Below are 51,177 nucleotides of genomic sequence, written 5' to 3' on the forward strand. Positions count from 1 at the left end.
GATTCCATGAACTCCTTCACTGTCTTCCTTACAATTTCCGATATCTTTTTATCAAACTCTTCCATTATTCATTGCCTCCTTGGGTTGTTCTTAGGAGGCATCCTTTTATGATTCATGAAATTTATCCATTGTTGATGGAGTTATTTCATTTGTTCTTACACAAGATTTGGGATACTATCTAATAATGCTCTTTATCATAACTATTTATTAAATAATAACAGTTTCATATTAATAGTACCATATTTAAAAAATGCATCATCCCTCCGAATAAATATAACAACCAATAACATCCTCAATTTTACATTTGTTTACATTTTCATTTTTAATTACACTATATTTATTCCAAAAATAGACTCTAATATCCAAAATAATTATATTTATAACACCTCATTAATAAAGTTTTACTTTAAAAGTTATGAACAACTAATTACAAATGTTCAGGTTAAATTATATTCTCTGGCAAAAAACCTTTCAATACTGATACTCAAAAAGAATCTAACTAATAGTTTTTTTACTTTTAATTTTACAAATAATGGAAAATATAAAATAGTTTTTTTGTTGGAATATTTTGGTCAAATTTTAAAAGCATTTAGTTATAATTTCTCAGTAATACTAACACAACCATTAATATTTATTAAAGGAAGTTTGAAAAAGAAATATTCTTTTTTTGGCGACTCAGATTTGAATCATTTTAACATATATTTATCTTCAAACATGAATGGTTCTTTTTTAACGAAAATATATAGAGACAATTCTATTGTTTATGAAAATTTTAGTTATGATCGGAATTTAGAAATAAACAGTATTGAATTTTCATATCTTTTTGACATTAATGGCAATTATAGAATTCAGATCAAATTTACGGGACTTAACAGGCTATCAAAGTCTATATGTTTTAATTTCAGCGTAAATAATTCACTGCCTAAACATCTTATCAAATCAAAATTTTATACAAATAAAAATAAATTGAACCTAACCTGTTATTACTCAGATTATAATTTATTCAATATAGAATTTCTAATGAAAAATACAAGTGAATATTATTTAAAAAATAATACAATTTATTTGAATAATAGTGGAATATATAATATAAAATTGATTATTAACAATATTTATGATAATTACATAGTACAATGCATCACAATTTCATATCAAAACGAAAAACCAGGAATCAATATTACTGTTAAACGACAAAAGAACTGCCACATTATATTCTCAATATCCACAAATTCAAAGATAAAATATTTCAACGTTTCTTCAAATTGTAATTTTGAAATTATAAACAATTCAGTTTATTTCAATCCTATAAAGGATGGAAAGTTATTTTTAAACATTTCAATAATAGATTTTTGTGGAAATGAAAATTTTGAAAATTATAGTTTAAAAATACAAAATATAACTTGCATTAAAAATGTGATGATAAGTTATTTTTATTTAATAACAGGTTGGAATACTTACATTAAGTTGACGGGAGAATGTCTAAATAAAACAAAAATTGAAACATATTTGAACGGTAAACCTCTGTTTTCAGGGCCTTCAGGTTTTGTTCCATCAGATAATTTTGTTGAGCAATTTTGTGTCTTAGTTTTTTATGAAAATAAAACAATAATCAAAAAAGAAATACTCTATGGCGTTTCAATTTCTGCCTACTTATTGATATTTGTGTTTCTAATGGAAACAATAATATTTCAAAAAATATGGGAGAATAAGGACACTGAAAACTTGATTAGTATTTTAAGATCCTCTGATGATATCTCTTATAAAAAGATCTATAGAACTTTAAGAAGAATGTGGTACAGTAAAAAATCTATAAAAAACGCCATAAAGAAAGAAAAGAAGGAAGGAAATATTAGAATATTAAAGGATCCGGACGGTAAAAAGAAAATAGCTATTTTAAGTGATAAGTTTAAAAAATCATAAATACATCATTTATAATTCAGGTTAGGAACTATGAATAGAAAACTGATTGCTATCATTTTATCATTTGTTGCCATATCTCTTTCATTTTTAACCCTATACGCATATGATTCTCCAGTTAACAATTCTACAAACGTTTCTGCAAAATCCTACAATTCTCCTCTGACAAATATTACTCTTCCACCAGCTACTTTACCTACAATAAAGTATTATTACGGTCAAAGTCAGTCTGAAGTCCAGATTACTACAACAGACTGGAATAACATTTTCAAAAATGTATTTGACAATTCATCCATAATATCATACAACTTTAGTTCAAATGCAACACAAGACCTGATTATATTTGATGTCAGTTATACCACACTTAATCCTTATGGAATGGAATATGTTCTAGCCCTTTCGCAGGTAGGTGGGCTTTCTGTACAAAATGAAACAAAAGCATTCTGGTTAACCGCAAATCAATCCTCTCAAATAAAGGGAATGACAAATTGGCAGGCCCTAAATGCAGGTGCCTATCCAGGCTTTTCATGGAGCAAGCCTAAGGTAATTCCACAATCACTTACGGATGAATACATAGTAATCATGTTAATTTTGATAGCTTCAATATTCGTAGCATACTTCATTCTGAATAGAAGAAGATAAGATGAATAACATATTTTTATAAAAGGTAAATACCATTTTTCTTATATTCCTTTATGAAAAAAATAGTTCTTGGAATAACGGGTGCATCCGGTAGCATTCTTGCAAAAAAATTTTTGGAAACAAAGGGGAAAGACGTTGAAATTCATATGGTGGCATCAAAGAATTCCAATCAGGTAATCGAATATGAAACAGGAAAGAGTTTATCATATTTTCAAGACCTAGCTGACTATAATTATGAAGATGATGATGTGGCGGCCAGGATAAGTTCAGGAAGTTTTATTTTTGATGCAATGGTGATAATGCCCTGTTCTCTCAACACCCTAGCAAAGGTTGCAGCTGGAATGTCAGATTCCCTTATAACAAGATGTGCTGCAGTTTCACTGAAAGAGAGAAGAAAGTTAATCCTCGTTCCAAGAGAAATGCCTCTCAGCAAGATTGCAATAGAAAACATGCTAAGACTCACAGATGCAGGAGCAATAATAGCACCTGCTATGCCTGCATTCTATACAAGACCTCAATCAGTTGATGATATGGTAAATTTTGTGGTTGGAAGAATAATGGATCTATGTGGAATAGAAAACATACTTGTTAAGAGATGGAAATCTGAAGAAAGGGATTGAAAAAAATTAAAAAAAATCTTCATTAAAGAGTCAGGTTCCAATTATTTACATAAATCTTTGTGTAATAGGTAAACTTTTATAATTACACTTAAAAAGTATTAATATAATTATATATATTTAAAAATTTTGAGAAAAGACAGATGAAACCAATGTATTATATATCATTGGAAAATTCAAAAATATAAATGATTGATGTTTTTCAGAGGGTCTAGATGAGGTTTACAGAACTGGAGAATCACTGGTATGAAATATTCGTGGAAAGTGATGATGATTTATGGTATATTAAAACCATCATAGGAAAAAACAGCAAAATTCATGGGACAGTATTAAGAAGGGAAGAACAGAGTCAGGATATTGAAAGAACCAAAGAGATCAGGAGAAAGCCTGTTGAAGTTACAATTATGGTAGAGGAATGCGAATTTAAGGCTTTTTCTGATAAACTGAGAGTATTTGGAGTGATTGTGGATGGTCCTGAAAATCTTATGGGTTCACATCAGGCATTAAATATTGAAAAAGGGATGTCATTCAGGTTTTACGATGAAAAAATAGGAAAGTTTAAAGAAAATATTCTCAAAGAAGCTGTTTTGAGGAATGTTAATGACGCCCTTGTAGTGGTCATGGATGACGAGGTAGCGGAAATTTACATGATAAAATCATACGGAAACAAGAAGATTGGAACAATCTATTCAGAGAAAACTGGAAAGGAATACAACTCTTCATACAGAAAAGAAGATTATTTTTTGAAAATAGAGAAAATTATCAGATCAACTGGTTATCACGGACATGTTATAATAACAGGTACAGGATTCGAGGGAAGAAATTTTCTTGAGTGGTATAAAGATAGAGATACATCTTACCTTTCAGGTTTATGGAATTTTCAATCCTCCTCGGAGGGAGAATCTGCAATTTATGAAATAATCTCCAAAGAAGAGGTAAGAAAAATAATAGGAAATAACAGACAGGCAGAGGAATCATGGTTTATGGAAAGATTTCTCTCTGAATTGTCAAAAGACGGAAGGATAGCGTACGGTAAAGATGAGGTTAGAAAATATGCTGAGGCGTCTGGAATAGAGGAAATTGCAGTCATAGAGGAAATGACAACTATCGCACATATTTCTGAAATTATAGAAATGGCTTTAAACGCTGGATCAAAAATTATAACTGTTAGCAAAGAGAGCAAATATCATGATCAGATCAAATCTTTCGGAGGCATAATTGCATTGATCAGGTTTAAATTTTAAAAGCATACATATAATAACCCTGATTATTATATGTATTCATGAGCTATTTATTGGAAGGGTTTGTAATATTCATTATATTTGTGATAGTGATAATACTGCTATCAGGAATTCACATATTGAGAGAATGGGAGAGAGCACCGGTACTTACACTGGGTAGGTTTGCAGGAATAAAGGGCCCTGGAATTATATTTGTGACGCCTTTCATCAGTAGAATACCTGTAAAGATTTCACTCAGAATGCAGGCCATTGCATTCAAAACTGAAGCCACCTTCACCAATGATAATGTTCCAGTGAACTGCGATTCAGTCATGTACTATCAGGTGATAGATCCTCAGAAGGCAGTTTTGAACATTGAGAATTTTGCCAATGGAACAAGCCTTTCTGCTCAAACAACACTGAGAGAAGTGATTGGTAAATACTCATTTGATGAGATACTTTCAGAAAGAGAAAAAGTAGGGGAGTCAGCCAGACAGATAATTGACGAGAAGACTGAACACTGGGGAGTTAAGGTTTCATCTGTTGAAATAAGGGATGTAATAGTTCCACAGTCTCTTCAGGAGGCAATGTCAAGGCAGGCCTCAGCAGAAAGGGAGAGAAGATCAAGGGTTACACTTGCACTTGCAGAAGTGGAAGCAGCCCAGAAAATGGTTGAGGCTTCCAAAATGTATTCAGACAATCCTTCAGCTCTTCAGCTCAGATGGATGAACATTCTATATGAAATAGGGCTGGAAGGAAAGGGAACTCTCATGATGATACCTGCAAATACATTGACAGCAGGTGTTGCAAATCTGGGCATATCTGAATTTGCAAAACAGCAGCTGGAAAACGCAAATAAGAAAATGGATTCTTCACAGTAATCAACTGTTGAGGATCTCTCCAATCTGTTGTATATTCAGCTCTTCCACCCTCATATCCCTGAACTGTTTGGGAATCCAATCCAGATAAGTTCCCATTTTTTTTCTTCTCTGGCTGAACATCTCCCTTAATTTTTCTGACATCCCTTGATTTATCCGTGAATCATTCTTTCGTCTGAATGAAACAAGAGCGCTTTCAACTTTAGGTCTTGGTTCGAATGAATTTTTTGACACTACCTTTTCAATTTTTATGTCAAAAACAAGATTGCACATCACTCCCAATCTTGAAATTGATGTTTTTCCACCATCTGAGTAAATCCTTTCCCCCAGCTCTTTTTGCATCATAAGGAGGGCAAAGGGAGAACCGGAATACGCAATCTTCTCAACTATTTCTGATGTTATGTGATACGGGATATTCCCGAATACATATTCATTATGCAGAACATAATCAAGAAAATTCATGTGAATTATCTGCAGCTGTTTTGAATTCACTTGATTATTGAATTTTTCTGAAAGAATGGACACGAATCTGTGATCGCTTTCAATAGCCTTCACATTTAGAGAATTGGCAAGAAGAGAGGAAGTTACATTGCCAGTTCCAGGTCCAATTTCTATAATCTCTCTAATGTTTTCTCTGATTAAGATATCAACAATAATTTTTATAATATTTTTATCCTTAAGAAAAACCTGTCCATATTTTTTTGTGTACTGTTTCATTTTCTAACAAAAAGATGGTATTTTTCATCACCAGAAAGTTCCTTTTCAATCCTTTCTGCAATCATTTTTTCAGGATGATGAAGAGTCTTTACCCTTGCGGTAAGATCCTCAAAGCTCTTAAATTTCTCCTTTTTTCTCTCCTCCAGAACAGTCCACATTGTTTTGTTTCCAAGTCCTGGTAGAAGTTCAAGTGTATGCATTCTGGAGTTAATTGAATCTGCATTATTGAAGAAGTCCACATATTTCTTCTCATTAGCCTTTACAATTGTTTGCAGTGTGTAAGGAAGTTCTGTCTTGGCCGAATTTGTCAAATCATTATAACCTATTCTTCTTTTAATTGTGAGTATTTTATCTCTTTTTTCAATGTCCTTCCCTACATATACTCTGTCCCCGATTGTAATAATTGCGTTTTGTTTTGGTACACACTCCAGAAGGGCAAATTCATTTTCTCCTATACCAAGTATGATATGGGTTTTGTGAAAAGATCTGTCTTCTGACCTTCCTTGTGGAAGGTTGTCGAGAACATATATGTAGTCTTCCATAGAAGTTCATGCTCTTGCACTATTAAAATGTGATAGAATTTGATCAATCTTTTCTTCACTCAGGGTCAATTTGTATCCTGAGAGTATTGCCATAATTTCCTCAACCTTTTTTGGTCTCAGATCTACTATCTTAACACAGATATCTCTGCTGAAACCTGTTATCTCCTCAATTTTTTTCAACGAAGCTTCTGCGGTTTTTGAATCCATCCCATTTACTCTTATGAGATAGTTATATTCATTAAATTCAATCTGATTCTTTGGTTCCTTCTCTTTAAGTAGAGATTCCGCCTCTGCCTGAGTAATGAATTTAACCTTCATTCCTGCACCTTTATTTTTGAAAGATGTATTGGTGCTGCAATTAATTCTTTCTTAACCCCACCAACCTTAATTTCAAGAATGTAACATCTCCCACGTTTATCTTTAATTTTTCCTGTGTATCCCTGAAACATGTGTGATGGCATACCCTTATGCACTGATGGGTTAATGTTTACCGCAGCATAATCTCCGATTTCAAACTCTTTCAAAAAATCGTTAACTTTAGGCATGCCTTTTTCCTTTATTCTCTTAGTCATTTTAATTCTTGAACCTGCTCTTGGACCATGAGACATTTTAACCATTTCATTCACCTTTTGATTTCTATAACATCCAGTTCTTTTATGACCAATCCAGATCCGTAGAGTTCAGAGAGGCTTGGTGTCGTTCTTCCGTCATCTCCGCTTATGAGTTCTTTTATGTAAGTTCCTGCTTCCGTTTCTATTTTTAGCATGGCAAATTTTTCCTGTATATCTTCTATTTCGGCCCTAATCACTTTCCTCTCTCTTATCATATCAGTTCTGGAATGTGCTACCCTCAATGGAGTTCTTTGATAAATAATTTTTCCATTAAGATTCCTCACGGCGTTTTCAAGCAATTCCCTGCTTATATTATCACCATCAACCCTCACGATCTTTGCATTGTAAACCTTCTGATTTCTGCTGTTTTTAACCTTAATTATATCTTTTCTTGTGCAATAACTTAACAGTTCAACCTTCACACCAGAATTGTTGCTGTTAACAAAATCCTGAATCTTTTCAAGCGGAACACTCCTTTTCCTTGGATTTTTTATTTCAATTACAAATTCTCTTCCGTTTCCAAGCATTCTAACATCCACATCCTCCCTGCCGGAGCCATGGAGTGTGTAGCCATCGCCATGGAGTTCGGCATTGATTGGCTCTCCAATTATTGATTCCACGGTATCCTTTATTTCATTTGGTTTTATCCATTTTGTCTGTGGAATGTCCCTGCGGAATTTCCAATATATGCCATAGATATACACAGGTCTGATCTGAAGTTCCAATGAATCGTAATTCAGATTTAGTTTGAACATTATTTCAGGATCATTTCTTTCCATGATCTTTCCGGTTCTTTCCTCCAATTTCTTTCCCAAAAGTCTGTTAAATGATCTGTTAATTGGCTCAAAATCATTCCCAAATATTTTACGAGCCATTTCCTCTCTTTTTGAAATTTCCTCAGAAAGGGTTGTTCCCACGAGAAAATTTCTGAATTCGTATTCAGAACTCATTTCAATAAGATAATCTGTATACCAGTTTACCTTTGAAAACAATCCATTACAATATGTACATTCTTCAGTATCAACATTTATTTCAAGACCAAAAAGTGCTTTAAATGTAAACAATATATGATCGGCCCTTTCCTCATTTGTCATTTTCTCCCCTAGTTGGCTGAAGAAATGTCCAATACAATTTTTGCACAATTTGTTATTTTTAAAAAAATTTAATATTTCTTCTAAACTCATTTTTTTATCTGGAATTTACTACTTTTTCAACACTTGGTCTTTCCATGAGGAAAATTCTAGATCCACATTCGCATTCAATCTCATTTGAACCAATGGATCTGTCAAGTATTCTTCCACATCTAACACATCTATACTGCATTCTTTTCCTCCGACTGCTTTAAAAAATCCTGTCTGTATTCTGGTGTGTATGATCCACCTGCAAACTTGAATTCGCAGTGTCTGCACTGCCAGATCCCTGAAGCAATCCTTTTCACCTTCTGCTGCCCGCAATGGGGGCACTTGTATGAAGCCTTTTTCTGATTGTAAATATCAAGCCAAGCCTTCCTTATTGTCACCCCATATCTAGGGCCAAAACGCCCTGCAGCACCAACCTTTAAAGTTCTTCTTGCCATTTAACTTCACCCGAAATATTTTTTCCTCAGTTCATTTCCTATTTCTTCCGACATATTAATTACCTTTTTAATCTCTTCCAATGTGAATGAACCTACATTTCCTTTTTGCATTGCCCTAATATGCCCATCCTCCGTAAGTGTAACAGTAATCCTTGCATCGGCCATCTGTTCTTCTTCCAGATCTGGATCTGCCATTATTTCGTTTCCTATCTTCACCATTGTCACTGATATTGGTTTTTTTGTGATTGGTAGTTTAAGCAAATTTCCCCCCCTTTCATATTCCGCAGTTGTCAAAGCAGCTACTGCACCAAGTGTACAGGCATCTATGAGATTCCCATCGTAATCTAGAACATCTATGTCAATAAAGATTATCATAACCTTCTCACCAGGCGTTATGCATAGTTTTTCCAGATCAACCATTTTGGACTCTCTTATTCCTCTGTCCACTACCCTGGCAATTTCTATTGAATCTTCATTAGGTGGGCCTGGCTCAAAGGTTGGAAAAGCCATGGGAAGCATTTCAACATTCGTTGTCATAACTCCAAGATTAGGGGTATCCGGGAATGGTTCACCCTCCTCTATTTTCACTCCAACAAGTATCTTTGTATGACCTAATTCCACAAAGGCAGAACCATGGGCCCTGGGAACATATCCAGTTGTTATGTTGATTTTTCTGAATTCATTCAGTTTTCTTCCGTCTCCCCTTTTTCCCTCTTTTAGTGATTTTAAAATAAATTCCTTCTTAATTTCTGAAAGTATACCTAATCCATCTTTTGGCATTTACTCCACCTTCTCCTCTTTCACTTCATCGTCATCCCTGAGGTATTTCTCGGAAAGGGCTTTTCTCTGAATCTCAGCGATTTTATCAACAGCTTCCATTATCATTCCAGTTGCCTGGTCAAATTCCTCCACAGACAAGTCACCATCCATCTGTATCAGAACAATCTCCTTTGACCGTGAAAGTACGGCTATAGGCAGGTCAGCTGATCCAAAGTTATCCTCTTCCTTTGACAGGTCAAGAACAACTTTACCCTCGACTTTTCCAGCAGTGCATCCCACAACCATATCTTTCATTGGTATGCCAGCCGAGGCAAGTGCAACTGAAGCAGCAGTTAAACTTGCAATTCTTGTACCTGCATCAGCCTGAACAACCTCTATGAACACATCTATTTGAGTTCTTGGGAACTGTTCTAGCATAACTGCAGCACTCAATGCCTCTGAGATTACCTTTGATATTTCCACTGATCTTCTGTCAGGGCCTGGCCTTTTTCTCTCATCAACTGAGAATGCAGCCATATTGTATCTTGCCTTGATCACTCCTTTGTCGATATCCTGTGTGTGTTTTGGATATGCTTCTCTGGGTCCATAAACTGCAACATATATTTTGTTGCCTCCCCACTCTATGTATGCACTGCCGTCTGCCTTTTCAAGGACATCCGTCTTAATCCTTATTGGCCTCAGTTCAGTTTCAGTCCTTCCATCCAATCTTATTCCCTTTTCATCCAAAAGTTTTACATCACTGGGTGTTCCCATTATTTTCACCTTCGTCCTTAATATTCAATCTTTCTTTAACTCTGTCCGTTAATCCAGTTCTATGGGCCTCGCTCTCAATATATTTTATGGCTTCCACAGCCTTTATTATATTTTCAGGTGCCCCATCTATCCATATAAGGCCGTTTTGTCCTATGACAATTCTGGTTCCGGTTGCCTCCTTTACCATGTTTATCATTGAACCATTTTTTCCAATTATCCTTGGAACTTTAGGTGCTGGAATGTAGACAATGTGACCACCTTCTAGTTTTCTCAGGCCCAGTCCAGGCTCTTTTATAGATACCCAGCTCTCCTTAATTTCGTTAATCATTATGACCTTTGCATACACATAGTCTCCAACATCAAGGAATTTCTTTATGTCTCCAGATACGGTCTTCCATGGTGTATCATTCATATGCATCATTGTAAGATAGGGTGATTTTATATCTATGGTCCAGGTTGAAGGACCAATATCTATAATTTTTCCTATTACTTTGTCGTTCTTCCTAGGAAAATAACTTCCCTGAAATGGAACAATATCTATAAAATCCTCACCTTGCTGTACTATACCAAAATAATAAGACCTGTATTGATTTGAAGAATCTTTGTAAATACCATTTCTCGGTTTTAAATTTTTCAGATCAATTATTTCGCCAGGGAAAACAATTTGCTTGCTCTCTGTCACTTCCTCCATCACTTCCTTTCCTTTCACACTTCCTGAGTATATTCAACATTATTATTTATTGTTTCCTTAGGATTTTGATCAACTGGCAATATGAATTTTCCTCCACAGTAAAGACTATATTATGTAGAAAAATACCACTTTAAGGGCTTGTAGTCCAGTGGTTATGACGTCGCTCTCACACAGCGAAGATCGCCGGTTCGAATCCGGCCAGGCCCATTTATATATAAGGTTTGGTTTTTTGTAATAATTAGAGAAATAAAGGTTTTGTAATCTAATATTGGGCATCTTTATTTTCTTTTTTCACTTTTTTTAAATATTAATAGACAGAGTTTTGCAATATAATAATATTAAAATAAAAATAAGTCACAGATTCTTTGTACCAAATCTTTCTTCAAAGTCTTCAAGATCAATCACATTAATGCGATGGTTAAAAAAATTGCCATTAAAGTCATACTTGCAAGGAATGAAATTAAATTATTATATTCCGATAAAAAATAGCGTGGATATGCACCTCAATTTTTAAAATGTATGCAAGAATTAAGATTAACACTAATAAGAAAGTTAATTTCAAAAACCTTTTTGTTCAACTCATTTCTTTTTTTCCCCTTTGATTTCCATCAGATTTTTTTATTTATCCATATCCCTGTTCTCCTGAATGTTATTATTTCCCCTTACGTTATTAATATGATCCAATTGATTTAAATCTAGATTGATGCCTTCATTTTTTTTTCTTTCTTCTGTTAACTTTATTAATTCTATTTACAAGATCGACTTCATTCTTTGTCTATTCTTTTATTTTCTCTATCTGTTCTTTAAACCTCCTAGAGTTTTTATCCAGAAATTAAGAAGATAAGAAATAATTAGAAGTCAGATATACCTTCAAATCACCTATTTCCTTACCCAATCTTTTCAGTGTTTTCTTCTGATTAGCACTAATTTTTAAGGTTATATCTGGGTTGAATATATGTTCCTTCAGAAACTTTTATAACCTATTTTCCATTGTGTCTATTATAAGTATTAACCTGTACAGGAGAGCATTTATTTTTTCGAATTCCGGTTCTGATCTGACGTTCGTAGACTTTTTTTTACTCATTTCTTCCATTTCTTTTTTCTTTTCCCTGAGTTCTGATACCAGTTCATCATATTCCTTTTAATTTTCCTTTATCTATCCTTTGAGCTTGTTCAAATTAAGGATATATTACTTAAACTAACTCAATATTTCTTCAAGATTTTTTTATTTTCTTCGATTTCCATTAGATCTCCCAGACTCTCTTAAGCCTCAGGTAAATAAAGTTGATTCCAAAAAAAATGTTATTTGCATTTTTCGCATATATCTTACGTAATGAGACGCACACATTTATAGTTTAGAATTCCATTTTCAAAGTCTGAAACAATCAGGAATCCATGAAATTTGCTATATTTCTGATACTTTCATTCTTATTTATCAAAATGGAATTTTAGAGTTTAAAAATAAAACTCTGAAAAGTTATATCTGTGTTTTTTATTTTCCGCTAATTTAAAAAAGATTTTAGGCCATATCTTTTATCGGGGTTAAATTTACTGCTCTCTTATCCTCCTTGCCTTTTTTTATATTCATTCTTTATCCTTGGTTTAGTGGAATTTGCTTTTTCTTCAAACATCGATTGGTAGTATTCCTTATGAGATAAAGAGAACAATGCATACGCAGGGTCACAGAACCTAAATAGCCTGCATGCTTCCTTCATTAAAACTTAATCGAAGTCATCACTAAATTCTACCATCTATTTTTCCTGTAATTTATTCACTTTTGTTTTTATTTTTATCAGCTGAGGCATTACTTCAAATTTTATTGGATCTACAGCCACTTCATATACTTTGTTGTACTTTCCCTCTTTAATTGCTTTTATTTTGTTTTTTATGTTATCACTGTTAAAGGTTGTGCCTAATAATCCGTCCTGAAAATTTAGCATTATTTTTTAAAGGTCATTGATCATTTTTTTGCCGCAGCCGGTATTTGGACCTACTTTTATATCTCTGTGTTCGTAAAGACTAACTCTAAACTCGGTCTTATTTTCTATGTAGTAATAAGTCAGGCATTTTTTTGTCCGCCAGTTTCATCATTTAAAGACATCATTTAAACCAGTGGGCATTGTAGTTTCTTTTTTCCTTAATTTAGTTAGAGTTGCTGACCACTGATATTAGAAGATCTTTTAGATTGCGGGGTTTTCAAATATTGGGTTGATTGGGGAAGCGTATTTAAAAATATCTTAGCAGTCATTAGTTTGGTCGTTGTTGGGGGTCAAAAATTTGGTTATGCAGTGGAATTTCCTAAATGATCAGGTATTCATGGAAAGGTTCGAGATGAACGAATCTTAAGTGAGACTAAACGATTAATGAAGAAAAGTATTCCAAATTCTGCTGGGGCAGATCACTTTTACTGCAAATAAAAACACTCATATCATGCAACAACTGATACCCATTTTGTTAGTCTCTCCGAGACTTATTTCACTTAGGCAGCTATTGAACAAATTTATGGAACCATGAACTTTTGCTATGTTTATGATTTTTTTCCCATTTATTAGTGGTAAGGGTTTTTTAAGCCAGACTCCATAAGAGAATTAAAGGTAGCAAACCTGCCATAAAACCTGCTAATTCTAAAATTAAATCATAGTTAAGCTAGATCAGTTTATAGCCTTCCTTAAAATTACTAAAAGCAAGACATTTATGGGCATCATAATTCGGCCTGTTATTCGGTGAATAATCCTGAATCAATTCAGGCATAAGGTAACATCTCTCCACAAGGGCAGATTAAAACCTATAGGTAGGCTATCTCTACGACGCTCTGTATCTAAGCATTTCTCTTGTTAATCCTCAATATTTTTTAATTTTTATTCAAAGTCTATTTGCAGTTCCGATGTAGAAAGTTTTATCTGATTCTGGGTGAGGGTCAACATATGTGGTTTTAAAACATAATTTATTCTTGAAGCTCACAAGCAAAATATTCTAAAGTTTCTTTCATGTCTATATCAAAGAATCGAATACCGTCCTTATTAAATTTCTTCGTGTATTCTGATAAAGTAGAAAAAACGTATGATATTTTCACTCTACAAAGAACCTAGTTCAACAGCTTTTGATAAAAGATCCTTTCGTAACAGCGGTTTCTATTTCTCCATAAGTGTACTATCGTATCAATAAGAAGCGCCTGAACCAATAATTGTCCACTTTTTATACACAGAACCATATGGTATAATTACAATTGTGATTTTAGCAAATCCTAAAAGGGAATGTCAGCTTAATTTAACACGCTTATATTTATTTCAAAATCTGGTAAAATAATTTCTCCATAAATCAAAAAGCGTAGATTTTGTGTTTACTGCAATTCAAAAGTTTAGTATCACTATATTTAGAAGAGGTTCCATATTGAAAATTACAAAAACATTGCTAGAATTTATAAATGGTTATCATGACCTCGCTAGAATAAAATTCTTGTCACTCTCCATGAATCTTACCGAGAATGGAGTTCCATTTTAATTTAAAACTCTATCTTGTAAACTACGAGATTGATATCCATCAGAGATTAGATAATTATCTACCTTTTTTAGATAAAATTTATTATGGTTTGTTGATAAGGTATAATGTGAACAACCCTGATTCCGATCTTGAAAAGAGATTATGGTCCGCCGCCGACAAATTACGTTCAAACATGGATGCTGCGGAATACAAGCATGTGGTTCTTGGTCTCATATTCCTGAAATATGTATCCGACTCTTTTGAGGAATTTCACAAGGAGCTTGAAAATGATACCAGCCATCTTTCTGATCCAGAAGACAGAGATGAATACATTGCAAGAAACGTATTCTGGGTTCCCATAGAGGCAAGATGGAGCTACCTTCAGAAGAATGCAAAGCAGCCAACCATAGGACACATAATAGACGAAGCCATGGAAAAAATAGAAAAAGAAAACCCTTCCTTGCGAGGCGTTCTTCCAGAAAATTATTCTAGGCCATCACTTGACAAGCAGAGGCTTGGTGAACTCATCGATCTCATCAGTGGAATTACACTCGGCACATTAGATTCCATTGACAAGGATATTCTTGGTAAGGTTTATGAATACTTCCTGGGACAGTTCTTCCTTGCTGAGGGTAGGAAAGGGGGCCAGTTCTACACTCCTCGAAGCATTGTAAAGCTTCTTGTTGAAATGATAGAACCATACAAAGGGAGGGTCTACGACCCATGTTGCGGTTCCGGTGGAATGTTTGTGCAGAGTGAGAAATTCGTCCTGGCTCACCAAGGAAAAATCGACTCAATACACATATTCGGTCAGGAATCGAACCAGACCACATGGAGACTGTGCAAGATGAATCTTGCAATAAGGAATATCGATTCTGATGAGGTGAAATGGAATACAGAGGGTAGCTTCCTCAATGATCTGCACAAGGATCTAAGAGCAGACTTCATACTTGCTAATCCACCTTTCAATGATTCAGATTGGGGCGGTGAAAGATTGAGGAACGATGTCAGGTGGAAGTATGGTGTCCCGCCAGTGGGTAATGCTAACTTCGCATGGGTTCAGCACTTCATTCACCATCTGGCACCAACAGGCATTGCCGGATTTGTTCTCGCCAATGGATCAATGAGTTCTAACACTTCCAATGAGGGTGAAATCAGAAAGAATATCATTGAGGCCGATCTTGTGGACTGCATGGTTGCTCTCCCCCCGCAGCTCTTCATGAACACGCAGATCCCAGCATGCTTGTGGTTCGTAACCAAGGATAAGAAGAACAGTGGCTTCAGAGATCGTTCAGGGGAAACACTTTTCATTGATGCCAGGAAATTCGGAAAAATGATTGACAGGAAATCCAGAGTACTGACAGATGAGGACATAAAGAAAATCTCTGATGTCTATCATGCATGGAGAGGTGAAGGTGGGGAATATAACGATGTTCCTGGCTTCTGCAAATCCTCGGATATTGAAGAGATCAGGAAGAACAACTACGTTCTCACTCCTGGGAGATACGTTGGCACTGAGGAGGAGGAAGAGGATGATGAGGAATTCCAGGAGAAGATGCAGAGGCTAGTATCGGAACTGAAGCAGCAGATGGATGAAAGTGCCAGACTGGATGAAGAGATAAAGAAGAACCTGGAGCGGATTGGGTTTGGAAGGAAATAGAAGTCATATGAAATACATCACTGGTATGATTCCAGATGATTGGAAACTCGATAAATTAGGCAACCTTTTTTATATAAAAACTGGCAAGACAAATGTACAAGATTCCACAAAATATGGAGAATATCCACTATTTGATAGATCTTCAGCGATCAAAAGGAGCAGCAAGTATCTATTTGACAGTGAAGCAATTATTGTACCGGGAGAGGGAAAAGAATTTCTTCCAAGATATTTTAATGGAAAGTTTGATCTTCATCAAAGGGCCTATGCTTTGATTCCTAAAGATAAAAGTATAAATGTAAGATTCGTGTTCTATTGGATATATTTAAATAGAGTTTACTTTGAAAAAATTGCAGTTGGGTCAACAGTGAAATCTTTGAGATTAGAACATTTTTACAATTTTCATATACATTTGCCTTCTAAAAAAGAACAAGATTCTATCTCTTTAATCCTTTCATACTTTGACACTAAAATAGAACTAAACGAAAAGATGAACAAAACACTTGAGGCAATTGCAAAGGCAATATTTAAGCACTGGTTTGTTGATTTTGAATTCCCCAATGAAGAGGGGAAGCCATACAAGTCAAGCGGAGGGGAGATGGTTGATTCTGAGTTGGGGGAGATACCAAAGGGGTGGGAAGTTAAAAAAACAGGAGATGTTATAACTGTAACCAGAGGTGTATCTTATCGGACTGACCAATTGACGCCATCTAATAATGTGCTTGTTACTCTAAAATCTGTGGTCCGGGGAGGCGGCTTTACAAAGAAAGGTTTTAAGTCTTATTCAGGAGATTACAAAAGCGATCAGGTCTTGCACTCGAAAGATATAATTATGGCATTTACCGATCTAACTCAGCTTGCAGAGGTAATTGGGCGTCCAGCGTTAGTAGAAGCAACAAATGTGTACGACACTATGATTGCTTCTATGGACATTGGTATCATCCGACCTAAAGAAGATTTTCAATACAGGTATTTTATTTATCAGTTACTGAAATCTGCGGCTTTTCAATCACACATATTGGGATACGTAAACGGAACCACCGTTTTACATCTTAACAATGAGGGGCCAAAGAGTTTTAAATTTCCATGTCCCGATATCAAAAGATTAGACATGTTTGAAAGTGTTGTATCCCAACTTTATGAAAGAACTCAGAAGAATTCTAATCAAGTTGAAAGTTTGACGTCAATCAGAGACTTAATTCTCCCAAAATTAATGTCTGGGAAATTAAGAGTCCCATTGGAGGAATAAATGTCTAACTGGATAACAGAATCAGATGTTGAAAAGTTGTTCCTTGATATTCTCTCACGCATCGGCTATTCCGTCAAGTACGGACCTGACATTTCGCCTGGTGGAAATGAACAGGAGAGGGAATACTCTGATCCGATACTCACCAACAGAATGAAAGAAAGTCTTCAGTCAATCAATCCTGATATTCCGAATGAGGCAATAGAGGAGGCCATTAGGAAAATCAAAAAGAATGACAGTCAGGATATAGTATCGAACAACCATGATTTCCACAATCTCCTAGTAAATGGTGTTGATATTCAATATAGGAGAAAGGACGGCTCTATAAAGCATGACAAAGTCTTCATCTTTGATTTCAACCATATTGAGAACAATGAGTTCCTGGCAGTCAACCAGTTTACCATTGTTGAAGACAAGCATGAACGAAGGCCTGACATTGTTCTATTTGTTAACGGTATCCCCATTGTCCTCATGGAATTAAAGAATCCAGAGGATGAGAATGCAACTATCTGGTCAGCATTCAAACAGATCGGAACATATCTTAGTGAAATTCCATCGATATTCAGGTTCAATGAGATATGCATAATAAGCGACGGCATTGATACTAGATATGGTACCATTACGTCACCAAGGGAAAGATACTCGCAGTGGAAGACAGTAAATTATGAAAGACCAAAGGATCTGACGCAGCTTGAAACACTAATAAGAGGTCTGCTCACTCCAGGTGTTCTTCTTGACATTGTAAGGAACTTCATTGTGTATGAAATGGACAAATCAAATGGTGCTGTGAAGATATCAAAGAAAGTGGCAGCATACCAGCAGTACAATGCCACCAATAAGGCTCTATTATCAACAGTAAAGGCAATTGATTCAGATCACAAGGCTGGGATAGTGTGGCACACGCAGGGATCTGGGAAGAGTCTCACTATGGTCTTTTACACCGGCAAACTTGTCCTTGAGCCAAAGATGGAGAATCCTACAATTATCTTGCTCACAGACAGAAACGATCTTGACGATCAGCTTTTCGGGACATTTGCAAGGTGCCAGGAACTTCTCAGACAGGAGCCGAAACAGGCAGATTCAAGGGAATCACTGAAGGCACTGATAAACGTGGCGTCAGGCGGTATTGTCTTCACTACGATTCAGAAGTTCCTTCCAGAAGAAGGAAATGATTTTCCCCTTTTGTCTGAAAGGAAGAACATTGTTGTGATTGCGGACGAGGCCCACAGAAGCCAGTACGGTTTCAGGGCTGATATATCCAGGGATGACGGGGATATCAAATACGGATTTGCGAAATACCTGAGGGATGCCATTCCAAATGCAACCTTCATAGGCTTCACAGGAACACCCATAGAAAAGGAGGATCGGTCAACACACCAGGTCTTCGGCAAATATGTTGATATCTACGATGTGCAGCAGGCCGTGGAGGATGGATCCACCGTCCGTATATACTATGAGAGCAGGCTTGCCAAGATCGATCTGAAACCTGAAGAGAGACCCCATATCGACGAGGAGTTTGAAGAAGTAACAGAAGGGGAAGAGGTATCCACAAAGGAAAAACTCAAGAGCAAGTGGGCCAGGGTCGAGGCTGTTGTGGGAAGCGAGAACAGAATCAAGACTATAGCAAAGGACATAGTGGAACACTGGGAATCACGATCTTCTGTGCTTGAGGGAAAGGCCATGATCGTGACAATGAGCAGGAGGATTGCCATTGAACTTCACAATGAGATCGTGAAGCTGAGACCACAATGGTATGATAAGGATGACGATAGGGGAAAGATAAAGGTAGTAATGACTGGGTCCGCTGCCGATGGACCTGAATGGCAGGAGCATATCAGAAACAAGGAGAGGAGGCAACACCTAGCAGAGAGGATGAAGGATCCTACTGATCCTCTTAGTATTGTAATCGTGAGAGACATGTGGTTAACAGGATTCGATGCACCAAGCCTTCACACCATGTATATTGACAAGCCCATGCAGGGCCACACATTAATGCAGGCCATTGCAAGGGTAAACAGGGTTTTCAGGGATAAGCCCGGTGGTCTGGTGGTTGATTATCTGGGTCTTGCATTCGAGCTTAAGAAAGCACTCTCAGAATACACAGAGGGTGACAGGAGAGAGACCGGAATACCAATGGATCAGGCAATAGCCATCCTGGAGGAGAAATACGATATAATAACAGCAATGTTCAATGGATTCGAATATAGATCATTCTTCACTGAGGACACAAAGCAGAGATTATCGATTATTGAGATGGCAATGGACCACATCCTTTCTCAGGAGGAAGGGAAAGAGAGATATATCAGAAATGTCACTGAACTGACAAAGGCATTCGCCCTTGTTGTTCCTGATCCTTCCGCTATCAAATTAAGGGATGATGTTGGCTTCTTCCAGGCAGTTCGATCAGCATTGATAAAGAACACAGAATCCAGAAGAGTTGTTTCCGGCGAATCTGAAACTGCAATAAAACAGATACTCTCCAAAGCGCTTGTTTCTGATCGTGTCATTGATATATTTGCAGCCGCAGGATTGAACAAACCGGACATTTCCATATTATCGGATGAGTTCCTTGCTGAAGTGAAGGATATGCCTCAGAAGAACCTTGCATTTGAGATGCTGAAAAAACTCCTTAATGACCAGATCAGGATAAAGCTGAAGAAGAATATTGTGCAGCAGCGTTCGTTCTTACATCTTCTGGAAAAGGCTATAAAAGCATACACAAACAAGAGCGTTGAGACTGCACAGGTGATACAAGAACTCATAGAACTGGCAAAGAAGATCAGGGAGGAACAGAACAGGGGAAAAGACCTTGGTCTGAATGAGGACGAAATTGCATTCTACGACGCTCTTGCTGACAATGAGAGTGCAAAGGAGGTTCTTGGTGATGAGACTCTGCGGACAATAGCAAGGGAACTTGTCGTAACGGTGAAGAGGAACATAACAATTGACTGGTCAGTTCGAGAGAGCGTTCAAGCGAAACTGAGGGTCATTGTGAAAAAGATACTGAGGAAGTATGGATATCCGCCAGACAAACAGGAAAAAGCAACCATTACGGTGCTGGAGCAGGCAAAGTTAATTGGGTATGAGTGGGTGAGTTGATCAGTTTAATTGAATCCGCTGTCTTTACAATCCTAGGTGGTTTAGTTGCAGGAGGTGTAGGGTACCTCGCTAATATAATCAGTTTGAGAGAACAGAGGAAGCAGAAACACCTTGAGGATCACAAAAAGAATCTAAAGGCTTTAAGTAAGGCTCTTGACCAACTCTGGAGTGAAGTCTGGCCCTTCGTTTACGGTGCTGAAGACTTAAAGCTTCCTAAACCGCCTTTCGGAAATGAAAAAAGAGTTCAAAATATAGATATAAAGACAGAGCCCATTGCAATGGAGATACCTAACCCGTCTTCAAATGACAGCAGAGTTATTCAAGTTGGAATTGACGAGATTCTGTATGATGATATACCAGTGCACTTTCCAGAGTTGCATAAATTGTTGGAGAAAACAGAACTAGACGTGAAAGAGAATGGTAAAGAGATTCTAAAACTTTTGAATTCTCTTTCTGCCAATATATATGAAAAACTAGTCGGTAGCGAAATTGATTTTCCTTACTGGGATGGAAATAAAACTGTTTTCAAGAAGTTCAGGGATTTAAAAAACGAGATCCTTGAAACGGACTTTGCGGGATCTGTTTTTCTCATGGTGCTAGGTGAGGATGAGGGCAATTGGCCAAGAAAAGTTGGACGGTTAAAAAATAATCGTGTCTACGATGAATTAAAGAATCTGTCAGAAGCGGTTAAAATTCAGTTTGGGGACGAATTGGATCATCTCCGCTGGTTGCATGATAAAATATTTAATCTCATTCATGAGACAAAAGAGGAAATAGAAAGGAATAACCTCGCAACAAGACTAAATGGTAGATGCAGATATCTTTAAGCTCATAGTATCTTATAATATACTTGTGTTCGCTTCCTTAAACCATATATGCAAATAATATTGGCATCCCTGCTGAAAACACTATATGTTTTTAGGAAATTAAGATTTGGTTCACAATACCATGTTTCCTTCTGAGGGTTTTCTGGTTAAGTCCCATGCCTCTCTAAATTATTTTTCCCCTCCTCTTCCTATTTTCAACCTAATACTGCCCTATCCAGTTGAACAATTTCATGTCACCGATCTCAACATCTGCCCTGTCAAGCGGTTTCGGAGACAGATAAATGTTGTCTATGACTTTATCAAGAATTCTTTTAGGATTGTTGGCCCCAAAGGCCCTCATCTCATTCTTTGCTTTGTCCTTTTCTTTTTGTATTTCCTGTTTCGGTTTTTTACGTTTCTCGCTGAGTTTGATCTCACTAATCATATCCTCATTACTGATCACTTGAAGATTATTCACTACCTTTTCTACAGGTAGTTTAAGTGTCTGAACCTGGTCACTGGCTAGAATTCTGACATTCAACATTACTTCAGATATTCGTCCGGGTTACTTTACATCCTATAAAGACTGTGATAACGCTTTGAACTTTGAATAGAATTCCTTAATAATGCTAAGAATTCAAGGTCCTTCAGGTTACACATCTGCCTCTCTTTCTATCCGGTACCCGTTTGAAATCGTTTTCTAACCGATGTCGAGGCCACAGTGTATATGTTCCGTATGCATTCTGTAAAATTTCAGCCAGTTCTTTTTACTTCTATTTCAATTACAATATAATATAATGTTTAACTAATTCCATAGCCTGTCAGAATAATTAGAGAAATAAAAAGATTTGTCATTGTCAGGAGGAAGAGACAATTTCATATAAAAAGTTTCTAATTTTTTAAACAATCTAATCATTCTAATTTTCTTTTTACATATAGAAGGTGTTAAAAAAAGTACCCAGGCTTTTGCTCATCCTTATTAAATGGTGCCTCTTGCATTATAAGGGAACCTTGAAATACAAGAGTCTCAATCGCATACCTGTATGACTTTGCAAACAGTTGAGCGTATATCTGTAGCAAGGAATCCTGAATTCATAAGCCTTCGGGTGAGAATTTTGATGTATAATTGATTCGCCTTTTTGTCATTTGCTTTCAATTTCAGATCATACTTGTTCTTTCTGTCGCTTGCTATTGTTCTGAATTTGTGAAATAATTAAGTTTTTGATATAAGTATTTTTCATCCTAAATGAGAATGGAGTTTTATTGGAAACTCTTAGACATAATTTATGAATTTTTATTGAAACTTAACAGAATGTTTTGAATAATTTGTAAATTGAATCTTTTCCATAAAATATCCATTCAGTTCTAATTATTTTAATTTATCAAAAAATATTCATTATAAATGTATATTTGTTAATATAAATTTGGAATATATCTTATCACTTCTTATTCTTGAAATGATTTCTTATTTCAAGTGCTACATCTGTTATAATTAGAAGAATGATGATTATATCATAAAGGTATATACCACCTGATATTCTGTAATCAAAAATATCCTGATGAATGAAATAGTCTGGAATATAGAAATCAGAGTAAAGCACATAATTTAAAGAACTGAAGAATGAAATATTCCCCATACTTGCAATTGTATCCCACGATGTGAAATTGTAAAAATTTCTGTTTATGTTATAAGAAACAGAGGGAAAATAATAAGTATTATTGTTGAAAAATGGCAAATATGAAACGTTCAGAATGATTTGTCTCTCACTGAAACTGATTATGGTTGAATTTAAAATTAAATTGACAACTTCTCTTTTTGTGCCGTTACCAATTTCACTTATCACGTTAAGTTTTGAACTAAAATTTGTTGCGGAAAGATTGGATAGATCAACAATTCGAATTTTAATATTCTGTGCTGAATAGTTGACTAAAACATTGTAAATAATGTTTCCTTCGAAAACATAGGTTTCATTAAGTGTATTATTTGAATATATGGGAACAAATTCAGCATTTCCGCTGGTCATTTCAGAAACTTTTACATCTGAATAAATCATATTTGGTTCACTTGCATAAAATGCGGATAATGATAGAAAAAGGGCAATAAGCACGATAAGAGATTTTTTTGAAAACTTTCTGTATCCTTTACTATCATGTTTCCCACCTGATAATTTGCTTATACCGTAACCTGTAATAATTGCAACGACTACAAAAATTATAAAATTAATTATAAGATTAATGGTGAATGATGAAATTGTGGATTCAAATGATGCCAGCACAGTTGAGATTTTGACCTGTGAAAATGAATTCTGTGTTGAAACTCCCGATACCTGTGGACTAGCTGAACCAAAAAGTGCTGATATTGTTTTGAAAAATTTGTAGAAAACAGGCTCTCCCTTAATTGCAGCAAGGCTTCCGTTCCCTGGTATTGCAATCATTTTATTCTGAGGAAGAAACTGTGCATTGCCAGAAATTAAATTGTTAAATTCTCCAATGTACAGTATAATCGATAAAATTGAAGCACTTAACAATTCAAAAAGGGAAAGAAACACTGCAACGGAAGATGTAAATGCCCTTGTCCACTTTCCAGCCGCCAGCCCGGTTAATGCTCCACAAAGAACCAGTATGGGAAGCAAATACACATTGTTAAAAGGACTGGTAAAAAGTTCATTTAAAATTGAAACAAAAAAAATCAGTCCAGGACCCAGGTATGGATAGTATCCTTCAATTAAGACTGAATAATATTGGGATAGAAAATAGAATGAAAACAAAATCATTGTGAAAAGACCAACCACGTACGCAATAAATTTTCCCATAATTTTCTATTAAATATATTAAATCATTATTTAAGATTTAATTTAAAATAAAATAAGTTTATTGACTTTTCAGTCCGCATTTCCATTTTCAAAATACTGGTCTACATAAAGTTTCATATCCGCATTATCCATTTCCATTATCTCATTTTCCATATAGAATTTACAATTTTATCATATTTATAATTTATGTTTTTAAAAATATGCAATCGCATAACTCTAAATTAAGAAAACTTTAAAGATCATTGGTCAAATTCAAAATTTAGGCCTGTATTTCATATACAGTTCTTTCATTGCTCCGCTGTCTATATGTGTGTATATCTCCGTAGTTCCTATGTTTGAATGGCCAAGAAGAAGCTGTATAAACCTTATATCTCCTCCGTTTTTCAGAATTTCTGTTGCGAAAGTATGTCTGAGGGTATGGGGCGTTATTTTCTTCCGGATACCTGCAGCCTGTGATGTCTCCCTAACAATTCTCTCTATTGTTGCTGTATTATATTTCCCACCCTTCTGACTTGTGAAGAAGTAAGGTGAGATTCTCCCATATTTTAAATTCTCCTCCCGATATTCCACAAGAGCCTTCACCGTGTCATCATCTATAAGAACAATTCTGTCTTTGTCACCCTTACCACTCTCAACCCTTACAGTCTTTTCATTGAGGTCAATATCCTCCACCTTTAAGGAACACATCTCACTGACACGGAGACCTGATGAGAGAAGAAATCTTATTACCGCCCTATGGAATTTTCCATTTGCAGCCTCAATCAATCTTACCGCCTCTTCATTTGTCAGATAAACCGGCAGCTTTCTTGATCTTCTAGGGGGTTTTAGATTTTCTGGTGGCCTTATGTTGAGTGCCCTATACATATATGTGATAGCCCTCACAGCAAGATACTGGCTTGATTTTGAATATTTCTTTTCTGTTGCAAGAAAATATTTAAACCTCTCTATTTCTGCCGGATTTATATCACCGGGCCATTTACCGGTGAACTCAAGAAATAGTTTGCACAGAAATAGATATTCCTTTTCAGTTGCCCTGCTCTTCATATCGGATATAATTTTTTTTCTTGTAATTTCCAGGGCATCATTAATATTCATTGAATAAAAAAGTAAAACAAGCATAAAAAAATTTCCTGAACAATTTTCCCATATATCAACACATATATTCTTATGTATTTTCAAAGAATGCACTTCTATGGATTCTACAGTAAAAAAAATTTTAGAAATGTCTCACAGACTGAGGAATGGTGATCTTGAGGAGAAAAATAAGGAAGAAATTAGAAAAAGAATAGCTGACATAGTGATCACATCATTTGGTGCCAGGGATTCTGAGCCTGTAAAAATACTTAAAAATACTTTTTCAGGCGTGAAGGGAAAAGAGAACGCATCAATTTTTTTCACAAAGGAAAAGGTTTCTGTTGATTACGCAACAATGATAAACGGAACAATGACAAGATATCTGGACTATAATGATACATATCTTTCAAAGGAGGCACTTCATCCATCGGACAATATACCTCCAATGATAGCACTTGCAGAATCAAGGGATATGAAAATGAAGGATGTGGTGATCTCCTCTGCAGTTGCATATGAAACTGTTTGTGCACTTTCCGATGCAGTATCAATAAGGGACAGGGGATGGGATCATGTCACCTACATTTCAATTTCATCAGGTACTGGTCTTGCAACCCTTATGGATTTAGATGATGAAAAATTTGAAAATGCTTTAAATCTCTCAATAAATAATAATGTCAGTATGAGGCAGACAAGGGCTGGGGAGCTGAGCATGTGGAAAGGAGCAACTGCTGCCAATGCCTGCAGAAACAGTGTTTTCGGAACTTTGCTTGCAGAAAGAGGTTTTACCGGTCCGTCCCCTATATTTGAGGGCGAAATGGGTTTCTTCAAACAGGTATCTGGAAATATGTCACTTGATTTTTCAAAATCAAGGATTGGGAAGACCATGATAAAGAATTATCCTGTGGAATACCATGCAATGAGCGCTGCTCAAACATGCTCAGAAATGAGAAACGAAATAAAGGGTGAAATAAAATCAATTGAGGTTGAAACATTCAAGGTTGCACACACAATAATTATTAAGGATCCTGAAAAACTAAGACCAAAAACAAAAGAGACTGCAGATCACAGCATGCCATTCATCATAGCATACTCTCTTATTTATGGTGAACCTGTACCCCAATCATACAGTGAAAAATACCTGAATGATCAAAAAATATTATCACTTATAGACAAGATGAATTTCAGGGTTACGGAAAGATTCAATGAACTCTATCCTGAGAAATTGCCATTCAAAATTATTGTTAAGACGGACAAAGGGAATTTTGAAAGGGAAATGCTATTTCCAAAGGGTCATCACATGGACCCATATTCCTGGGATGATCTGAGAAAAAAAGCTGAAAGGTCCATGAATGAAGATTCTGCAAGGGATCTGGTGGAATTCTCAAAATCCATGGATAACAGAGATGTCTCTGAGTTTATTGAGGTGGTAAATAATGTCAAGGCTTAGGGACAATAGAAACTTAGGCCCCTCCGCTCTAAGAAGAATGATGAAAGATGGCATAGTGGTGGCTCCTGGTCTCTTTGGTGGAATGGGTGCAATAATAGCTGAAAGAACGGGATTTAAGGCAGGATATCTTTCCGGCTCCCAGATTGCTGCATACATGGGAATGCCGGATCTTTCAATTACAACACTAAGTGAGGTAGAAAGGGAAGTAAGGAATATAACAAGAATATCAAGCCTTCCGCTCATAGTTGATGCAGATACTGGTTTCGGAGAGTCAATAAATGTGGAAAGAACAGTCATTGAACTTGAAAGTGCCGGTGCATCAGCAATACATATTGAAGATCAGGTTATGCCAAAAAAATGTGGTCATCTTAAGGGTAAGGAACTGGTATCTCCGGACGATATGGTAATGAAAATAAAAGCGGCTGTTTCAGCAAGAAAAAATAATGATTTTATTATAATAGCAAGAACAGATGCAAGAGCCCTGGAAGGTATAGATGGTGCACTTTCAAGATCAAGGGAATATATTTCTGCAGGGGCAGATTGCATTTTCATAGAGGCCCTTGAAACAAAAGATGAGTTCATTGAGTTCAGAAAGAAGACAAATGCATTTTTACTTGCAAACATGACTGAGTATGGTAAATCACCATTGCTTTCGGTAAGAGAGCTTGAGGACATAGGATATAACATTGTAATATTCCCTCTTACTGCATTCAGAACAGCTTTGAAGGCAATGGAGTTGGCATATTCCCAGCTTAAAGAAAAAGGGACGCAGGCTGGGTTTTTAAATGAAATAATGACTCGCCAACACTTTTATGACCTGATAGGATACGGCGAGTACGAAGAAGAGGATGTCTCTCTTTCAAAAAGGAGGTATGATCAATGACTGAAGAAATAACTGTTCCAAAGGGACTGGCAAATGTTGTTGTGGATAGTACTTCAATTGCAACAACCGGTTCATCTGGCCATCTTCTTTACAGGGGATACAGGGCCATAGATATTGCCGAAAAGAAAAAATTTGAGGACGCTGCATTTTTAATTGTGAATGGAAGATTACCTGATGAAAAGGAAAGAAATCAGTTCACTGAATCGTTAATGAAACAGATGTCTCTGGATTCAACATTTATAAATGTTATCAGGGATATAAAGGAAAAGGATATAATGAGAAATATAAGAACCCTGGTATCAGCATATCATTACAGAACAAATGATGTTGATGACCTCTTCCTTGAGATGGAAGGAAAACTTCCAGTGTTTTCGGTTTACACCTCAATGATATATGATGGAAAAAATATAGAAAATTTTTCCGGCGATGGTTTTTCTGATGCTTTTTTCCGGAAGATCGGTAAAAAGATTGAATTTTCAAGATCATTTGAAAAACTCATGATACTTTACATGGAGCACGAATTTAATGCATCAACATTTGCCTTGAGGGTTGCAGCATCAACCCTTACTGATCCTGTTTCAGCAGTTACGGCAGCTCTTGCAACGCTTAAAGGACCTCTGCATGGAGGTGCAAATTCAGAGGTGCTATCTTACCTTGGAAGCATACATAGCAGAGATGACGCAAAAAATTATGTTGAGCAATCTCTATCATCGGGTAAGAAAATTATGGGCTTCGGGCACAGGGTTTACAAGAAGAAAGATCCAAGGGCCCAGTTCGTTAAATCTGAATTGCAAAAAATAGCGCCGGATCAGGAAAAATTCAAGGCTGCAACATATGTTGAAGAATATATGTTTGAGAAGAAAGGCATTCCCGCAAACGTTGACCTTTATGCGGCTGTTCTCATGGATTATCTTGGGATAGAGGAGAAATACTACCTGCCAGTTTTTGCGTGTTCCAGAATTTTCGGGTGGCATGCACACTATAAGGAACAGGTTGAAAACAACAAGTTAATAAGGCCGGCCGCTCAGTATATAGGGCCTGAGGAAAGAGACCTTTAAAATTTTAAATACTTTATCTTACAAAATTCATGGCAATAGCATATTTACCCATGTGGATTATGGTAAATTATGACAGAAGACATGCTTGATGGAAATGGTGGAATAATATGGACTCAGTCCGAAATTGAGGAAAAATGGAGCCACTTTTTCCAGGATTACGGATATTATTCTGATCTTACAAAAATAAGCATGCATTATCCACAGGAGAGATCACTATACATATCATACAGCAGACTTGAGGAATATGATGAGGATTTCGCAATATTCGTATTAGAGAATGCCAACATAGCCTTGGAAAGTGCAAGAAACCTTCTGAGAAAATACATATCGGAGAAAGGCACTAATTATTCATTTTTAAACGACAACTCAATAATAATAAATCTAAGAATTCAGGATCTTCCTGAGGATATTAAACTAAACATAAGGGACATCAGGAGTACACATGTTGGGAAAATAATCAGTGTATCAGGCATAATAAGAAAAAATACAGAGGTGATGCCAAGGCTTTACAATGCAGCATTCCAGTGCATATACTGTGATGAGGTAACATATACACTTCAAAAGAAAGGGAAGCAGGAATCACCTGAAAGATGCAGAAACGATTTATGCCCATCAAATTCTAAGGAATCACTGAGGTCAAAATTCAAACTTGTACCAGAGATCTCAGAATTCATAGATACCCAGAAGATTGAGATACAGGAAAATCCAGAAAGCATTAGTGGTGGTTCACAGCCATTGAGATTAACCGCCATCATCGAGGACGACATAGCAGGAAAACTGTTCCCAGGAGACAGAGTTTCACTTGATGGAATTCTTATGGCAGAACAGAAGATGTACTCTGGAAATCCCCTTACAGAATTCTCAATCTACCTTTATGTGATGAATTTCACAAGGACTACTCAGGAACTGGATGAGGTGGAGATAACTCCTGAGGATGAAGAGGAGATCAAAAGACTGTCAAAGGAACCTGACGTGATTAAATTATTATCAAAATCAATTGCGCCATCCATTTATGACCATGATGAGATAAAAACAACTCTTGTTCTTCAGATGTTTGGAGGAGTAAGAAAAACAAACAGGGACGGAATGAAGCTAAGGGGTGACATTCACGTCCTGATAATCGGTGATCCTGGTACTGCCAAATCACAGTTTTTAAGATACATGGCGGATATCAGCCCAAGGGCAGTTATGGCCATAGGTAAAGGGGCCAGCGCAGCTGGTTTAACGGCAGCTGCAGTAAGGGATGAATTTGGGGAGGGTCGCTGGACTCTGGAAGCTGGAGCGCTTGTTCTTGCTGATAACGGTTTTGTGGCTCTTGACGAACTTGATAAGATGGACGAAAAGGATACTTCATCAATGCATGAGGCAATGGAACAGCAGACAGTTACAATTTCAAAAGCAGGAATAATGGCCACACTGAGATCAAGGTGTTCAATACTCGCAGCAGCAAATCCGAAGGATGGGCGTTTTAATGAAAATGAAAACGCGCTTAAACAGATAGATTTTCCATTTCCTCTCATATCAAGATTTGATGTTATATTTAAGTTGGTTGACATTCCTGAGATGGAAAGGGATTCCAATCTAGCACAGCACGTACTTTACGTTCACAGAATGGGGGAGGTTTTCAGCAGTATGGAAGCAAAGAACTTATCTGCAGATATAAAGGAAGAGCAGAACATAATACCTCCTATAGACAGGGAAATGATCAGGAAATATGTAGCATATGCAAAGAGGAACATAATACCAAAAATGTCCGATGAGGCAATTCGATACATCAGAGAGGAATATGTAAGATTGAGAATGGAGGGGACAAGGGTGGGAAAATATATATCTGTGCCAATCACCACAAGGCAGCTTGAATCTGCAATTAGGCTTTCAGAAGCAGCCGCAAAAGCGAGACTTTCTGAAATTGTTACACTGGACGATGCAATTCTTGGGTTCTCAATTATCAGGTATTACATGACAAAACTTTCACCTGATGAAAAGCCAGATGCAGACTTTATTATGACAGGGAAAAACGCATCAATAAGGGCAGACTTGGAAACAATGACAGATATTTTCAAAGAGCTTAAAAGGAAAAAACAAGGGATGATGATAAAGGAGAGCGAATTCTTGAACGAATGCGTAAAAAGCGGTCTTGACAAATCAAGGGTCACAAATCTTCTCAAAGAGGCAATTGAGACCGGAATATTTTTCAGACCTGGAAACGGAGAGATAGAACTTACATGAAATCTGGTGTTTCTGTTAAAATAGTTAACATAAGGGGTGAAAACATGATGGCAGCCGCTGACCTGGAAATAATAGGTGTTAACCTGAAATCAGGAAAACTTCATCTCTATGTGGATCCAAAATATTATGGAAACACAGAGGTTACATGGGAATTTTTTGATGAATCACTGGCCCTATGCTCTATTGGAAATTTTGTGGGAAAAAAGGTGGTTGAAAGATGCATTAAACTGGGGTTTGTTGACAAAGAAAACATTCTTTACATTCAGGATGTCCCCCACGCCCAGTATGCAAGGATGTTGAGGTAAGTATGGAAGTAAAAGAAAGTCTGGTGAGAGGGGTATTTAACTCCATCAGTGATAAATATGATCTCATAGATTCAATAATGAGCCTGGGCATGGATGGCCTGTGGCGAAAAAAGGTTGTTGATCTGATGAACCTTGGAAACAACATGCAGGTTCTTGACAGTGGTGCAGGATCAGGAAAGGTGTCAGAGGAGATATTGAAAAGGGCCAATGTGAAAATAGATGCAGTGGATATAACCTCATCAATGTTCAGGTTAAAAAATAAAAGTATAAAATTTCATGAGGCATCTGCAGAAAATCTTCCTTTCCAAGGAGAAATTTTTGACAGGGCAGTGTCATGTTTCCTCACAAGAAATCTTTATTCTGTGAGTTCTTACCTGCATGAGGTATACAGAACTTTGAAGCCTGGGGGAATTTTTTGCAATCTTGACATCTACGATCCGGGGAGGAGTTTCATAGCTCCCCTGTTCAGGGTATACTTTTACAATATGATTCCAAAAATAATGGATAAAATAACGTATTCCAAATCATATTCATATCTTGCAAGATCGGTTAAAAATTTTATCTCTCCTCAGAAAATGACAGAGCTGCTGAAAAATGAGGGGTTTAAAAATATAAATGTGTATAGACTGGCCGGAGGAACAGTTTACATTCATAAAGCAATAAAATAATTTATGAACGATTAATTACAATAATGTATAAATAATATCATTAGATATACCTGTATGCTTAAAATCACAGGAACAGACATCATACCGGAGAAATGGTATAACATTGTACCGGATCTTCCTGAACAGTTGTCTCCTCCAAGGGATGCATTTACCGATTTTTCATCAATTGACCTATTGAATAGAATTCTTCCAAAAGAGGTAATGAGGCAGGAATTTACTGCTTCAAGATATGAAACAATACCTCAGGAAGTCATAGACCAGTACATACAGATAGGAAGACCAACACCACTTATAAGGGCAAAAAATCTTGAGGTAAAACTGAAGTTCAGGGGAAAAATATTTTTCAAATACGAGGGAGCAACAGCAACAGGCTCTCATAAAATCAATACAGCTCTGCCACAGGCATATTATGCTGCAAATGAGGGTTTCGAAGGCGTTGTGACTGAAACAGGTGCCGGCCAATGGGGTACTGCCACGGCCCTTTCAGCCTCACTTAACGGCCTTAAGGCTAAGGTTTTCATGGTAAGGATTAGTTATTTACAGAAGCCAGGAAGAAAAACTGTTATGAATATATACGGTGCTGAGGTAGTACCAAGCCCATCATCATTGACTGAGATTGGCAGGAATTTTCTAAAAAAGGATGAAAATCACCCGGGTTCCCTGGGAATAGCAATAAGTGAGGCTGTCCAGTCCGCACTTGACAGTGGATACAGATACCTCATGGGAAGCGTTGAAAATGCAGTTATAACACATCAGTCAGTTATCGGCCTTGAAACATTAAAACAGATGGAAATAATTGGAGAAGAAGCAGACACTCTTATAGGATGTGTGGGTGGAGGGAGTAACTTTTCAGGTTTTGCTTTTCCATTTTATGGTAAAAATGTTGAGATGATCGCATCAGCATCGTCCGAAGTTCCCAAGTTCTCAAAGGGCAAATACGGTTATGATTTTATAGATACAGGAAAGATACTTCCTCAGTTCAGGATGTATTCCCTTGGTGCAGATTTCATACCCCCTCCAATCTATTCTGGAGGATTAAGGTACCACGGTGTGGCCCCTGCCCTTTCAATGCTGATCAAAAAAGGAATTGTAAAAACTGATGAGGTTGACGAGGAGAAGAGCAGGTCTGCAATGAAAATGTTTGCCAACACACAGGGGATAATCCCTGCCCCGGAATCATCACATGCTATTGCAACAGCAATAGACTATTGCAGGAATCCAGAAAATGATGGTAAAACCGTGATAATTAATGTAAGCGGTCATGGACTGCTCGATCTTTCTGCAGTGGAGAAGGCAATATGAAAGTTGCTCTCTATTTCACAATGTCATATCCAGATTCCTCAACATTTCTGAGGTTTCTAAACCTTTCCATGAATAGTGGCTATGAATACGTTGAACTGGGAATACCTTCCAAAAATACATATTATGATGGGCCTGCCATAAGGAAAACACACAGTATTGCCATGAATGATTATGAGATCCGCATCCTGAAAGAATCTGTAAATATTGCAAAGAAAAATGGCAGGAAAATTTACCTTCTTGTTTATTACAACTATTTCGAAAATAATGAGGAGGAATTCCTATCATCGGTGAAAAACATGGAAATTGATGGCCTCATTGTTCCAGATATCCTTATAGATTATCATGATGAGTATGCAAGTATAATCAGAAGAATCAGGAACAGTTCACTGCATTTGATTCCATTCTTCACCTCTGCAACTCCTGATACAATCATAAAGGATGTGTCTTCCTTGTGTGATTCATGGATTTATTGTGGTATACAACCATCTACCGGAATAAATATGCCGGTAAGCCTTGACAAAGTAGTTGAAAGGATGAGGCAGTTAATGCCTGGCAGGGAAATTGTATTTGGTTTTGGAATAAGAAACATGGAACAGATATCATCTCTAAGAGAGATGAAAGTGGGAGGAGTGGCTGTAGGAACTGCACTCATTCCATATCTGGAAAAAAGGGACGAGTCAGGTTTCCTTTCATACATACAGGAGGTGGTTGGTAATTCACACTGAAAATGAAATAATTCATAAGGTGTCTTCGGGAAGGGATATTTCATACTTGGAGGCTTACCATGCCGCTCTTTACCTATCATCTGAGGCTGCTACAGATGATGAAAGGATCCTATTTCTGAAAAATCTGAGTGAAAAAGGTGAAACTGCAGATGAAATAAGGGGTTTCGCAGATGGTCTGAGGACATTCTCAACCCTTAGTCCATACAATGGTGTTAACGATATTGTTGGAACGGGTGGAGATGGAATGCATACAATAAATGTCAGTACTGCTGCTGCGATTGTTTGCAATGCAACAGGCATGCTGATAGGCAAACATGGTAACAGAGCTGTTACAGGGGCATCGGGTGCAGCTGATTTCATAGAATCAATAGGTTATTCAACAGAGAAGTGTCCTGAACAGATATACTCTGATCTTAAGAAATTTAATTTTACATTTGTTCTGGCTCCAAGATTCAATCCCGCTTTCAAGATTTTTTCATCTGCCAGGAAGGCAATAGGACATCGCACGCTCTTCAATATAATGGGACCCTTGACAAATCCACTGAACCCCGAAGTTTCCGTTATAGGGGCATATTCATTAGAAGCTGCAGAAAAAATTGCATATGTTCAGAACCTGAGGGGAAAAAGGGGAATTGCAGTACATGGGAAAGATGGGATGGACGAGGCCTCTCCCTTTGAATCTACCACAATAATAGATTTTACAACACTTGAAAGGAGGGAGATTAGATTTGCAGATATGCTCAATACTTCTGTTGAAATTTCAGAAATAACTGGAAAAACAACAGAGGAAATTGTTGAAAAGACCATGGGTGGTCTTTACGGTGAAAATGAGTCAGCTTTGGAATTCATAAGTATTAACGCTTCACTCTGCCTTTACGCCTCTGGTAAATGCAGTTCCATTGAGGATGGAATAAATCTTTCGAGGAAAATAATAAAGTCTGGAAAGGCAAAGGAAAGAATCAGAATCATAGGGGGTTCCTGAATGAATGTGAAAATATGCGGAATAACAAGGGAATCTGATGTTGATCTTGCATATGAGTTCGGTGCATATATGGTGGGCACAATATTTTCAGATAAAACAAAGAGAAGGGGGAGCGAAGCAATAATAAAAAGGGCCAATGAAATTGGAATCCCTGTTGTGGCAGTTTACACGGAAATAGAAAATGCAATTAGAGACAGAGGGGAGGATTATGCACAGCTCCACTTCGATCATGATTCTGAAGATATTCAACTTATCAGGCAGACTGGCAGAAAAGTCATATCTGTGAATTTTTTTGACGGATTTAATAGATTGAATTACGATGTTAAGAAATACAGAGCATCTGACATATTCATGGTGGAGAGAAAACCCAGTATAATCCCAAGTATTGAAAGTCTGAAAAACATTGACAGAACAAAACTTGCAATTGCTGGTGGAATAGAAGAAAACTCTCTGGATGAAATCATAAAATTTTCTCCATTTATGGTTGATCTGAGCAGTTCCATTGAATCTGAAACAGGATTAAAGGACAGGAAAAAGGTCGAATCATTTTTCAGGAGGCTAAATCATGCAGAAGAAGCTCTACAATGAGATTCATAAACTGAAATCCAATGGTGAGGACTTTGCATATTTCTGCAGGTTCAGCGGAGATCAAAATTCAATGGGGGATGAATTTCTATTTACAGGGGGTAGGGTTCAACAATCTGAAAAAATTAAAGATATAGATTCAATGATTGAATTAACTCCCATTTCAATAAATTTTCCTGTTATAAGGGAGATTTATGGTTTTGATTATTCTGATGAATACCCTCCCATTCTTCATATGAAAGATGCAAGGGTTTCAAGAAACAGTATTATTAGAAATACAGTTTCACTGTCTGGAGTAAAACCGAATTTCAGGGAACCTTATCCTGAATTAATTAAAAAGATACTGGAGCTTAGGGAATTAATAAGAAGGGGAGAAATGCTTCAGGCAGTTATCTCTCAGGAATTCGGACCAATTTCAATAGATCCAGAGGAAATCATAAGAAACTATATTGAAAATCAGAAGTCCATGTATGTTTTTTATTACAGCATGGAAGGAATGGAAATTCTTGGAAGTTCTCCTGAAATGGTGGTTCGTCGTTTTGAAAACCGGGTTGAAACGGAGCCAATAGCAGGGACCAGGCCCATGTCTGAAAACAATGAGGAAAACAGGCGCCTTGAAAATGAACTGAGGAATGATGAGAAGGAACTTCTTGAACATAGAATGCTGGTAGATCTTGCAAGGAACGATCTTGGAAAGATTGCAAAACCAGGTTCAGTAAAAGTTGTTCAATCAATGGCAATCAGGCATTTTTCAACGGTTATGCATCTGGTTTCAAAAGTGGAAGCAGATCTTAGAAGTGGAGTTACAAACAGCAGTATTGTAAGTGCAATGGTTCCTGCTGGAACGGTGTCAGGTGCCCCTAAGGAACGTGCAATTTTTCACATAAACAGGCTGGAAGATGTGAGCAGAGGCCCATATGGAGGTGCAATAGGTATTGCATCCATGAATTCAATGGATCTGGCACTTACAATCAGATCAATATACTCAAGGGGTGGTAAATATTTTACAAGGGCTGGAGCTGGAATCGTTAAAGATTCCGATCCTCAAAGGGAATCAAAAGAAATAATGGCGAAAGCTTATAGTGCGGCGGGTGAGATAATTTATGGAATGCCTTTTCATTGACAATCATGATTCATTTTCATATAATGTGATACAGCTGCTTCAAAAACAGAATTATGAAGTTAGCATAATACAGAATACTGATGAGCTGCCCAAAAACTTGGATTTCAAAAAAATAATAATTTCACCAGGACCAGGTTCTCCAGAGAATGAAAAGGATCTTGGAAATATTTTCAAATTAATTGATATGAACAGAAATTCCAAATTCCTTGGAATATGCTTTGGTCATCAGGCTCTTGGTAGATACCTTGGTTGTCAGATAATCACACTCAAGAGACCATATCATGGTGAAGTTGACACCATAGCACATTTTGGCTCCCCTATTTATAGAGACATTCCCAACACATTTAGGGCAATAAGGTATCACAGCCTTGCCATATTGGAGAACAGCAATATAATTGTGGATGCAAGATCAGAAAGTGACAATTCGGTAATGGGATTTCACAGTAAAAATGGTAACTTTTACGGGGTTCAGTTTCATCCAGAATCCTTTTACTCGGAATATGGTGAAAACATTATCATAAATTTCATGGAGATGTGAAACCATGGATGTTAACTACATATATGAAAGAACAGGGAAAAGGAACCATGTTGAGAATAATAGGCGTGAAAGAGAAACAATTTCACTTAAGAGATCAATAGAGAGGGCATCAAGAATGGGTGAAAAACATTTCATTATGGAATTTAAAAGAGGGTCTCTTTCAGGTCTAACAGGAACATACATAAAAGATCCATATGATTTTGTCAAAATAATCGGTCCATACGCCAATGCAATCAGCGTTCTCACAGAACCTGAAGCCTTTCTTGGTTCATATGATGATATACGGTTCATGGTCGGGCTTGGAATACCTGTACTTGACAAGGATTTCATAAATGATAAGAGGATGATTAAAAGTGCTTACAACAGTGGTGCAGATGCAATTCTGCTGATTTCCGATTTTCTCGAGAGATCTGAATTGCAAGAACTTTGTGAGTATGCAAATTCACTTGAAATGGATACACTGGTCGAATTTCATGATTTAAAATCAGCCGAAAAAATACCTGAAATTGATAATGTAATAATAGGCTATAACAGAAGAAACCTGAGAACATTGAAGATGGAAGGAAGAGAGGATGATGCCTTAAAAATCATAGAGAACAGAAAGGAAGTTAAAGTTCTTGAAAGCGGTATTTCAGTTGAAAATTTCAATGAAATGATGGTTAAAAAATTTCAGTCCTATCTCATAGGAACATCCATTCTTGTTGACAGAAATTTTTTGAATTTAGTTAAAAAGGTAAGAGGTAATACACATGAAGATTGAAATGTTGGAAATTAGGGATTTATTCCCAAGGGGGAAGTTCAGTTTCATAGCAGGGCCATGCTCCGTGGAATCAAGAGATCAAATAATGGAGACGGCCTCATTCCTTTCAAATCTTGGCGTGAAAATACTAAGGGGGGGTGCCTTCAAGCCAAGGACAAATCCTGAATCTTTTCAGGGTCTTCATGAAGATGGACTCAGATTGATCAGGGAGGCAGCAGATGAAAACAACATGCTTGTTGTGACGGAAGTTATGGATATAGAACACATCAAAACTGTGATGGAATATTCAGACATACTTCAGATAGGAAGCAGAAATTCACAGAATTTCCCACTTTTGAGGGCAGTTGGTAAACAAAACATACCTGTACTTCTAAAAAGAGGTTTTGGAAACACCATTGAAGAATTTTATCAGGCATCCAGATACATATCAAATGAGGGTAACAATAACATAATACTTGTTGAAAGGGGCATAAGAACCTTTGAAGATTCAACAAGGTTTACTCTTGACATTTCTGCAGTTCCAGTTTTGAGAGAGAAGTGTGATTATCCAATAATTGTTGATCCAAGCCATCCTGCAGGTAAAAGAGAATACGTGGAATCTCTGACACTTGCAGCAGTTGGAGCAGGTGCTGACGGTGCAATGGTTGAAGTTCATCCAAAACCAGAAGAGGCAAAGAGTGACGCTAGACAGCAGGTTACATTTGAACAGTTTGAAAAAATATACAGGAAAGCAATAAAAATTAAAACTTCTTTAGAAAATTAAATTTCCCTGTTTTTCAGATAATCCTTTACTATCTTTTTCATTGCCCTTCTTAGTGTTTCAGACAAAGAAGAGGTTGAAACGTCAAGAATTTCTGCTATTTCTGTGAGGGAGGCTCCTCTGTCATTCTCAAAATACCCAAGATCATAGCATATCTTAAGGACACTGAACTCTCTCTCTGATAACTCATTTTTTATCTCTTCAGGTTCTTCGATTATCTGTGGATTAAGATTTTTTTCCCTCAAGTCTCTAATAAGTTTTCTTATGGTACCTTTTCCGTTCATCAATATTCTGTATGCAACATGATTCTCATCCAGGGATCGGGCGCTAATTATTACAGCATCACTCAGTGCCATTGCAGTACAGGCTGAGCAGCTTGGACTTATGATCCACAACTTGTTTTTTCCAACCTTAGTAACCTTGGTGGATATTTTCCTGAGTTCAGCAATCTCATGATCAGTGAGATTTTCCTTTTCGAGGCCGTGTATTGTCTCATCTTTCTCTATCTTAAGCCTTGTAAGTGATTTTACGCCATCCATCTGAGATATCATCTTAGATACTGCACAATCTGATCTTTCAAGGGATATGACGACCTCAATAGGAAAATTCATAAATCTAAATGATTAATCCATAAATAAATATTCCATAATAAGTAAAATTAAATTCTACAATGCACTTTTAAATCATGGAAATAAAAAGAACAGCGGGCATAAAGATTGTAGCAACATATGGGCCATCCTGCTCAGATGAGAATGTTTTGGAGGCCATGGTGAATTCCGGGGTTTCATGTTTGAGATTAAACACTGCTCACAGCAGTATGGAGGATGTGAAAAAACTTTCTGTTTTGAGGGAAAATATATTCAGGAAGACAAAAAAGCTCATCTCCATAATGATTGACCTGAAGGGACCTGAAATGAGGGCATTGCCCAGAAATGACAATTTAAATGTACAGGAAGGAAAAATATATCATATAGGGAAGGGGGGAGATATTGAAACCTCACTGGGAAAAATAGAGGAAATAGTGAAAAAAGACGATCGAATCTTATTTTCGGACGGTGCCATTCAGACAGTGGTCACAGGTGTTGAATCAGACCATGTAGATATTATGGCACTGAACTCAGGGGATATAAAGAAAAATGCAAGGCTTAACATACCTGGAAGGTTTGTACCACTTGGAATTCTTCAAGACAGGGATAAAAAATATCTTGATCTGGCCATTGAAAATATGGTAGAATACGTGGCCCTGTCTTTTGTTCAGTCCAGAGAGGAGATTGATCAGGTTAATGATCTAATACTCTCAAAAGGTGGATCATTGAAGATTATTTCAAAAATAGAAACGCAACAAGCCATGAAGAATCTGAATGAAATTGTTAGGGCATCAGACGCTCTAATGGTAGCAAGGGGAGACCTTGGCGTTGAGATGCCACTATATGAGGTTGCCCTGAGCCAGAAAAAAATAATATCTGCATCACACAACAGGGGAATACCAGCTATAGTAGCAACTCAGATGCTTGAGAGCATGGTGAATAGAAACACTCCAACAAGAGCAGAGGTTTCCGATATAACCAATGCAATTCTTGACGATGCAGATGCACTCATGCTTTCAGAGGAAACCGCCGTAGGCAAGTTCCCCCTTGATGTAATAAGGACAATGAGGGAAACTGCAGAATATGTGGAATCAAATTATTATGATTATCCGGAGCCTGAGAATTTCAACGGTTCAAGAATAACATTTTCAATAGCAAGATCTGCCAGGGTTCTGGCAAGAGAATCAAAGGCACACAGAGTAATAGTTTTGACAAAAACAGGAAATACGGCTAGAATGGTGTCCGCTGCAAGGCCTGGAACTGAAATAGTTTGTGTTACAGGAAGCAAAATGACAGCAGGTCAGATCTCAATATACAGAGATGTAAAACCATTCCTTTTAAAGAAAGATATAGATGGGTACACAATAGATAACATAATCAAAGAGCTTATGGATGAAAGCATCATAGTAAAGGGTGAAAGACTGGTCATAACAAGTGGATATACCGGGAGACTCTTTGCGGGTACCTCACAGCTTGCAGTGACTTTGGCGGGTACAATGATAGCAAGAGGATACGGGTGGGGAGATAAGGTCATATCCGGAGTGAAGTGGGAGGAAGGTAAAAATGGAGAAATATTCTTTGGAAAGGATACAGCACTTTCATCAGTTCCACAGTGGGAGAAAAAATTTAAGGGATTTGTTTTTACAGGAAGAACCAGGAGGGAGATTACCAACAAGCTTCAGGAACTTAATATTCCGTACATATCAAATACAACTGTATTTCAGGAGCCTCAGAGTGGTGGTGAGATCATAATGGACACTGAAATAGGCGCTGTATACATATGAATACACTTAAGCATTGCCTTTTCCATATATGTTTAAATACATTCTAAAATTACGTGTTATCAATCCGGTGATGTTATGGAAAAAGGAGATTTTGTCAAAATCACGTATGAAATGAGGCTTGGAGAAGATAAGAAACTGGTGTCAACAAACGATGAAAAACTTGCAAAGGATAATGATATATATGATCCGGATCAGAAGTATGGGCCTGGAACACTGATTGTTGGAGACGAAAGCATATTCAAGGAAATAAATGAAAGCCTTCAATCAATTTCAGTTGGTGAAACAAAGGAAGTAGAGATCAAGGCAGAAAACGCTTATGGTATGAGAGACCCAAAAAACATACAGGTACATACAATGGCCGAGTTCAAGAGAAATAAGATTGATCCATATCCTGGGCAAGAAGTGAAACTTGGAAACAGAAGGGGAAGGGTAATTTCAGTTTCTCCAGGCAGAGTAGTTGTTGATTACAATCATCAGTTTGCTGGTAAGGATGTTTTTTACAAATATACTGTCATAGAAAAATTGGAGAAGGTTGAGGATAAGGTAAAAGCACTCATTGACATGAATTTTTCAAAGGGCTCTGAAAATTTCAAAGTAATTGATGAGGGTAATGTTGTGAGCATATATGTTCCTGAGGATCTCAGATACAATATAGAATGGTTTGATGCTAAATACAGGGTGGTTGAAAATTTCAGAAAATATATGGAAAACAAAATTCTGGACATAATAGAGGAGTATGAACCAAAGAAAGAAAACAAGGAAAGCAGCAATGATGAAACAAAAAAGGAGGAAAAAAAGGAAACCTCCGAGGAGAATAATGTTGAGCAGGAACAGAAAGAGTGATGCTCAAAACTAAAAATATTTTTATAATACTTATTGAACCTGAAGTTCAAGGAAATATAGGCGCAGTCGCAAGGGCAATGAAAAATTGCGATTTTTATAATTTAATCATATGTGGTACATCCTATATTGATGATGATGCATTCTCAAGAGCAAAAGATGGCTCTGAAATATTGAGAAACGCAATTTACATGAAGGATTTTATGGAAGTAAGGTCATCCTTTGACATTCTTGTAGCAACATCATCTATCAGATCCAAATCCAATGAAGATCCAAGAAGAACCCCAATGGACATGAAAGATCTTATAAAGAATCACTTCCCCATTGATCTAAAGGTAGGCATCATATTCGGAAGAGAAGGTGATGGCTTAAGGAACAGTGAACTTCAGAAATGTGATTTTTTTGTCACAATCCCAGCTTCAGATGAATATCCGGTTTACAATATGTCTCAAGCCGCCCTATTGCTCATGCATTATATTTTCACATCTGATTTTTCAGGGTATGAGTCTCCAGAACTTGCCTCAGGGAAGGAGGTTGAAATGCTTATTAAAAAAATAATAGAAACAGCCAAGGCTTCTAAATTTCCAATGCACAAAATGGAAACCACTGAGGTTATTCTTAGACAGATATTCTCAAAAGCTTCCCTTACCATATCAGAATACTACAGGCTCATGGGCATATTTAGGAAAATAAATCTAACACTTGGTCGGGAGTGGTAAATTAAAAAAAATTTAATATGGGGGATTAATTTACCTATACTTCTGATGGTTAAAATGAGCTTAAGAGCGGATAGAAAAGAAAATCCTGATTTAAAAAAAGTTATTGAAGAATTAAACAGGGTATCAAGGGAGAATAATTCACCTTTCTGGAGAGATATAGCTGAGAGGTTGGCCGCACCTTCTCAGAATCATGCTGAGGTGAATGTGGGCAAGATTGGTAATTTGCTGAATGAAAACGAAGTTGCAGTGATTCCCGGAAAGATCCTTGGTGCTGGATATATATCAAAAAAAGTAAAAGTTTCAGCTTTTTCAATAAGTGAGAAAGCAAGGAAAAAGCTTGAGGAAGCAGGCTCTCAGTTCATAAGTATACTTGATCTTGCTCAATCCTCTCCAAAGGGATCTAACATCAAAATTTTGGGGTGAAAATATTTGAAAATTGTTGATGCTACAAACTGTATTTATGGAAAACTTTCTGCTGCAGTGGCCAAGGAATTACTGGAGACAGATGAAGAGATTGTAATAGTTAATGCTGCAAACGTAATAATAACCGGTTCCAGGGAATTTGTGCTGGAAAAATTCCTTAAGAGAAGGGATATAGGATCAGTAAGAAAGGGGCCTTACTATCCAAGGCTTCCAAGGGCCATACTGAAGAGATCAATCGGTGACATGTTACCAAAAAAGAAATCCACAGGAAAGGAATGTTTGAAAAGAGTGATGGTTTATAATGGATGCCCTGAAGAGTTTCGGGAAAAAGAAAAAATAAGATATGAAAAAACAGTGAGTGAAAGGTTCAGTGGATATGTTACTTTGAAAGAAGTTTCAAAGGCCCTGGGAAAAGAGGTGAAGATAATTGAGTGAAAAAAAGGAATCTAAAAATACTGGTGAAAAGGTAATAATCAAAACTGGAAAAAGAAAAACAGCCGTTGCTAGAGCTTACATACGAAAAGGAAACGGTAAGGTAACTTTCAACGGACTTCCAGTAGAATTTTTTCCAATACCCCTACTTCAGCACAAACTGATGGAGCCTGTATCCATAATAGGAGACAGGATTAACAGCATAGATATCAGCATAGAAGCAAAAGGTGGAGGAAATACAGGACAGGTAGATGCTGCCAGGACTGCAATGGCAAAAGGTATTGTGGAATACTTTAATGACAGCACTATAGAAGAAATGTATAGGCAGTATGACAGAACCATAATGGTCAATGATATAAGAAGAAAGATGCCAAAGAAACCAATGGGACGGGGCGCAAGGGCAAAGAGGCAGAAATCCTACAGGTGAAAATATGATAATTCCAGTAAGATGTTTCAGCTGTGGTAGGGTAATAGCCTCTGATTACAGGCAGTTTGAGAAAAAGATACAGTCTATAAGGGCAATGGGAAGAGAGCCTTTCGATTACGAAATAAAAGAGATAATGGATGATCTGGGCCTGGAAAGATACTGTTGCAGAAGAATGGTGCTCTCTCATGTTGAACTCATAGATGAAATAATGCCCTTTTCTTAAGGGTAGAAAGGGACCGTGGGGTAGCTTGGTATCCTACCAGCTTGGGGTGTTGGTGACTTGAGTTCAAATCTCAACGGTCCCATTCCACATAATGCTCAAATTTAAGAAAAAAGTGTGATTGTAAGGGTAAAAATTTTCTCACCAAGTCTAATATTATTGTTTTTTAAATGGTTTTTTGATTTCAAAACCCCTTCAGCTATATGAGCATGACCTGGCATATCTAGATATTGAAAAAATGTTAATTTTCAATGCATCAAGGTTTTTGCTTCTCCTTGGTTCTTAAATTATGGAATTTATCCAAGATTATGAATTTTAAGGTATTCGATCTATAGTTTCTTTTTTTGGTCTTCACCATATTGATTACTTAATATATTTTTCATCTATTGAAGAGAGATGTATGCAAATCCACAGTTTTAAAAAAAATATGAGATATTTTTAAGACAGAACAACTTTTCCCTTTCGTTCATTTGACCGCATATTTCTCATTTTATTGCATATAAATGATCAATATTTACCAGGGCTTATTAGGATAATTCTCTCCTTAAGAAAATCATTACGAATACACTCTCGTAATTATTTTTTATATAGTTTTACCGGTAAAATAAACACCGTAGAAATAAGATGGAGGGGATTTTTTGAAGACAATCCTAAATATGGAAGAACACAGATAATGGTATACGGTGCGAAGGGATCAGGAAAGAGTATGTTCCTGTCATTGTGGTCTCTGAAGGATCTGGAGAGGGGACATACGGTAATATTGAGGATCAAGTTTCATGCCTAATTAAGGGAGGCATAAATGTGGTATGCCTTGAAACTTCCTCGGTCAAATCAGAAAGTTTGTGGTGGACCATATTCGCAATGACTTTGAATCATTCCAGCCTCGGCTGGGTCACACTTTGCATTGACGAAATCAACTACATATTCGAGAACAAACCAAGGGACGATCTTTCTCATATTCACAAGAAATTCAAGAAAGCATTGGCATCATTCAGGAAGAAGAAAATACAAGGGAGGGCCTCAGCACACATTTACCACGACGTTAATTAAGAGATCTCCTACAAATTCAAATACACAGTTTATTTGAGAGGATTAATGCTTCTCACTTAGAAAAATCTAACTCCCATCAGGCAGATGGATGACTTTCAGGAATACTTGACAACGGAGCCCTTTTCTCAATTTTTCCTACGATCCACTTCCTGAAGATGTTGCCACACAAGAGACAGTATCAATAGATGTACCTGAATTGTCCATGAATGACTATCCATCCCTGATGCTCAAAATTGGTTTGAAACCCTATTTAGCTGTTCTGGATGTAGCAGGACCATGGATGTACGGGAGGAAATGAGAAATTGCCCAGGGTGTGGTGAGCTTATAGTGCTGAGAGATTTGTATGGAGTGGGTATCTCCCCTTCAGGTCTATAGATATAGAGGAAAACGAAAATAAATGTGGTCATGGTGGCACTGTCCGGACAAATGACTCACATGTTATAAATGAAAAATCAAAGGAATCTTGAAAAATTTGCAAATATGGTATACAGGGAAATGAATGGAGAGGAAGAAAGAAATGACAGAGAAAATTAAGAAAGGAAGGACAAAGAAGAAAATGGCAGCTTCCTTTCACCTGCGGCTGAAGCATATTCTCGGAGGCGTATCACTTCTGAGCCTCCTTGCCGCCTTCGAGGTATTTTCAATACCAGCTGCTAGTCGGTTAATAGATATTTTTGGATTTACGAGATTAATTGCAGGGGTTACATGGATAGGTGTTGCCCTATTCAGTGGTGGTGTGGCTCTATACCTTCATGAAGAAGAGTAGACAAAATTTATATTTATTAGCGCATTCTATATACATGGAGCAGTCCCATAAAAAAACTCAAAAAAGTAAATCAACTCTTATTCTTTCATATATAATGATGATAAGTGGTGCACTTTTATTAGCATACGCTTTTGGCGCATTCAAATTTATCTAAAGCATTAATAATATTATCACACCAGAATTTTTGGGAATTTAAAAGTTTATTCCAAACATGAAAGTTTTTAAATTTTGAGAGATCAATCGTTAATGTTCACGGACTTCACATTTCAAATCAACGTTGACATGTCAAACTGTGGGTTCTGTCAAGTCATTGTTTCAATTTGATTGAGTTCTTTAACTTTTTATGATCGAGAAAAAAATCTTTTAACTCGCCATGTACAAACCTATTTAAAGACTTACATATTTTCAAGTTACGGGTTCTGTGATTACGGTTCTCAAGGACATAATGATCCAGTCAATGGGAAGATCTCTCTCCATTTATTTCTTTTCAGATGAAGAGGTAGAGAAGATCTTTAAAGAGATCGCAGGAATGATTAAAATGAAAAGAGAATAATAGATAAGCACAAGGAATATTTTCTCATTATGGCACTCCATATATTTCACTGGTGTGAGAATTGATGAAGTTCTAGCGGTGAAACCATCTGATTTAAATCTGGCCACAAATTCAATCAGGATGAATACAATTAAACAGGGAAAGAATAAGAAAATAGGACTTAAGATGGGAATGTTTAGAATCATACCATTGCACTCAGAGTTGATGTATACTTACTTGCAATATCTTCTTGACTTAAACACAAAATCTGAGGATTCTTTATTCCCGATGAGCAGTCAAGTTGTGAACCTTTATTTTAAGAAGATTCAGGAAAAATTAGGGTTTAAGATCCATGCACATAAGTTTAGGCATACCTTCGTAGTTAAGGCTGTTTTAGACGATTTATCATTGAATAGTTTAAAGTAGAGGCTTGGTCACCCATCAATATTTGCTTCGAGCATTTACAACCAGATAACAGGTATGGATCCATTTAAGTTAAAGGGGGGATTAAGGTAATTATGTCGATCTTAGTGTATGTAGAAATAGCCACAGCAATAGTCACAACTCTTTTGGCAGTAGCTGCCTTTTATCAAATCAGAAAAATACATAAAGAAAAAATTGAAGAATGGCGACTTTCACATTTGGACTCGCATTACAGTAAAATTTCTAAGGAAATTAAAAAAATAGAAAAACAAATAACTGATAATGATGGAAATGATAATCGGGGGTTCGAACAGTTATTTACGCCAAGAAATCATTGGATAATGACCGATAAATCGTTGTCAGTAATAAACAATAAAGAACTAGAAATAAGAAGCTTGATTGAAAAAGATAGCATTGCGATGCAACATATTGCCTCTGCATACCAAGAAATAGCCGATGATATAAATAAAATAAACTCAAGCGAAATTGAATACGGGAACGAAGCAAAAAATATCATACAGATTTTGGTAACCAAAATAAAGAAAGAATTCATGAGTGAACTAAAAGGATGGGAACTGGATCATAAAGCATACGATTCAATGAAAGAATTAATTGATTCCAATCCCTTCGTGGTCAATGATACAAATGCCTCCTCTCGGATGATACTTTTATACTCATTAAGTGACGTAATTATAAATCTAATGATACTCGACGCTTACGAAATAGAAGCTATAAAGAAACCTTTTGTAGGGAATTCTCATAATTATGATCTTTCTTTAACCTTTAAAGCTGAAGGATTTTGCCCTTTTGTGGACACAAGAAAAGTAATAGCCGAAGTAAGGAATTACTATATTTCAGATGAGGAAATATCGGAGTTTAGTAAAATATGTAATGGAATTTTATCATGTCAAAAGGAAGTCATAAAAAAACTCTTCGAGAAAAAAAAGAAAATTACGAAAAGTTATTCAGCCTTGGTAAATAAAATGAATAGTGAAATCTTGAATAAATATGAGGCGGGATTAATAATTAAAGGGGAATGTGAAGTTTGTAAATTGATCCATAAGGCTAAGGATAATGAAGTAAGGCCATATATTGTAAAGAGTTAATGACCGAGGTTTGAATAGAAACATTTAATCTCTTTGTCCTTATCCAATAATATTGAAGAAGCCGAAAAACTATCGGAACTAATCAAACAGCGAAATTGTATAGATAACAAAATTTCAAACATTATTGATGTCATTCCGAAAAAGTTCACATTGGTGAATGGATTGCTTCTTACATCTTTAGTATCGCATTAAACGAAACAAAGAATAAAAAGGGGTATGATGGAATTTTCAATTCGCCTTATTTAAATGGAAAAAAAGTCGATGTAAAATACTGTCCTTTTAATCAGCACCTAATAAATTCGAATCCTAATGTTGAAGAAGACGTCTATCTTATGGTTTTTACATGTCCTTATAAAAGTGCTTCTAAGTCTAAGCATAAGAATAGGCAGTTCTACATAAGTAATATTTATTTGTTTAAGGAAATCAAATTGTACAGAAAACTAAAGAAAAGTCGAGTAAAAGTGGGTACGGCCTCAAGTGTCAAAAAAGATCTTTAGTACAAGATAGAAATATACCTAGAGGACAAACTTCATTTTGATCTGGGAATGAATTTAGATGTCGTGGAATTATTCTCTTGCGTTAAATGAAAATGCAGGATAAATATTAACGGAGTTTAGAAATGAGAATGCATCCTTGGATTGAAAATTATTTGAAGAGAGTATATCAGTTTACAAGAAAACTTAGGTCAACTTAAATGTAAAATTGGCAACGAAATCAGAAAATTATCTCATAATAACAAATTTTTTGAAATTAACATATCAGAACTCGTCAAAGGTTTTAGTATTTATGCTGAAGGATACACATAAGGATCGGATATTCATGAAATCTGCGATTGTTTGGGTGGAGGTGTTGTGAGATGACTGAACAATTCATGCTCAGAAGAGATAGAACATCAGAGATTTCTAAGGTGGAGGGGGGATGATTATGGAAGATGAAAAAATCCGCAAAAAACACAAAATAGCAATGAGAAAAGAAGTATGTGATATACCAATTTACGACGACAACGAAAACATTATAGATGAAGAACCAACAATATTTTACATCTGCGATGAATGTGAAAACGAAAAATACAGAACTCCGGATCCCATGGATGTAGTCGATCAATTAAATCCGAGGGATATAATTGATCCGTTGGATCTAATGGAAGAAGGAGGTGAAGCATCCATCGAAATCAGCAGGAGAATATCAAAGTACAAAACAGACCATCTGGATTTCCCTTCTCTTCTCAGATCCGTCTTAGAAGAATTGAACGAATATGATCCTGATAGAGCAACTCAGAAGAATGGCGTTGGCTTCAACCGTAAGGATGGAGAATTTGCAAGGGAATTACTTACAAAAGAGAAATGGGATAAGAAGGATGTTAAAACCGCTTTACAAATTGCGCAACACTATAAAAATACACAACTGAAGGATCAATGGAAGAAAATATCTGAGATCAAAAAGGAATACCTAAAAGAGCTGAAAGCACGAAAAAAATCGCAAATAGCTGAAGGTTTATGGGTACCCATAAAACAGGAAGATGACATTGACATAGCTTTCCTGGGTTGGAAGGATGGATGGCCTTTTAAAAGAAAAATAGAACAAAAAAGAGATGATATAATTATCATAGATGAGAAAGTAATATTAAAGGAAGATTATGGAGAACCAATTCAGGATCTAATTAAACGCTTTATTGGAGAGTATAAAAGAGAGTACATAGAATTCAAAGGAGAAGTCTTTACAAAACCTGAATTTGTGAATTTGATGGTTTATCCATCTAACGTTAATAATTTCACTGAATGTCTGAATGCTTTACCTATTGAGCCGGGTGAATACAGAGAACCTAATTTCTATTTTAAAAATGATCATATTTTGTTTCCTGAAAAATTTTATGCGAGAAGGGATGACTCATACCAAAAAATACTGAAAGACGCATTAAAAATAAAAATGAATGAAGAAAATAAAAGAGAAATTAACATGGAACTTTACAGGGAATGAATAGAATTATTAAGGAAATATCCGAAACAGATAACCTTATTTTATTCAGTTATTGGAGCTAATATTGTGAATGTATTAGGCATCAACGACTATTCCATAACCATAGACTCCATAGGGAATAAAGACACAGGCAAATCATTCTCTATAGTATTGGCACTAAAATGGGCTTATGGTATAGGGGAGGCCATACTCCAGGATCACGCCATTAATTCTGCTTTCAGATACCATGCAACTGCCGATTCCACAAATCTCGTAATATACATCGAAGAGGCCAAAATAGGAGCAGAAGGGATGAGTAAATTAAAATCCAACGCATTGAACATCCGTGGCAACCCGGACAAATCCATGACAGTATATGGGACTAATGCCACATGGGTTCTTTCCAGGAACAGCAAAGACAACATAATGAAACTAACAAGAGAAGAAAGGGAAGCACAAAACAAAAGGATCTATGAATACTATTTTGGCGTTGATGACGTAGTCAGGAAAGAGGATCAATCCATAGGCAAAGAATACATGTTGAAAATCAAAGATGAACCAGGGGCCACCTTTATAATAAATTGGAGGAGAAAACAATAACAAAAATACGAAAAAAATACTTTGAACTCATGAAGGAAAATGACGATAATAGGAAGGTCATGGCTCTTTTAGGGGCATGGATAATGGATGAAGTTGACATAATTGATTAGATTACCTTCACGCCTGTTGTTTCAGATCTTCGAAAACCTTCTGTAATTGACGATTTCTATTCTTTCATTTACGGGCTCTATGGAAGGAGTGTATATCTCTCAGTTCCAGGCAATGATTCCATCAGCGATCCGTTCGACAAAAAAATGATGACAGAATTGGGCTTTGACCCTGTAACAATGGAATTCAAGCTTACTGTAAGGGGCTTTAATCTTTTTCTTTTTGCCATTTTCACAACCTCCTTAAAAGAATTCAAGCTTACTGTAAGGGGCTTTAATCTCATTAAAAAAGAGTTAGATGAATTGAGAGATTTTAAAAGTGCCACTGAATTCGCTAAGTTCTGTAATCTGGAACTTACGGAACATGGACAGTTACCTTCGAAATGGATGAAAACAAAGGAAAGAGTGCCTACAGGAATAATCCCGAAGGAAATATGGGGAGATACAGATTAGAAAAATGTTCCCAATGTTCCGTCATGTTCCATAAAATGTGCAGCAAAAAAATCGTGAATAATTACCTCCGCAGTAAAATGGAACATTTGGAACATGATTTTTTACCTTCCATGTAAACATAAAAAAATTGGATCTCTTCAACTCTTTGGGGGTAAGTTATAAACGCTCATTCATTTACATTTTGTGAAATCAGAGGAACTTTTCAGGAAGCTTCTAGGTTTAGAGGATCCATGGATCATTAAGGAAATAAAGTTCGACCACCAGGGAA

General features: G+C 36.5%; 54 protein-coding genes and 2 tRNA genes. 41 read left to right on the plus strand and 15 right to left on the minus strand.

What is annotated here, in order from left to right; all coding sequences use genetic code 11:
- The first annotated feature begins 558 nt into the window (after positions 1-558).
- The 5 genes from ACNF4Z_RS05765 to ACNF4Z_RS05785 all read left to right on the plus strand — a co-directional run bounded on the left by ACNF4Z_RS05765 (position 559) and on the right by ACNF4Z_RS05785 (position 5,277).
- Positions 559-1,920, plus strand: a complete 1,362-nt coding sequence (locus ACNF4Z_RS05765) for a hypothetical protein (protein ID WP_458328291.1) — start codon at positions 559-561, stop codon at positions 1,918-1,920.
- A 30-nt stretch (positions 1,921-1,950) separates the two neighbouring features.
- Entirely contained in the window at positions 1,951-2,559 is a 609-nt protein-coding gene (locus ACNF4Z_RS05770) for a hypothetical protein (RefSeq protein ID WP_458328292.1), read from the plus strand.
- Between the two features lie 53 nt (positions 2,560-2,612).
- Entirely contained in the window at positions 2,613-3,179 is a 567-nt protein-coding gene (locus ACNF4Z_RS05775; protein WP_458328293.1) for a UbiX family flavin prenyltransferase, read from the plus strand.
- 212 nt (positions 3,180-3,391) lie between these two features.
- On the plus strand, positions 3,392-4,420 hold the full coding sequence (locus ACNF4Z_RS05780) for a hypothetical protein (protein ID WP_458328294.1): 1,029 nt from the start codon (positions 3,392-3,394) through the stop codon (positions 4,418-4,420).
- A gap of 38 nt (positions 4,421-4,458) precedes the next feature.
- Positions 4,459-5,277: an SPFH domain-containing protein gene (locus ACNF4Z_RS05785; protein ID WP_458328295.1), complete on the plus strand. Its 819-nt coding sequence runs from the start codon at positions 4,459-4,461 to the stop codon at positions 5,275-5,277.
- On the opposite strand, the gene rsmA is transcribed toward ACNF4Z_RS05785, so the two are convergent.
- Genes rsmA through rrp4 form a run of 10 tightly spaced genes read right to left on the minus strand, consistent with a single transcriptional unit; the run spans position 5,278 to position 10,962 of the window.
- Positions 5,278-5,991 (minus strand): 16S rRNA (adenine(1518)-N(6)/adenine(1519)-N(6))-dimethyltransferase RsmA, encoded by a 714-nt coding sequence (rsmA, locus tag ACNF4Z_RS05790; protein WP_458328296.1) that lies wholly within the window; start codon positions 5,989-5,991, stop codon positions 5,278-5,280.
- Positions 5,988-6,533: a DUF655 domain-containing protein gene (locus ACNF4Z_RS05795; protein ID WP_458328297.1), complete on the minus strand. Its 546-nt coding sequence runs from the start codon at positions 6,531-6,533 to the stop codon at positions 5,988-5,990. The genes rsmA and ACNF4Z_RS05795 overlap by 4 nt, the downstream gene beginning before the upstream one ends.
- 6 nt (positions 6,534-6,539) lie before the next feature.
- On the minus strand, positions 6,540-6,851 hold the full coding sequence (locus tag ACNF4Z_RS05800) for a hypothetical protein (protein WP_458328298.1): 312 nt from the start codon (positions 6,849-6,851) through the stop codon (positions 6,540-6,542).
- Positions 6,848-7,150 (minus strand): 50S ribosomal protein L21e, encoded by a 303-nt coding sequence (locus ACNF4Z_RS05805; RefSeq protein WP_458328299.1) that lies wholly within the window; start codon positions 7,148-7,150, stop codon positions 6,848-6,850. Before ACNF4Z_RS05805 ends, ACNF4Z_RS05800 begins: the two co-directional genes overlap by 4 nt.
- 5 nt (positions 7,151-7,155) lie before the next feature.
- Positions 7,156-8,328 (minus strand): tRNA pseudouridine(54/55) synthase Pus10, encoded by a 1,173-nt coding sequence (locus ACNF4Z_RS05810; RefSeq protein ID WP_458328300.1) that lies wholly within the window; start codon positions 8,326-8,328, stop codon positions 7,156-7,158.
- A 4-nt stretch (positions 8,329-8,332) separates the two neighbouring features.
- Complete coding sequence (locus ACNF4Z_RS05815) at positions 8,333-8,467, minus strand: DNA-directed RNA polymerase subunit P (protein ID WP_458328301.1); 135 nt, start codon at positions 8,465-8,467, stop codon at positions 8,333-8,335.
- A complete protein-coding gene (locus ACNF4Z_RS05820; RefSeq protein ID WP_458328302.1) occupies positions 8,457-8,720 on the minus strand; it encodes a 50S ribosomal protein L37ae in 264 nt (87 codons plus the stop codon). The genes ACNF4Z_RS05815 and ACNF4Z_RS05820 overlap by 11 nt, the downstream gene beginning before the upstream one ends.
- Positions 8,721-8,726: 6 nt before the next feature.
- On the minus strand, positions 8,727-9,500 hold the full coding sequence (gene rrp42, locus ACNF4Z_RS05825) for an exosome complex protein Rrp42 (RefSeq protein ID WP_458328303.1): 774 nt from the start codon (positions 9,498-9,500) through the stop codon (positions 8,727-8,729).
- A complete protein-coding gene (gene rrp41 / locus ACNF4Z_RS05830) occupies positions 9,501-10,253 on the minus strand; it encodes an exosome complex exonuclease Rrp41 (protein ID WP_458328304.1) in 753 nt (250 codons plus the stop codon). It abuts the gene before it with no gap.
- Entirely contained in the window at positions 10,237-10,962 is a 726-nt protein-coding gene (gene rrp4, locus ACNF4Z_RS05835; protein ID WP_458328305.1) for an exosome complex RNA-binding protein Rrp4, read from the minus strand. The genes rrp41 and rrp4 overlap by 17 nt, the downstream gene beginning before the upstream one ends.
- Before the next feature lie 116 nt (positions 10,963-11,078).
- Here rrp4 and ACNF4Z_RS05840 point away from each other — a divergent pair.
- A tRNA-Val gene (locus tag ACNF4Z_RS05840) sits at positions 11,079-11,151 on the plus strand.
- A gap of 1,544 nt (positions 11,152-12,695) precedes the next feature.
- Here ACNF4Z_RS05840 and ACNF4Z_RS05845 read toward each other — a convergent pair.
- Positions 12,696-12,884 (minus strand): hypothetical protein, encoded by a 189-nt coding sequence (locus ACNF4Z_RS05845; RefSeq protein WP_458328306.1) that lies wholly within the window; start codon positions 12,882-12,884, stop codon positions 12,696-12,698.
- Between the two features lie 1,667 nt (positions 12,885-14,551).
- Between ACNF4Z_RS05845 and ACNF4Z_RS05850 the strand changes: the two genes are divergently transcribed.
- From ACNF4Z_RS05850 to ACNF4Z_RS05865, 4 genes are read left to right on the plus strand one after another with little or no spacing between them, the layout of a single operon-like run.
- Complete coding sequence (locus ACNF4Z_RS05850) at positions 14,552-16,084, plus strand: class I SAM-dependent DNA methyltransferase (RefSeq protein ID WP_458328307.1); 1,533 nt, start codon at positions 14,552-14,554, stop codon at positions 16,082-16,084.
- Positions 16,071-17,330, plus strand: coding sequence for a restriction endonuclease subunit S (locus ACNF4Z_RS05855; protein WP_458328308.1), 1,260 nt, complete (start codon positions 16,071-16,073; stop codon positions 17,328-17,330). The genes ACNF4Z_RS05850 and ACNF4Z_RS05855 overlap by 14 nt, the downstream gene beginning before the upstream one ends.
- Positions 17,331-20,426 carry a type I restriction endonuclease subunit R gene (locus ACNF4Z_RS05860; protein ID WP_458328309.1) on the plus strand — a complete coding sequence of 1,032 codons (3,096 nt, stop codon included), beginning with the start codon at positions 17,331-17,333 and terminating at the stop codon, positions 20,424-20,426.
- Positions 20,423-21,253, plus strand: coding sequence for a hypothetical protein (locus ACNF4Z_RS05865; RefSeq protein WP_458328310.1), 831 nt, complete (start codon positions 20,423-20,425; stop codon positions 21,251-21,253). The genes ACNF4Z_RS05860 and ACNF4Z_RS05865 overlap by 4 nt, the downstream gene beginning before the upstream one ends.
- Before the next feature lie 199 nt (positions 21,254-21,452).
- Here ACNF4Z_RS05865 and ACNF4Z_RS05870 read toward each other — a convergent pair whose 3' ends face one another.
- The 3 genes from ACNF4Z_RS05870 to xerA form a co-directional block, all read right to left on the minus strand.
- A complete protein-coding gene (locus ACNF4Z_RS05870) occupies positions 21,453-21,776 on the minus strand; it encodes a hypothetical protein (RefSeq protein WP_458328311.1) in 324 nt (107 codons plus the stop codon).
- Positions 21,777-22,671: 895 nt separating this feature from the next.
- Positions 22,672-24,045: a hypothetical protein gene (locus ACNF4Z_RS05875; RefSeq protein ID WP_458328312.1), complete on the minus strand. Its 1,374-nt coding sequence runs from the start codon at positions 24,043-24,045 to the stop codon at positions 22,672-22,674.
- A 252-nt stretch (positions 24,046-24,297) separates the two neighbouring features.
- Complete coding sequence (gene xerA, locus ACNF4Z_RS05880; protein WP_458328313.1) at positions 24,298-25,140, minus strand: site-specific tyrosine recombinase/integron integrase; 843 nt, start codon at positions 25,138-25,140, stop codon at positions 24,298-24,300.
- A 97-nt stretch (positions 25,141-25,237) separates the two neighbouring features.
- Between xerA and ACNF4Z_RS05885 the strand changes: the two genes are divergently transcribed.
- The 14 genes from ACNF4Z_RS05885 (at position 25,238) to aroF (ending at position 38,487) form a co-directional block, all read left to right on the plus strand.
- Positions 25,238-26,566 (plus strand): MmgE/PrpD family protein, encoded by a 1,329-nt coding sequence (locus ACNF4Z_RS05885; protein ID WP_458328314.1) that lies wholly within the window; start codon positions 25,238-25,240, stop codon positions 26,564-26,566.
- Positions 26,553-27,449: a methylisocitrate lyase gene (gene prpB / locus ACNF4Z_RS05890; RefSeq protein ID WP_458328315.1), complete on the plus strand. Its 897-nt coding sequence runs from the start codon at positions 26,553-26,555 to the stop codon at positions 27,447-27,449. Before ACNF4Z_RS05885 ends, prpB begins: the two co-directional genes overlap by 14 nt.
- Positions 27,446-28,507, plus strand: coding sequence for a citrate/2-methylcitrate synthase (locus ACNF4Z_RS05895; protein ID WP_458328316.1), 1,062 nt, complete (start codon positions 27,446-27,448; stop codon positions 28,505-28,507). Before prpB ends, ACNF4Z_RS05895 begins: the two co-directional genes overlap by 4 nt.
- A 69-nt stretch (positions 28,508-28,576) precedes the next feature.
- Positions 28,577-30,736 carry a minichromosome maintenance protein MCM gene (locus tag ACNF4Z_RS05900; protein WP_458328317.1) on the plus strand — a complete coding sequence of 720 codons (2,160 nt, stop codon included), beginning with the start codon at positions 28,577-28,579 and terminating at the stop codon, positions 30,734-30,736.
- Positions 30,733-31,041, plus strand: a complete 309-nt coding sequence (locus ACNF4Z_RS05905; RefSeq protein WP_458328318.1) for a DUF424 domain-containing protein — start codon at positions 30,733-30,735, stop codon at positions 31,039-31,041. The genes ACNF4Z_RS05900 and ACNF4Z_RS05905 overlap by 4 nt, the downstream gene beginning before the upstream one ends.
- A gap of 2 nt (positions 31,042-31,043) precedes the next feature.
- A complete protein-coding gene (locus ACNF4Z_RS05910; RefSeq protein ID WP_458328319.1) occupies positions 31,044-31,709 on the plus strand; it encodes a ubiquinone/menaquinone biosynthesis methyltransferase in 666 nt (221 codons plus the stop codon).
- Positions 31,710-31,763: 54 nt separating this feature from the next.
- The gene (locus ACNF4Z_RS05915; RefSeq protein ID WP_458328320.1) at positions 31,764-33,011 is read left to right on the plus strand and encodes a TrpB-like pyridoxal phosphate-dependent enzyme; all 1,248 of its coding nucleotides are present in this window, start codon (positions 31,764-31,766) and stop codon (positions 33,009-33,011) included.
- Positions 33,008-33,736, plus strand: a complete 729-nt coding sequence (locus ACNF4Z_RS05920; RefSeq protein WP_458328321.1) for a tryptophan synthase subunit alpha — start codon at positions 33,008-33,010, stop codon at positions 33,734-33,736. Before ACNF4Z_RS05915 ends, ACNF4Z_RS05920 begins: the two co-directional genes overlap by 4 nt.
- Positions 33,720-34,718 carry an anthranilate phosphoribosyltransferase gene (gene trpD, locus ACNF4Z_RS05925; protein WP_458328322.1) on the plus strand — a complete coding sequence of 333 codons (999 nt, stop codon included), beginning with the start codon at positions 33,720-33,722 and terminating at the stop codon, positions 34,716-34,718. Before ACNF4Z_RS05920 ends, trpD begins: the two co-directional genes overlap by 17 nt.
- The gene (locus ACNF4Z_RS05930; protein WP_458328323.1) at positions 34,719-35,306 is read left to right on the plus strand and encodes a phosphoribosylanthranilate isomerase; all 588 of its coding nucleotides are present in this window, start codon (positions 34,719-34,721) and stop codon (positions 35,304-35,306) included.
- A complete protein-coding gene (locus ACNF4Z_RS05935) occupies positions 35,284-36,426 on the plus strand; it encodes an anthranilate synthase component I family protein (protein WP_458328324.1) in 1,143 nt (380 codons plus the stop codon). The genes ACNF4Z_RS05930 and ACNF4Z_RS05935 overlap by 23 nt, the downstream gene beginning before the upstream one ends.
- The gene (locus tag ACNF4Z_RS05940; RefSeq protein WP_458328325.1) at positions 36,407-36,964 is read left to right on the plus strand and encodes an aminodeoxychorismate/anthranilate synthase component II; all 558 of its coding nucleotides are present in this window, start codon (positions 36,407-36,409) and stop codon (positions 36,962-36,964) included. The genes ACNF4Z_RS05935 and ACNF4Z_RS05940 overlap by 20 nt, the downstream gene beginning before the upstream one ends.
- A gap of 4 nt (positions 36,965-36,968) precedes the next feature.
- Positions 36,969-37,724, plus strand: coding sequence for an indole-3-glycerol-phosphate synthase TrpC (locus ACNF4Z_RS05945; RefSeq protein WP_458328326.1), 756 nt, complete (start codon positions 36,969-36,971; stop codon positions 37,722-37,724).
- Complete coding sequence (gene aroF / locus ACNF4Z_RS05950; protein ID WP_458328327.1) at positions 37,714-38,487, plus strand: 3-deoxy-7-phosphoheptulonate synthase; 774 nt, start codon at positions 37,714-37,716, stop codon at positions 38,485-38,487. Before ACNF4Z_RS05945 ends, aroF begins: the two co-directional genes overlap by 11 nt.
- Here aroF and ACNF4Z_RS05955 read toward each other — a convergent pair.
- Complete coding sequence (locus ACNF4Z_RS05955) at positions 38,484-39,095, minus strand: helix-turn-helix domain-containing protein (RefSeq protein ID WP_458328328.1); 612 nt, start codon at positions 39,093-39,095, stop codon at positions 38,484-38,486. The two genes, aroF and ACNF4Z_RS05955, sit on opposite strands and share 4 nt — an antisense overlap.
- Before the next feature lie 74 nt (positions 39,096-39,169).
- On the opposite strand from ACNF4Z_RS05955, the gene pyk reads away from it, so the two are divergent.
- The 17 genes from pyk (at position 39,170) to ACNF4Z_RS06040 (ending at position 50,909) form a co-directional block, all read left to right on the plus strand.
- Entirely contained in the window at positions 39,170-40,855 is a 1,686-nt protein-coding gene (pyk, locus tag ACNF4Z_RS05960) for a pyruvate kinase (protein ID WP_458328329.1), read from the plus strand.
- Between the two features lie 75 nt (positions 40,856-40,930).
- Positions 40,931-41,698 (plus strand): FKBP-type peptidyl-prolyl cis-trans isomerase, encoded by a 768-nt coding sequence (locus tag ACNF4Z_RS05965; protein ID WP_458328330.1) that lies wholly within the window; start codon positions 40,931-40,933, stop codon positions 41,696-41,698.
- Positions 41,698-42,414 carry an RNA methyltransferase gene (locus tag ACNF4Z_RS05970; RefSeq protein ID WP_458328331.1) on the plus strand — a complete coding sequence of 239 codons (717 nt, stop codon included), beginning with the start codon at positions 41,698-41,700 and terminating at the stop codon, positions 42,412-42,414. The genes ACNF4Z_RS05965 and ACNF4Z_RS05970 overlap by 1 nt, the downstream gene beginning before the upstream one ends.
- Before the next feature lie 45 nt (positions 42,415-42,459).
- Positions 42,460-42,837, plus strand: a complete 378-nt coding sequence (locus ACNF4Z_RS05975) for a 50S ribosomal protein L18e (protein WP_458328332.1) — start codon at positions 42,460-42,462, stop codon at positions 42,835-42,837.
- Between the two features lie 6 nt (positions 42,838-42,843).
- A complete protein-coding gene (locus tag ACNF4Z_RS05980) occupies positions 42,844-43,272 on the plus strand; it encodes a 50S ribosomal protein L13 (protein WP_458328333.1) in 429 nt (142 codons plus the stop codon).
- Positions 43,265-43,696 carry a 30S ribosomal protein S9 gene (locus ACNF4Z_RS05985; protein ID WP_458328334.1) on the plus strand — a complete coding sequence of 144 codons (432 nt, stop codon included), beginning with the start codon at positions 43,265-43,267 and terminating at the stop codon, positions 43,694-43,696. The genes ACNF4Z_RS05980 and ACNF4Z_RS05985 overlap by 8 nt, the downstream gene beginning before the upstream one ends.
- Before the next feature lie 4 nt (positions 43,697-43,700).
- A complete protein-coding gene (locus ACNF4Z_RS05990) occupies positions 43,701-43,919 on the plus strand; it encodes a DNA-directed RNA polymerase subunit N (RefSeq protein ID WP_458328335.1) in 219 nt (72 codons plus the stop codon).
- A gap of 9 nt (positions 43,920-43,928) precedes the next feature.
- Positions 43,929-44,001, plus strand: a tRNA-Pro gene (locus ACNF4Z_RS05995).
- A 635-nt stretch (positions 44,002-44,636) separates the two neighbouring features.
- On the plus strand, positions 44,637-44,966 hold the full coding sequence (locus ACNF4Z_RS06000) for a hypothetical protein (RefSeq protein ID WP_458328336.1): 330 nt from the start codon (positions 44,637-44,639) through the stop codon (positions 44,964-44,966).
- A gap of 499 nt (positions 44,967-45,465) precedes the next feature.
- Positions 45,466-45,732, plus strand: coding sequence for a hypothetical protein (locus ACNF4Z_RS06005; protein ID WP_458328337.1), 267 nt, complete (start codon positions 45,466-45,468; stop codon positions 45,730-45,732).
- Between the two features lie 421 nt (positions 45,733-46,153).
- Positions 46,154-46,285 carry a hypothetical protein gene (locus tag ACNF4Z_RS06010; RefSeq protein ID WP_458328338.1) on the plus strand — a complete coding sequence of 44 codons (132 nt, stop codon included), beginning with the start codon at positions 46,154-46,156 and terminating at the stop codon, positions 46,283-46,285.
- A 39-nt stretch (positions 46,286-46,324) separates the two neighbouring features.
- Positions 46,325-46,690, plus strand: a complete 366-nt coding sequence (locus tag ACNF4Z_RS06015) for a tyrosine-type recombinase/integrase (protein WP_458328344.1) — start codon at positions 46,325-46,327, stop codon at positions 46,688-46,690.
- Positions 46,691-46,782: 92 nt separating this feature from the next.
- The gene (locus ACNF4Z_RS06020) at positions 46,783-47,793 is read left to right on the plus strand and encodes a hypothetical protein (RefSeq protein WP_458328339.1); all 1,011 of its coding nucleotides are present in this window, start codon (positions 46,783-46,785) and stop codon (positions 47,791-47,793) included.
- Between the two features lie 924 nt (positions 47,794-48,717).
- Entirely contained in the window at positions 48,718-49,770 is a 1,053-nt protein-coding gene (locus ACNF4Z_RS06025) for a hypothetical protein (protein WP_458328340.1), read from the plus strand.
- 66 nt (positions 49,771-49,836) lie between these two features.
- Positions 49,837-50,349, plus strand: coding sequence for a hypothetical protein (locus tag ACNF4Z_RS06030; RefSeq protein WP_458328341.1), 513 nt, complete (start codon positions 49,837-49,839; stop codon positions 50,347-50,349).
- On the plus strand, positions 50,331-50,459 hold the full coding sequence (locus ACNF4Z_RS06035) for a hypothetical protein (RefSeq protein WP_458328342.1): 129 nt from the start codon (positions 50,331-50,333) through the stop codon (positions 50,457-50,459). Before ACNF4Z_RS06030 ends, ACNF4Z_RS06035 begins: the two co-directional genes overlap by 19 nt.
- Before the next feature lie 144 nt (positions 50,460-50,603).
- Entirely contained in the window at positions 50,604-50,909 is a 306-nt protein-coding gene (locus tag ACNF4Z_RS06040) for a hypothetical protein (RefSeq protein ID WP_458328343.1), read from the plus strand.
- Positions 50,910-51,177: the final 268 nt, after the last annotated feature.

This window comes from Caldiplasma sukawensis (genome assembly GCF_052315375.1).
Taxonomy (GTDB): Archaea; Thermoplasmatota; Thermoplasmata; order Thermoplasmatales; family Thermoplasmataceae; genus Cuniculiplasma.

Coding starts and splice junctions, on each gene's coding strand:
- ACNF4Z_RS05770 (WP_458328292.1), top strand. CDS start 1,951: ATGAATAGAAAACTGATTGCTATCATTTTATCATTTGTTGCCATATCT.
- ACNF4Z_RS05775 (WP_458328293.1), top strand. CDS start 2,613: ATGAAAAAAATAGTTCTTGGAATAACGGGTGCATCCGGTAGCATTCTT.
- ACNF4Z_RS05780 (WP_458328294.1), top strand. CDS start 3,392: ATGAGGTTTACAGAACTGGAGAATCACTGGTATGAAATATTCGTGGAA.
- ACNF4Z_RS05785 (WP_458328295.1), top strand. CDS start 4,459: ATGAGCTATTTATTGGAAGGGTTTGTAATATTCATTATATTTGTGATA.
- rsmA (WP_458328296.1), bottom strand. CDS start 5,991: ATGAAACAGTACACAAAAAAATATGGACAGGTTTTTCTTAAGGATAAA.
- ACNF4Z_RS05795 (WP_458328297.1), bottom strand. CDS start 6,533: ATGGAAGACTACATATATGTTCTCGACAACCTTCCACAAGGAAGGTCA.
- ACNF4Z_RS05800 (WP_458328298.1), bottom strand. CDS start 6,851: ATGAAGGTTAAATTCATTACTCAGGCAGAGGCGGAATCTCTACTTAAA.
- ACNF4Z_RS05805 (WP_458328299.1), bottom strand. CDS start 7,150: ATGGTTAAAATGTCTCATGGTCCAAGAGCAGGTTCAAGAATTAAAATG.
- ACNF4Z_RS05810 (WP_458328300.1), bottom strand. CDS start 8,328: ATGAGTTTAGAAGAAATATTAAATTTTTTTAAAAATAACAAATTGTGC.
- ACNF4Z_RS05815 (WP_458328301.1), bottom strand. CDS start 8,467: ATGCAGTATAGATGTGTTAGATGTGGAAGAATACTTGACAGATCCATT.
- ACNF4Z_RS05820 (WP_458328302.1), bottom strand. CDS start 8,720: ATGGCAAGAAGAACTTTAAAGGTTGGTGCTGCAGGGCGTTTTGGCCCT.
- rrp42 (WP_458328303.1), bottom strand. CDS start 9,500: ATGCCAAAAGATGGATTAGGTATACTTTCAGAAATTAAGAAGGAATTT.
- rrp41 (WP_458328304.1), bottom strand. CDS start 10,253: ATGGGAACACCCAGTGATGTAAAACTTTTGGATGAAAAGGGAATAAGA.
- ACNF4Z_RS05845 (WP_458328306.1), bottom strand. CDS start 12,884: ATGCTAAATTTTCAGGACGGATTATTAGGCACAACCTTTAACAGTGAT.
- ACNF4Z_RS05860 (WP_458328309.1), top strand. CDS start 17,331: ATGTCTAACTGGATAACAGAATCAGATGTTGAAAAGTTGTTCCTTGAT.
- ACNF4Z_RS05870 (WP_458328311.1), bottom strand. CDS start 21,776: ATGTTGAATGTCAGAATTCTAGCCAGTGACCAGGTTCAGACACTTAAA.
- ACNF4Z_RS05875 (WP_458328312.1), bottom strand. CDS start 24,045: ATGGGAAAATTTATTGCGTACGTGGTTGGTCTTTTCACAATGATTTTG.
- xerA (WP_458328313.1), bottom strand. CDS start 25,140: ATGAATATTAATGATGCCCTGGAAATTACAAGAAAAAAAATTATATCC.
- ACNF4Z_RS05885 (WP_458328314.1), top strand. CDS start 25,238: ATGGATTCTACAGTAAAAAAAATTTTAGAAATGTCTCACAGACTGAGG.
- prpB (WP_458328315.1), top strand. CDS start 26,553: ATGTCAAGGCTTAGGGACAATAGAAACTTAGGCCCCTCCGCTCTAAGA.
- ACNF4Z_RS05895 (WP_458328316.1), top strand. CDS start 27,446: ATGACTGAAGAAATAACTGTTCCAAAGGGACTGGCAAATGTTGTTGTG.
- ACNF4Z_RS05900 (WP_458328317.1), top strand. CDS start 28,577: ATGACAGAAGACATGCTTGATGGAAATGGTGGAATAATATGGACTCAG.
- ACNF4Z_RS05905 (WP_458328318.1), top strand. CDS start 30,733: ATGAAATCTGGTGTTTCTGTTAAAATAGTTAACATAAGGGGTGAAAAC.
- ACNF4Z_RS05910 (WP_458328319.1), top strand. CDS start 31,044: ATGGAAGTAAAAGAAAGTCTGGTGAGAGGGGTATTTAACTCCATCAGT.
- ACNF4Z_RS05915 (WP_458328320.1), top strand. CDS start 31,764: ATGCTTAAAATCACAGGAACAGACATCATACCGGAGAAATGGTATAAC.
- ACNF4Z_RS05920 (WP_458328321.1), top strand. CDS start 33,008: ATGAAAGTTGCTCTCTATTTCACAATGTCATATCCAGATTCCTCAACA.
- ACNF4Z_RS05930 (WP_458328323.1), top strand. CDS start 34,719: ATGAATGTGAAAATATGCGGAATAACAAGGGAATCTGATGTTGATCTT.
- ACNF4Z_RS05935 (WP_458328324.1), top strand. CDS start 35,284: ATGCAGAAGAAGCTCTACAATGAGATTCATAAACTGAAATCCAATGGT.
- ACNF4Z_RS05940 (WP_458328325.1), top strand. CDS start 36,407: ATGGAATGCCTTTTCATTGACAATCATGATTCATTTTCATATAATGTG.
- ACNF4Z_RS05945 (WP_458328326.1), top strand. CDS start 36,969: ATGGATGTTAACTACATATATGAAAGAACAGGGAAAAGGAACCATGTT.
- aroF (WP_458328327.1), top strand. CDS start 37,714: ATGAAGATTGAAATGTTGGAAATTAGGGATTTATTCCCAAGGGGGAAG.
- ACNF4Z_RS05955 (WP_458328328.1), bottom strand. CDS start 39,095: ATGAATTTTCCTATTGAGGTCGTCATATCCCTTGAAAGATCAGATTGT.
- pyk (WP_458328329.1), top strand. CDS start 39,170: ATGGAAATAAAAAGAACAGCGGGCATAAAGATTGTAGCAACATATGGG.
- ACNF4Z_RS05965 (WP_458328330.1), top strand. CDS start 40,931: ATGGAAAAAGGAGATTTTGTCAAAATCACGTATGAAATGAGGCTTGGA.
- ACNF4Z_RS05970 (WP_458328331.1), top strand. CDS start 41,698: ATGCTCAAAACTAAAAATATTTTTATAATACTTATTGAACCTGAAGTT.
- ACNF4Z_RS05975 (WP_458328332.1), top strand. CDS start 42,460: ATGGTTAAAATGAGCTTAAGAGCGGATAGAAAAGAAAATCCTGATTTA.
- ACNF4Z_RS05990 (WP_458328335.1), top strand. CDS start 43,701: ATGATAATTCCAGTAAGATGTTTCAGCTGTGGTAGGGTAATAGCCTCT.
- ACNF4Z_RS06005 (WP_458328337.1), top strand. CDS start 45,466: ATGGAGAGGAAGAAAGAAATGACAGAGAAAATTAAGAAAGGAAGGACA.
- ACNF4Z_RS06020 (WP_458328339.1), top strand. CDS start 46,783: ATGTCGATCTTAGTGTATGTAGAAATAGCCACAGCAATAGTCACAACT.
- ACNF4Z_RS06025 (WP_458328340.1), top strand. CDS start 48,718: ATGGAAGATGAAAAAATCCGCAAAAAACACAAAATAGCAATGAGAAAA.
- ACNF4Z_RS06040 (WP_458328343.1), top strand. CDS start 50,604: ATGATGACAGAATTGGGCTTTGACCCTGTAACAATGGAATTCAAGCTT.